Here is a 56,899-nt window from a genome sequence, read left to right on the forward strand (position 1 = left end):
TGGCCCCATCCTTCAGCGGCTCCTTGGACGCAGAAGAGGCATAGGGGCAGGTCGCTGGCTGCGAAGGGCGCACGGTCAGGGAGCCCCCTCGCCGCGCCAGAGCACACAGACCTCCCCGGCCTGTCGTGTCGGGCCAAGCTCCAACCGCCTTACCTTATCCATCGCGGCCGACCATCCCCGTCAACCGCGTCAGGCTACGCTCGCGAGGGCGAAGGGAAGCCGGATGTGATCGCCGACACGAGGATGGTGAAATTCTCGGGCCGAGCCTCATCGACTGCCAGGTCGGCTCAAGAGGCCTCATGCCGCCTTCAACGACACTCAAAGCCAACAGCCAGACCAAGGGTCGCAACGTGCATCCGATGCAGATGCCTGGACGCCCAGTCGACGGCGCACTTCATGATGGACTCACGCGTGGCGACCAGGGGGAGCTAAGGAACAAGGGCCCCCGCAACCACCATCAGGGTACCGCCGAACGATCCACACCCACGTCGCTGCGGGCATATCATGAAGCAACCGACGACGCCAACAACTACTAGCTTGCACGAAGGGCGCTCGCCCAGTGCCGTCGGGCTGCTCGTTAGCGCTGCCTGCGGCCCGGTCAGACACGGTGAGGCCATCAATCTGGCACCGGGGTTGGGGTCGCGGCCCTCGCACACCTCGACCGCTCCTGCCCACTGATCCTCATTCGATCAGTACATGAAGAGCCATCTAAGCAAGTCCAGTGGTTCCGCGTTCACTCGGAGGATAATACTCTGGATGGGGATCACTATGCCAGCTTCCACACACACTTCGAAACCTAGATAGAGGACGATACATTTGAATGACACCGACATCCTTGAAAAGATCGAGCAAGCAACTGTCGCATCCTGGGAGGAGAATGCTCGACCGCTGCTCCTCTCCGCTCTGCCAAAACTCTTACTGACTAAGTATGAAATCGACGTGAAAGCTGTGCTCGGCGAGCGAGGGATGAAAGCCTTCATTCAGGACAATCATGAGCAAGCTAACATCAAGATTATTCAAGACCCTACGCATCATGCGCGAGTGGGAGTTATTCCCGTCACGGCCGAGTACACATTTCCCACTTCCGAAGCCTCGACCGCGGCAGATTTAAGCGCCAACGACGTGAAGGCGTTCGGCAAAGTCCTTCGTTCGATGACGCTCGCCGAACAACGAACCGTAGTTTTTCCTGCAACTTTTGTGGCGAGGCTACTTGGCGAAAAATAGGCCAGTAACCGATGAGAATATTAGCCGTTCTGCTCTCATCAGATCCGTCATTCAATCGGGTTCTTGATCGCCAGCAGGAGCGACTTCAGGAAGAGATAAAAAAACAGGCCAAACTAAGCGAAAAGTGTTCACTAACACTTAAACGCTACTACCGCGGCAAGACCCCCCTTTCATTCTCCGACTTCCTGGGCACTGCCCTGAACTTTAAGGAGAATAGACTTCAAGGCGACAGGTACGACGCAGTACTTGTGGTTTTTGAGGAAGACGCAAGCACCTCTCTTCAGGAGATCCGAGACGGTGTGTTCGCTGCTGCGTACGGAGAGGACAAACCCATCAAGGCCCCCTTTAACTTCATCATAACCGCCTTTAGTCGCCTCTTGAGAAACTGGCTTCTTCTCAGGCGGTTGATGGATTCGAAGACCGAGCTCACGGCGGCCGCTCTTCCTTCGCGGAACTTTAGGGCGGCGGAGTTTGCGAACTTTCTCCACGTTTGCACGGAGCTAGCTGACTCCAAAGACTTTCACGAAAGAGTCGTCCCAGCCCTCAACGCAGTGAAGGCCTTGCGCGGACCTAAGCGTCGCTCGAGCGACCAGACGCAATACTTCAAAGATGACAATTCGCATCACTATCAATACGGGCACGAGACGCACTCACAATTTGACACCGGAGGAAAGCACACTATTGCTTGCGCTATTCGTGGCAACTACCGCTTCGGCGTACCACTCGAAGCGCAGCGCCACTTCAACGTGACCCTAGACGGCAAAAACAAGCGAATCTCGGGACTGTTCATCAATTGCGACGAGAATGACGAACAAGTCTCTGCGACTAGCCACATAAATATGTTCAGCAATAACTTCATCACTTGATAATTGAGGAGGTATGCGACCTAAATAGAAAGGAACGAACCGCCGTTTCACGCTAACGTGACCGCCAGCCACTCTGGAGTGCGCGCCGAATGCGATAGATCTGCGTCTCGGTGAGCGGCGTAGCGGCGGCTCGAATCGCGGCAACATGCTCTTCGTGCGCACGGCGCTGATCGATCGCGTCGATGTCTTGAACACGGATCATATGCTTGAGCACGTAGCGGCCGTCTCGCCCAGGCGCGCGGACCTTCTCCGATGGAAGCTGCCCAGTCCGGATCAAGTGATAGATGGATTGACTCGGTCGGCCCAACCTCTCTGCGGCACCGGGAATATCTAGTCGCTCATCGGGTTGCCCCATTGGCTCCGCCTTTCTCAACCTCGTTGTCGAGAACTTGTTGTCACCACCCACGAATGTGACTCATAGTCCGTGGATTATGAGTCACTATAACCCCATCGTTGAAGGATGACTACCCCTGCGCATCGGATCGCCTTCGGCGACCAACTGCGCAGACTCCGTCAGGAGCACGGCTGGGCATCGCAAGAAGCCTTCGCGCATCATGCTGGCCTCGACCGCACTTACATCAGCTCGATCGAACGCGGTCGACGGAATCCAACATTGGACGTGATCGTGAAGCTGGCGCGCGCGTTAGAGGTCCGTCCTGCGGACCTGCTTGCCACGGTCGATTAGCTAGAACCCCCATCAAGTGCGCCGCCCGCAGCTGCCGAATGTCGTGATCAACCGCAAGCCGGGATCTCACATGATACGTCTGCCGATCCGAAAGCGCCGCGGAAGGAATCGCTCCCCGAGCGCAAGTCGACATGACTTCCCGCATCGCGGCTCACCCGAACGCGCTGTGTCCTCGTCGCAGGCCTTACGACCTGCGCGGAGGAACCGAGCGCGGACGACCGATTTTTGCGGAAAAGGATAGCGGGAGCTTCGCCGCAAGCAAAAACAGCGAAGCTCGCGCGATCCTCACAAATGACGCCCCTTTAACTGAGAGCGCATTCATTGACGGATATCGTGCGTTACTGATCGTTGGCCACAAGACGCAACACCGGTCGCTGATCTTGCTGCCCGAGAAGATCACGAACTTGCGCCGGAGCCAACCGGAGTATCTCGGCGAGAACAGGAACCGTTGCCCCCTGGTCGGCCGCAAGCTCGGCCGCCTTATCGAGCAGCGTTGGCATCTCGCCGAGATATGAACTCGTCGGATCTGCGGACGGGTTATCGATGGTCGCGAGGCGTTGGTACGCGCGGCGTGCGGATGAATCAGTGGTCCTACCCCGCTCAACCATTCTCCGGATAAGCGAATGGGGCGAGACACCCCAGGTTCGCCCGATGCGGTCGAGCTCCGCCAGATCGAGACGCTGCGGCAACACGCTGTCCATCGCCGACGCGGGGGTAAGCAAGGCCGCCGCGAACTCATCAGCCTCGCGCTCGATGGAGACGCCCTGTTCACCAGACTCAGCATGCAGCAGAAGATGACCAATCTCATGAGCGATCGAGAATCGGTGCCGGAAGACATTCTCAGTGCGGCGCGGCGTGGTGATCACGATAGGTCGATCCACAATGACGGAGGAGAATGCATCAACGGCTTCGATCTCTCCGAGTGGCCTCACGACGACAACGATACCTCTGGACTCCGCAGTGGCGACCAGGTGCTTCACCGGGCCATCTGGGAGTTCCCAGTGCCGACGAAGCGCCGCCGCTGCTTCACTGGGACTTGTCCCTGGCGGGAGTTTCGGGAGCTGCACCTCGGGGAAGCGAACGTAGCGCTCGAGCGCAAAAGTCAGTTCCCACACCAACGTCGCCGTCGAGAGCGCTCGCTGGCGGTCACCAGCCCGCGCCGAGCGCAGGCTGCGGAAGTGTGCGTTCACTGTATCGATACGCGCGAGAGGTCTACCCACACTGAAGAACGAGGGACGCACCTTCAGCGTTGTCGCCATTCGCTCGATCACATCGGCTCGAGGAGAGTTCACCCCCGCCTCGTACTGACCGATTGCCGCGGCGGAGACGCCAACCTCGGCCGCCAACTCCGTCTTGCTTAGGCATTCACGCACCCGAGCTTGTGTCAGGCGCGCCGGCTCGAATCTCCCGTGGGTATCCGATGAGCCAGGAAGATCGAATAGACCGGGAGGATCGTTACGCATCTGGGGTCCGATCCTGTGCCCGCAACTCCAACGCAGGCTCGACCGGGCTACCACTGTCGAACGATTCGACGGCGTCAGTCGCATCACTGCTCTCGACCGACGGCTCCCAAATGGAGTCCTGCCCGTGCAAACGAACCACGCCGTCTTCGTACTCAGCGACCGCCCACTCAATTGACGCTAGCTGACGAGGGGTCGAGTGGACCATGACAAGCACCACAGGCATGACTTCGCCCGCCACACGCACAGCACGCTCAACCTCAGCCCGTTCACTCTCATCGTGGAACTCTTCACCGCCTTCAATGAAGCTAGTCCCGAACAACCCGATAGGCTCCTGCGCGAAGAACCCGTTCATTCTCGTCTTGCTGGACGCAAATCCACCCACAGCATCCGGCGTCGCGGGCACTCTCCAGACGAACAACAGGCACCCATTGACGATCGGCAGCCGGTAACCGGCAGGCTTGAGCTTGTGGGGCAAGTATCCGCGGTCCTTGAACGCGTCGATAGTGTCCTCTTGCAGATCCCGCCACTGCCCACCGAAGCCGATTGTAAACCGCGTCTCCGCCGCCGCATGCGCATCCGCAGCCAGAGCATGGCGCGCTTGCACGACCTCGATGACAAGATCACGTGCACCCTCAGCATGAGAGCCAAGCGCTTCAAAAGGCGAGCTCGGAACCATCGGGACCTCCAAATTTCTGAACCGGAGCGCCAGCCTGCACCCCCACATCTAACTTTAGTCTTGCATGAAAAACGCGCATAAGCACTTCATTTCCCTTCGGCGTGTCCCCCGCTAGTCGACCCGTAAAACGTTGGGCTCACGCCGCGCGTCGCGGTTTTTCCTCGAGATCGCTAGCGCGTACCCTTGGCCTAAGGCCACAGGGGTGGCGCACTACAACTGAACAGGCGGGGTTCTCATGACCTCAGTAACGCAGCGCATCGCGCAGTACAACAAAGAAGTGGGCCAGCCGCGCGGCGGACTGGTGAACCCGGAGCTTTTGCTCGTGACACAGGTCGATGACGGATTCGGCGAGCTGGATCACAGAGTCGAGAACCAGCACCCCAGCACCGTCGGAATGGCGGTCGACTATCTCGGCCGTTTGGCGGATATCCGCCTCGGCGTTGATGACAGTCCTTTGCAACTGGTCGGCGAAGCCGTCCGAGGGTCGCTGCTCGGAGCACGACGCCGTGGTGACTCGGGCACTCACGCTTCCGCCAAAGAGGAAGCTGCCGAAGCGGCACGCAGCGTGAACATGTTGGAGCATGAAGACGGTAGCGCGACCTTTGTCATGGATGACGATGCCGTTCGAATCGCATGCGAATTGGCAGCCTGCGATGCCGCGCCACACGTGGGCTCAGAATGCTCCACCTTGCGCGCGCCGGATGAGACGACGACATCTCACATCCTGACCATGGTCGAGAGGTCACAGGATTTCTTCGAGGATCACGGGCCTGGTGTGGATGTCGGTTTCTACTTCGTTGACGAGGACAACGAAGAAATGCGTGCAGACGGCGGGCGCGGCGGATACAACATCTTCCTCGAGGGTGGGGACGGTGAGTTCTTGACCGAAGATACCCTGTGGAGTTTCGACGTGTCAGCCTCGAAACCGAACGAGGACCATCTGCTGCAGCTGCTGGTTCACCACTTGGTGGGCAAGCAGTCAGGACTCCCCCAGTTCGCAACGCAGACTCACATCGGGGTCTTCAACCCGCGGCTGAATGCTGTGTATCGCGTGACCGTCGACGAGATTCCCGACAACGTGATCGAGACCATTCAGAACGACATCATCGGATTCGACCGGTCATGAGGAGCGTTCGGGTGGCTCCGCGACTGCGTGACGTGATGGAAATCCAATAACTATCCCGATCGTCGGAGGCCTTCGATACCGTTCTCCTATGAGCAAGCCCGTCAACGACCGTCAGCTGGAAGTCCTGCGTTGGATCGCTGACGGGTGCTCTGCAGGCAAGTGGCCCGAGAACGATAACGTTCACAAGATCAGTGCCGCTGCACTCAAGTCCCGGGGCCTCGCAACTGTGAAGGGGCACGGAGCGAACTGGGCCGCCTCGATCACCGACGCCGGCACGCACTACCTCGAGCACGGGAGCTACCCGCCAAGAGACGATCCACCGGTAGCGGTAGCCGCTCTCAGCCGCTCACGTCGCCAAGCGCTGCCGAAGCTCGATCTGGGCGAGGGCGCGTCGGACACTCTCGCCGAGGCAAAAGCCTTGATCGAGCAGGTCCAGGAACAAGGGCCACTCACCGTCACCGACCCCGAGGAGTCAGTCAGGGCCCGCTACCGACGAGTGCTGCACGCGTGCAGGGTCCACCATCTGGTTCCGGATGGACAGGAACTGCGCTTCACCGGGCGTAGCTCCGGCGACATCGTCATCATGCTCAGCACGGGCTCCCCTACGGACACTTCGGTTTGGGACCGCATCCGGACGACGGCGCGAACCGTCACCACGAACCTCGAGGCGCTCCGCAGCGCGCTGGAGACCACAACGGTCCTGAACCCAGTCAGCGAAGGACTTCGTCCCCGCGCGATCGATGTGGTGCTCACCCTCGCCGCGGAACTGCGTGCGCACGAGCTGAGACTCGGGGTGAACGTCAAGCTCAAGTCGCCGAAGCTGTTCATCCAGGTCGACACCCGCCGACGGAGCCTGGAACTGACGGAGCTCTTGGAGGAAGTGCCCCACGTCCCGACGGACGTTGAGCAGCGAGAGCTCCGGCGCTCGCCATGGAAGCAGATCCCGAAGTTCGACAGCGTGCCGTCCGGACGGCTGCACATGACGATCGAACGCGACGGTTCGCACAGGGTCGATCTCGGACGCCAGAGCTACCGGTACGACCGGAACAGCGACAGCTGGTCCGACGAGAAGAAGAAGCCGCTCGAGACCCGAGTCCGCGAGATCGCCCGTGCGATCAAGAAAGGCGTGGTTGACGACGTTGATGCGGCCGAACGGGAAAAGCAGAGACGTGCCGAGGCGCATGAAGCCTACGAGCGCGAGAAGGCCGCCGAGAGACGAGCGTGGGAAGAGGTGCGCGAACGCGCCCGTGCTAAAGCCTTGCTGGTTCAACGAGAGGTGATCTTTGCGCGAGCATTCGAGAGCTGGCAAGGAGCGCAAGAGCTCAGGGACTTCGCAAGACAGCTCGAGGCGGAAGCAACCGCCAAGGGGCTGCTGGCAGATCGGCCCAGACTGCGGGAGTGGCTCGAATGGGCGCGCAGCCGCGCGGACGAGTTCGACCCGATCGTAAACCTCGAGCACCTCGACGACGGAGTCTTCGACGCAGAGCCATCGGCGAAGGACCTGCGACCGCACATGGAGGGCTGGGACCCCTCAGCGCCGCACAAGGACTACAGCATCGGCCGTGACCCGCACGAGGCTCATGCCAAGCATGCACCTGAGCCGCGGGCGTGGCACCCGGGCATGCGCGACCGCCCCAGTTGGTGGCGTCACTAAGGCAGGCCTTCGGATCGTAGTCCGCGACGAATTGCCTAGGGCACAGCCAAAGCAGTTCAATCTAGCCCGCAAGCTTAGGCTCTCGGCCTACGGGGCAGTGGTCGGGTCTGGAATGCTGAGCCAGAACAACGAAGCATGAATCCGCGAGCACACAGCTCGCGGGCTACTTATGTCCATGGAGGCGACGCCAATCCTCTACGCCTCGCTCCGAGTCGAATCACTTTCAACGTGAAGTTGCCGAGACTCGTCCATGGTCGCGCGTGCAGCATCCACCTTCATGTGCTCAGCCACGGGCCAAACGGAAAATCGGCTCTGCATAACCCCTATCTGTTCCAGCAGCGGGTGAGGCTCGCCGCCGGCCACGAGGTCCTCGCCCACAAGACGCCCGAGCCCGGCGAGCAGGTCGGCGACCTGGACGCGCGGGTCGGTCCTCGAATCGACCAGTTCGATGTCGACGAGGTTGACGTCGCTGTGCGCCATGGAATCCGCGACCCACTCGGGGTGCGCGAGGCTTTCCTTGATCCATTGAACGCGTGCTGGCGTCAAGGTCTTCGCATCGTCATGCACCATGCGGACGGGGCGGCCCGAAGCGATCTTCCACTCGTGGACCGCACCCCCGACAGCGCAGATCAAGGGGTCCGCGGTCCGCATTCGTTCCTCGATGCCGTCGCCGAGCTGGAGGCGCGAGAGGCTCTTTAAGTGAGCGATGCCGGCGAGCACGGGTCCCAGCACGTCTCGCACGGGCGAGTCCGTAGACATGAGAATCCGCACGAGCGTGGTGGCCAGTTCGTCGAGGTACTCACTGGCCACGTCCGCAGAGCTTGCCCGCAGAAATCGCTCGAACGAGTTGAGCGCTTCGAACCAGGCTTCTCCGAACGCTTGAGGTGCCATGAAGAAGAGAATGGTGGCCCCCGCGAGCGCGCCCCCGCCGGCATACATGTCCTCGCCGAGCGAGTGAGCAAGTTCCTCGGCGGTCGCATCGAACAGCTTCGAGACCACGAAGAACTGCTTGTGCACGAAATTGAGGGAGCACTTGCCGACGAGCTCGGGATGCTCCAGCAGCCAAAGCGCGGTGCCCTGGTGCTTCGCCTGGAGGAGCGTCTTCGACTTCAGCTCGGCGCTCTGGCTGCGGGTCCGCCACCGAACCTCGTCCATGAGAGCTTGGGCCACGTCGATAGAAACAGAGGTGCTCGCGTGCACGAACACGGCGGAGTTGCCGTTGAGGTTGTTCTCGCCGTCGTTGCCGGACTCGTCGCAGGCGACGACGAGCGGTTCAACGGTGCTGGGCAATGGCGGCATAATGCGGGCCAGTCTATCGGCGGTTGGGACAGAAGCCGGCGGCCTGCTCGAATATCGAGGACATGGTCGAAACGGCACGCTCGAAGCAGGCAAAAGCGCTCATAAACAGGTGCGTATGGAAGTGGCAACCGAGCACGCGTTTCGAACGGAGATCTGCCATGGCGCTTGTAGAACGGTGCCCGTCACTATCCGCGCGATCGCAAGAGCGGTTGGGTGTCCCTCGGCACCGCGTCGGCGTGCCGAGGGAAGAGGCGACCATGAGCGACTAGCAAGAATTCGTAAGACAGTGTTACGCTAAGCGTCATACACACATGATTGGAGGACAGTATGGCTGTTCTGAACATCCGCGTGGACGACCGGGTCCGCGACCAGCTCAAGGAGATGTCCGACGACGCCGGGGTCACGCTCAGCGAGTACGTCAGGGACCTGCTGATGGAGGCGGTGGTCCCCGTGTACGAGCGCGAAGTGAAGCACGGGGACGAACCCGCGCAGGAGTCGCTGCGCATCGTCGACCGGCAGGTGCTCTCCCTACTGCACAGGATCCTCGGGCGAGTTCTGCCGCAGGACGCGGCCGACGTCGACGGCGACGAGGCGTACCAGTTGATGCGGGCCGAGATCCTCGAGGCCGGTTACACCGGAGAGTACTGGTATGAAACGGCCGGCTTCCAGACCGAGCTCTCCAAACGGGACTGCGCGCGGGTGTCAGACATTCTGCAGATGTTCCGGATTATCACGTTCAGCATCCGCCATCTGGAAGAAGACGGCACTCCGGTCGACGAGGACCTGGCGTTCAGCCTCGAGTTCATGGGGTTCGACCACAACGACGCGCTTGAAGGCCACATGGCCACTTACGTCGAGTTCCAGATGCGCGACGAGAACCGCTGGTCGGAGCTGCACCCGCAGATCGAGCGCAATGGCCGAGGCAACTCGCACCACCGCGTGCTGGACACCTACATGCGCATGCTCGCCGAGTACCGCCGCGTCATGGACAGCCGGGAGCGTGGCCACAGTCGCTACGACTACCTGCTCAGCATGGAGGAACTCCAGCAGATCGCCGCGGCGCGCGTGCACCCCTCGAACCGCACGAAGGCCTGAGCGCCGATAGAGTGCGGGCATGGGGGAACCAGTGCACTTCGACAACGACGGAGAGTTCCGGCACCTCGGTGAGCAGAACTCGTTCCAGTTCGACCCGCCGTTGACGCACGAGGACTCCGCCGAAATCAGCTTGCGCGCGCGAACTCGGCTACCGGATGCTGTTCCGGCGACCCGACTACTCGCTCGACGAAGTTCTGCGGCGGCTGCAGGACGAAGGGCCGAGCTTCTTCCTGAACGCATCCTGGCTCCAGCACGACATCTCGCCCAAGGAGCCACCGAAGACCGCGGAGCAGCGAATGTCGGACCGCATGAGGAAGCTCGCGCCGAACGACGAACTCATCATCACCGACCCGTACCTGTTCACCAGCTCGCGGAAGCACGACAGCCGGGACTACGCCGCCTCGGTGGCCGACATGATCGAGCCGACGCTGGTTCGAGGACTGCGCATCACCGCGATCGTGAGCCCGGCGCAGAACGATGCCGCGGTGCGCACGGCAGTCCTCGATCAGCTGAACGCCCGATGCCGGGACCTTGACATCTCCGTCGTGGAGTCGCCCGACTTCCACGACCGGTTCTGGATCGCGGACCGCACCAGAGGGCTGGTCGTTGGAGCGTCGCTCAACAAGATCGGCAGCCGGATCTTCTTCGTCGACGAGTTGAGCGAGTCGGACGTGGATGCTGTACTCTCCGAGGTGGACGCGGTCGTCGGCACATGATCTCAGTTGACTCCTCGCGCTCGGCGGCCAGCTCGTCGCGGCCCATATCGTGTGCCGCGGGGATGCCCCTTCGGGCGTCGAGGCAAGGAGGAATGCCCGCATGAAGCGCGAGTACGACGATGAGCAGGACATCGTCGATCATGCTGCCGACATCGACGACGCGGACGTGTGCTTCTATCCAGCGGAGAGCACACTGGCCCATCGGTTCCTCTCGGCGCTCCGTGCAGGAGGCTTCGACAAGCGCGAGCGGCCGGACTTCGAGGACAACGGAGCCTCGCTCTTGCTGGAAGCAATGCGGGTCGACGACCATGCGGGTTCGGGCAAGAAAGACAAGACTCGCGCCCGGGAGGCCGCGCTGCTCCGAGAGATCGAAGCGGCGGGTCTCGACGTGCCACCCGACGTCAGAGTCCTGGCCTTGGCCGACAGCGGCCTCCCTGCAGGGCGGGACCATAGCTACCAGGCATACGTCCAGCACTTCACAAGCACAGTGAGCCAGCACGCTCGGAACGCGGAGATCTACCGGGCCGAACGCCAGGGGCACGACCTGGGCTTCATCGTCTTCGACGAGTCCACCTCGTACTTTGAGGGCCTGGGCGCGTTCGGGCGACCAGGCGCAGGCAGGCTGCACGTGTGGTTCAACGACTCCGTCTTCGTGGACGCGATCCTGCAGTCCGGTGCGGACTGCGTCTTCTGGATGGCACCCTACAAGCGACTTGATACCATCCAGACCGGCGTCGTTCCGCTCCCGGCGATGACGGTCATCGACGTCGCGCTGCTGAGCCGGCCTGAGCGCGTCGTCTACGACCCGGGCCGCATGGTCTCCTCCGAAGACTAAGGAGCCTCGGGTCGCTGTGTTAGGTGCGCTCCACGAAACGGATCACGTCGTGGACGAAGAAGACGTGGCCGTGCACGGTGCCGCTGGAGCGCTCTGGGCCGATGCTCGGAAGGGGCCTGAGCACATCGGGCCGGCCTTCATGAGCATGTACTCCTTGAAGAATACGTTGCCGACCCAAGTAGACGGCTACGCCGTTGGGCGCGAGGCCGAATGCGCAACGTTATCGGAGGCATCGGAACACTGCTGGTTGGTAAGTCACCAGTACAGCGCGACAAACCCGACTTCGAGTTGAAGCGGTGACACCTCAGATTTGAGTCGCTCACGAGGAGCAGAAGAGGGGTTCTGCACGGATTCGGGGAGACGATCGATCCACTCAGATCGGGTTGTCAACAGCAATTCACGGTCGGCGTCCTCGCCCGCGACAGCCTGAACGACGGGCTCAAAGGCACGACGCCGCTCCTCAATGGTCCTCGCGGAAACCAGTACCGGGACGGCAGTTGCGACGGCTTCTTTGACCAAAGTGGCGTCTGACGTTGTGCCCATGGCTGTTTGGAGAGCAACGGCGAAGCTCTCAAGTTGAAATTGAGCGGTGGCCTTTGCCTCGGGAGTTTTGAACGGTTGGGTGTTGCCAAGGTCAAGCTGTTGTAGTGGTAGTACTACCTGGTTACGAAGATCAGGTGATATGGATTCTAGAAGGTCCGCGATCTTGATAGGGGACCAAGGCGAGGTAAGAATAGGTCCTTCCGCCCGGGCATAAACGGTGAAGGTGGACCCAGAGAACAACGTCCGGCGGAGGTCCCGCCAGAAGGAGTCGGACTCTGCAAAGCCAACCAGTTCGAGTGGTCTTGCGGCTCCTCGTACTTCGTGGCCGAGAAGTTCTGTTGCGATTGCGACTTGTTCACCGGCAATCTCGACCACGCTGTGACTTGTAGCTAGGCCCCGCATAGGGACGAGCCCGACGAGGAGTTCCCTGAGCACCTCGATCATCGGAGCGACCTCTCGAACGTCCCCATCCGAGATGCCAAACAGGTCCTCTCGACCGTTCATGAGATCGAGGATCGTAGTACCAATCGTGATGATCTTGAAGAACTGATCGGCTTCAACCTCGACGTCCATCTCCACGATGTCGCCGCGACGGATGTCACTCAGTGGGACGGCCAGTTTTGCCTTCTTCAATCGCGGGAGTGCGTTTTCAAGATCGCGATATGAGTGGATCGGTTTGCGCGACCTACGCTTGATCCCCGAGATGTTGTGCAGGAGAACTCCGACGTCGCGTCGCCAGAGATCACGGAACGTGCTTTGAATGACTGCACGCCGGACAACTTCATTGGTCGAGGTCCGCGATGTCCCAAGGCGTGATTCCACGCTGGCACCGGCCTTCGGCGCACTTAGCTTTCCCCCCAAGCTGTGGTCTTCCGTCCGTGACAGCGTGTCGGTGACAGCCTCCTTGATCTCACCTTGAAGGCCAGCAAGAAGGCTGACGACACTCACTTCATCCAGATAAATGAACTCACGGTGGCGGTCGCGGGGTTCATTGCGCTTGCGGTTCCAGATAGCCATCATTCTGCCTTCAGGTGAGTCTTGCGGTCGCGGTCAACCGCCTCAACGCCAATGAGGATGTCTTCCCAGGCGATGGATTTCCTATGGTCGAGAGTCGCAGCGAGACCGGCCTCGGTCCAGATCGCAGCGAGGTCGGCCGCTGTCCAGCCTTGCGTAGGCTGGGCCAGTGCTGACAAGTCTGGCCTCTCTCGGAAAAGCACCTTGCGACTCGACGCCGAGAGAATCTGAACCCGGTCCTCCTCAGACGGCAAGGAGAAGACGAGCTTGTGTCCCAACCGTCCAGGCCGCAAGAGCGCGTCATCGAGTGCTCCCGGAAGGTTTGTCGTCGCAATAATAAGTACTCGGTCGTACGCCACAAAGCCATCGAGAAGAGACAGGAACTGCCCAACGAGCCGGTTGGTTGCCTCGTGATTCTGTTCACCCCGTTGCGTGTACAAGCTATCGATCTCATCAAAGAAAAGAATCGCCGGGCCGTTAGCTTGTGCATGCTCGAAGATCTCGCGGAGTCGACGCTCCGTCTGTCCAACAAACTTGTCTACGATCACGGGCCCGCCGACGTTGTAGAAAGAAGCATCAAGCTTCGCGGCAAGGCCTCGAGCAAGAAACGTTTTCCCCGTGCCGGAGGGCCCGCTGAAGAGTATGCCCTTGATGGGATTAACTCCCATTGTCCGCAATGGGTCGTCGGACGAAAGAGCCACGGTAGCGAGATCGAGGGCACGGCGGACAAGCAATATGCTGCCGCCAAAATCCTCCAGAGACGTGATGTTGTCTTCCTTACGGACAACAAGGGAATCCGGGTCGAAATCGTCGTCGCGGAGAAGGCTGAGGTCGTCAATGGGTTCGTCTGCAATTACGGCCACTGGCTGGCCATCTGGCCCGAGTCGAACCGTTTGTCCCTTGACGAAGGGACTGTCGGCTCGCTGTCGGAAGTTAAAAGTGGAGCCAGCTGACTTCACGACAATATCGGTGTTTCCAGCCCATACAACGGTTCCAGTGCGATCGCCAGCCGGCCATGATTCAGCAGCAAGCCGCTCCACTCGACCGTCGGCGAGTAGGAAGACGTCTCCGGGCTGTAAATCAGCTAGTCCCGAGCCGTTGGCGCGGGCCGTGTTGCCGTTGCGCAACTCAAGTAGGACTGAACCATCGATATTGGATAGGACCCGGAACAGCTGCCCTTCGACGATATCGGGCGCATCGTCTTCGAACTCACCTGGTAGCACAGTCGTGCCCTGAGGTATCTCGTGCAGACCGTCGCTCTTGAGCCTCACAAATCGGCAGTGCTCGGATCGGCAACGCGTCATCGGGGAGGACAGAAGCCCCGATCACACGCCAGTCTTGACCGAGTACGCCGTGGAAGCCGAACAAGCAGACAATAGAAACCCATCGTTTGATCGAGTCAGCAACTTCAGCACGCAACTCTCGTTCGAATGGCGCGAAGTCAGCACCTTCTATCGTTCGCTGGTGGTGGGCAGATAGAGAAGGTGAGCTAGCGATTGCCGCCCGCTCTGCCTCGTCCCACATCGCTCTCGATGACCGCGAGCTAACCTCTCTGCCGGAAACTTGGTCAAGATGGTGGTATCGGCCAGTGTCTGCGTAGTTCCTCAGCGTTCGAACCACCGCTGCCCAGACAGGGTCGTTGTCGAGCGTGCAAATCCAAATGCGCAGCATCTGTTTCCGCTCCAAATCGCCAGACTCGATTGCCGCGCGAAGCTCGGCGCGTAGCCGCTCATCCATCTCGTCTAAGGCATGGCCCCAGCCATCGCGGGTGAAGCCAATCTTCTTCGGCCAACCTTCTCCTTTGGAGACGGCTGCGGTTCCAAGTGCGAGCTTCATCAGCCGTTCGACGCCTATCGAGTAAGTCGCAAGGACAGCATCGAGATCACGCTCGAGGGCTCCGTCTTGCCGCAGCAGTCGATCAGCGGATGCGAGGACGCTGCGCGCGGAGTCGACCTCGGGAAGTAACCCGTTGAGCCACTGCTGACTTGTAAAACCTGACCCCTTACGCATGACTCAAGGATATCGATAGCAGCAGACCCGACATCGCAAGTCCCGCGCTTTATAGCGAGACGGTCGCCGAGGACCGCCGACTGAGACTAACGGGATACGAGGTGTACAGATTCGGCGGGGCGGAACATATGAAACCGGACGCAGAACAGATGCTCGCCGAGTTCTTCGACCAGCTTACAGAGCGCATGCGCTGAATCAGCCAGCGAGCTGCTCTACACAAACATGTGGTCCCTGACGTACGTCAACTGTTTGCTGCTGCGCGCCGGTTACATCTTGCCGTGATCACGGGGCTCGACCGCGAGGAAGTCCCTCCGGAAATCGCTATCTCTGCGGTTCGTTGAGAACTACTCTTCGCGCATCTCAGAAGTGATCCGCCTCCCGCCCTCGACTGTCGCGATCACGACTGGTGCTGACCGAGCGGAAAGTGCGCTCATGAACGTTTCGAAGGCAGACGTCTAGGACACTAGCTGCGCTTCGAGGAAAGCTTCTAGGTCGCGCGGCCGGTAGAGGATACAGCCGCCGATCTTTGCATAGCGAGGGCCTGTCCCCTCGCTGCGCCACTTCTTGAGCGTCGAGTATCCGACACCGAGATAGCGGGCCGCGTCCGCTGGTGCGAGAGCGCCGTATCCAGCGGGGCCGGTAGCCTTCCTGTTCCGAGTCTCGTCATCGCGAGTCGTCAGGGTCGAGGAAGTGATGGCCATGTTGTCTCCTTGAAGGTTGGTGGTCTGCGAGCGGATATACGTTCTAGTCCGCTCTGCTTCACCGAGAGGCGCGGAGACCCCTCGGTATATGCCGCGGGTTACCCCAGTGCGGCCTGCCACTTCTCTTCTCAGAACAGTCCCTGGCCGAGCCTGCTCCGGATCGACTCACCTGCGCCGATCACGCCAATCGATCACGTCCGCTGGGTGGTGTTCTCAGGAGTGAGAATCCAGTATGCGATCGAGGCAAAATAACCGTAGCACACGCTCTGTCGGGCTCTCAGAGGCTCAGTTACGCTCGGGCTCCGACGCCGGAATAGTGTCATGGGCATGAAGACGACAAGCATCGCAGCAGCGAAGACCCTGGGCCGGCAGCGGCGTCAGTGGTGCGCCGATCGCGGCGTGCTCTCCCCCAGCTACATCGTGGTCACACGCGCAAGACCCTCCATTCAGCGAGCGTCACGCAGCCCGGGAAACCTGGAGCCCAGAGCTCGTAGGAGACATGTGGAGCTACCTGAGGCTCAGGTTGGAATAGTGGCTTGATCTGGGCAAAATAGTACTAACGGGCCAAGCGTTGGCACCTCGGACAGAAATGGGACGACCTACCAGCAAACGGAATGCGTTTGATCGCCGTGCCGCAGCGATTGCACGGCTCGCCGGTGCGCCCATAGGAATTCAGGGAGTGGGAAAAATACCCCGCCTGCCCATTCACGTTCACGTATTGCTCGTCGAAGCTCGTGCCGCCCTCCGCGAGCGCCTTCGAGAACACCTCGCGCAGGTGTGAGAGCAGCTCGACGGCCTTCCGCTCGCTCAGCGACGAACCGGCGGACTCGGGGTGCAGGCGCGCGCGCCAGAGGGCCTCATCCGCGTAGATGTTTCCGACGCCGCTCACGAGCGACTGGTCGAGGATCAGCTGCTTCACGGCGCGCGACCGAGACCGCAGGGCCGCCACGAACGCGGCGTCATCGAAGAACGGGTCGAGCGGGTCACGAGCGATATGCGCGGCCTGCGCCGGCACGGATCCTGCCCCGTCAACGACCAGCCCCTCGAGCGCCAGCGAGCCAAACAGCCGCTGGTCAGCGAAGTCTAGGCGCAGCTCGCCGTGCTCGGGGTGCTCAATCCACAGCCGAATGCGCACGTGACGATCGTCCGCGGCGTCGTTCGAGCGCAACAGCATCTGCCCGCTCATCCCGAGGTGGGCAAGCAGCGCCTGTTCACCCTCGCCAGAGCCGCCCAGGACAGGGATCCACATGAACTTGCCACGCCTCAGCGGGGCCTGGAGCGTGAGCCCGGTCACCCGACGCTCGAAGTCGGCGACGCGCAAGGAAGCAGCGTCCGCACTGAGCGTTACACCGTGACCCCCGAGCCCGTCGTCACCCGCAAGCGGCACGTGGCGCTTCAGCGCTCGCGCGTCGAGCACCTGCGCTGCGACGACCCTGGCACCGGTGACGGCCGGGGCAAGCCCAGCGCGCACCACCTCGACCTCGGGAAGTTCGGGCATGTCTAGCGCTGAGTACGGCCGCGGCCGCGATCGCGCAGCCCCAGCACGGCCTCGCGGGCGGCGGCGAGCTCCGCCGCCTTCTTGCTCGTGCCGACACCGGTTCCAGTGACGCCGTCAAGCTTAACCGTGGCGGTAAACGTGCGGCCGTGATCCGGCCCCTCGCCCACCACGGTGTACGCGGGGTTCGGCAAGCCGAGTGCAGCAGCGGTTTCTTGCAACCCCGTCTTCGGATCGAGCGAAACGGTGAGCCGTTCGGGGTCGTCGAGCAGCGGTCCGATCAAGTCCCGCACGAACTGCGCGGCGGTGGCCGGGTCAGTCGAGAGGTAGACCGCGCCGATGAGTGCCTCGACGGCGTCGGCCAGGATCGAATCCTTCTCGCGACCGCCGGTCAGCTGCTCACCGCGGCCCAGCCGCAGCTCCGGCCCGACACCGATGCCGCGAGCGACCTCGGCCAGCGCAATGCTCGAGACGAGGGCCGCACGATAGCGGCTGAGCTCGCCCTCGCTGACCTCTGGAAAGTCGGTGTAGAGCTTGACCGTGACAGCCTGACCCAAAATTGAGTCGCCGAGAAACTCGAGGCGTTCGTTGTGCGGGGCTCCCCCGTGCTCGTACGCCCACGAGCGGTGCGTCAGCGCCTGCTTCAGCAGGTCCGGCTCAACCGACACCCCGAAGGACGCCAAAAAGCCGCCGGTCGCGCGATTTTGCGCGCCCGACGGCTTCTGACGATTCGAGGCCGGGAGCGACTGGTCGTTCCCTGACATCGAATTAAGCGTCTGCGACCTTGCGGCCCTTGTACTCGAGGAACAGCGGGGTGCCCGCAGCGTCCTCGACCACGCGTGCACGGTGCGGCAGGCTGTAGACGGTCTTGCCGTCAACAACCGTCTTCACCAGTGCCGGGTTATCGGCCTTCCACTGCGAGCGGCGGTGGTGGGTGTTAGCGCGCGAGGTCCTCCGCTTGGGAACAGCCATGGTTCTCTCTTTCCTACTTGCTTTCCGGCTCGGACGATACGCCCTCACCACGGTCTTTTTGGCCTGTGAACTCAGCAAGCGCCGCCCAGCGAGGATCAGTCCCCACGTGCGATGCTGCCGTTTCTCCAACCGCGAGCAGCTCACCTGATTCGGGATCAAGACCCGGACAATCCGGGCTGCAAACGGGCTGGAACGGCAGTGCAAGCACTACCGCGTCTCTGAGCGGAGGTTCAAGATCCACGTGGTCGCCGTGAACCTCATACTCATCGGCCTCCGTACGAGTGTATGCGAAAAGCTCCTGAAAATCGACTCGGAGCGCCGCGGTCATCTTCCGAAGGCAACGAACGCACTCGGAATGGACCTTGGTCGAGATTTCCACGGTGGCAAGAATGCCCTCGTGCACCGACTCCAGACGGATCTTCAGCGCCATACGCTCGCCCGCGGGAACGATCGCCACGGCCTCGCCCAGCTGCTCCGGGACCTCGAACTCGCGTTCGCGCTCCCGCATCTCGCCGGCACGACGACTGAGGTCGAGCACGTTCTCCCTATATACCGATTGCTTCACCGGTCCAGCGTACCCGACTCAGCTAGGCGGAAGCCGAAGGCGCACGCAGGCGGACCCGGATCGGCCCATCGTCGTCGATCTCCACGACGTTCGCGCGCGAGCGCATGAAGTCGGTGAAGGTCGCAAAGCCGAGCGCACGCTCCTGGAAGGAGGGGTCCATGCGCAGCATCTGGTTCTTGACCTCGCTGGCTGCCTGCCATTCTTTATCATTTTTGGTGTTCAGCAGCAGCATCGCCTTACGGAGCAGGGGGCCCGGCCGGCGCGAGGGTGTCGACGTCGCGACGGGGGCCTCAGCTTCTGCCTCGACCTCGGTCTCGGCCTTGGCCGCTGGCTTGCGCCTCGTCCGCCCAGCGGGCACGACTTCGGCGGGGGCCTCGAACTCGATCTCGTCGACGTCGTCCTCGTCCTCGTCACCCAGCAGGGCAGCGTAGTCCGAGTACTCGTCGCACGAGCCAATCAACGAGCGGCTCGTGCCACCCGTGACGCCGATGCCGACCACATATCGACCAAGCTGCTTCGCCTTCTGCACGAGCGCAACGTAGTCAGAGTCGCCGGCCACGATCACGACGTGCGTGATGTCCTGCAGGCGAAACATGTCTTCCATCGCGTCGACCGCGAGGCGAATGTCGGCGCCGTTCTTGAGCCGAACGCTCAGCGGGAACAACTGCACGAGCTCGATACCCCGCGACACGAGCTGATCGCGATACCCGACGCTGAACGGCACTGACCAGTCGGCGTATGCCCGGCTCAGTCCGATGGGGCCAAACGTCGCGGCATAGTCGAGGATCGCCTCGACGCTCACCCGGGCGGCCTTCAGCCGCGCGGTTGCCTCAGCTTCTTTGAGCTTGCCGTCACGAATCTCGCGCCGGAACGCCAGGGCGCCATGCACTTGGTCGTAGCGGGTGATGACGATGTTGTCGAAGTCGAAGTAGACCGCGACCCGAGCTTCCCGCTGGCGACTCATGCGGTTCAGGCCGGCCGCGTGGTGTCGAGGAAGCGCGCAACGCGCTCGGGGACGTATGGGCTCACGTCGCCGCCCAACTCCGCCACCTGGCGCACGAGCGAGCTCGAAACGTGCGCGTGGGCAGGATCCGGAAGCAGGAACACCGTCTCGATGTTCGCGAGGCTGCGGTTCATCAGCACCATCGGCGTTTCGTAGGCGACGTCGATCTGCGAGCGAATGCCCTTGACGAGCACCGAAGCGCCGACCTCGAGGCAGTAGTCGACCAGCAGGCCCATCGACCATGACGCCACGGTGACGTTCTTTGGCATCGTCGGATCGTCTTCGAGGGAGCGCTGAATCAGGTTCACACGCTCGGCGATCGGCAGCATCGCACTCTTGCCGGGGTTATGCACCACCAACACGTGCACCTCATCGAAGATGGTGGCTGCGCGACGGATCACGTCAAGATGGCCAAGTGTCACCGGATCGAATGAACCCGGGACGACTGCAACTTTGCTCATAGGTCGAGCATATTGCCTTGGCGCATACGCGCGCTGGAACTTACCCGAGTTACAGCCCGTGCTGCTTTGCCAGGATGACCGCGTGCACCCGGTCGCGCAGGTGCAGCTTGGCGAGCACTCGCCCGACGTGGGTCTTCACCGTCGACTCGGAGAGAAACAGTTCGGCGCTGATCTCAGCGTTGTTCTTGCCGTCCGCGATCAGGCGCAACACGTCGAGTTCGCGCTCGGTCAGCACGGAGAGCACCTCGGGGACTCCGGCGGCCACCGGCGCTGCCTGGGCTACCGCCGGAACGGCCGCGAAGCCTCGCACCGGCGAGGCCCCAGGACCCGCCACACCGGCGACCGCGCCCGTCGCACGCAGCTGTTCCATGAGCCGCCGCGTGACGGAGGGAGCCATGGCCGCGTCGCCCGCAGCGACCCGGCGAATCGCGTCGGTGAGCTCGGACGGCCGCGCGTCCTTGAGGAGGAACCCGCTGGCCCCCGCCTGGATCGCCCCGGTGGCGTACTCGTCGAGGTCGAACGTGGTGAGCACGAGCACGCGTGTGTCCGGGAACCGCTCAGCGAACGCCGCAGTTGCCTCGATGCCGTTCATGCCGGGCATGCGGACGTCCATGAGCACGACGTCACAGCCGCCCGCGCCCGCGAGGCGTTCCATGGCAGCGAGCGCCTCGGCGCCATCCGCGGCCTCGGCCACGACCTCGATACCCGGCTCGGAGAGCAGGATGAGGCGGAACCCGGTGCGCAGCAGCTCTTGGTCGTCCACTAGCATGACCCGAATAGTGGGCTCAGTCATTGCGTTGTCCCTCATCGTCAATCGTTGGAAGCGTGTTCCTGGCAAGTCGCCCGGTTTCGCGGGCGTCGGCGTTGACGGGCAGCACGGCCCGTACCCGCCACCCGCTCCCCTCGTGCGCCGGAACGGGACCGGACTCGATCGTGCCCCCGAACATGCGCACGCGCTCGGCGAGGCCCGCGAGCCCGCGGCCCGATCCCACCCCCGACACGGTGTCCGCGTCCCCGTGGGCGCGGCCGTGATCGCGCACCTCGACCACGGTGAGGTCCTGCAACAGCGCCACCGTGACCTCGGCGCACGCCCCGGTCCCCGCGTAGCGCAACACATTCGTGAGCCCCTCCTGGGCGATGCGATACACCGCGAGCTCCTGCCCACGGTCGCCGGCGGCCTCGCCTTCGATGCGCAGCGAGACCGGCAGGCCCGCGTCGGTGAATCCGCGTACCAACGTCTCGAGATCCTGCACTCCCGGCTGCGGAACGAGCTCAATAGACGTCTCGTCCGGCGAGTGCAGCGCGCCCAGCAGGCGGCGCATCTCGGCCAGCGCCGTGCGCCCAGTCTCGGCGCTGCGTTGCATCGCGTCGGCGGCGGCCTCCGGCGCGACGGTCGCAGCCCGGGCGGCGCCCTCGGAGAGCGCGATCATTACGGAGACCGAGTGGGCGACAATGTCGTGCATCTCCCGGGCGATGCGCGAGCGTTCCTCAGCCACCGCGAGCTGGGCGAGCTGATCGCGCTCCCGGGCGAGCTGGTGAGCACGGCCAATGATGGCCTCCAGGTAGCGGCGCCGGTTGCCGATGTTGATGCCGAGCATCAGGATCGCGAGCATCCAGATCGCGCTCACGATGAACGGGCCGAGGAAGGAGGAAAGGGTGGCCGGCTCGCTGCTCACCACACCCGATTCGGTATCGAAGACGAGCGACTCGGCCGCACCGGGCATCAACATCTGGATCCCGGAACCCACCACCGCCAGCCCGTACCCGAACCAGCCCACCTGCACGCTCCGGTACACCGGGACTGCATAGAGCAGGAAGCAGAGCGCGACCGCATTGGGGAAGCCTTGGATGGTGAGGTCACCGGTGCTCGCAACGAGCACCGCGATGAGTCCCAGCAGCGGGAACCGCCTGCGGAACAGCAGCGCGGCCGCGACGAGCAGAAAGCGCAGGATCGTGACCAGCAGCAGCGGCCAGGTGAGATAGCTCGGCGTCCCTGGCGGGGCGTCAGATGGACCGGCCGCACCGGCGGTCGAACCGCTGAAGAGGTCGACCGTGCCAAACAGGGCGCACCCCAGGAAATAGAACACGACGATCGTGACGTCGAGCGCCAGGGGGTGCGCGGCGAGCGCCCGCCGGAGGACCCCCGGCGGGCGCGGCAAGCGTGCCTCGAGCGATGCGTGTGGACTCATCATTTCAGCCTAGTTGTAAGCGCTCTCGCCGTGGCGAGGATCCTGCGCCTGTGGCCTCGCTACCTCGCGTCGCGACGGTTGAAGAGGATCGCCGCCGGAATGACGGTGACCGCGGCCCAGACGACCATCGCGATGAGTGACTGCCAGAAGTTCGGAGACAGTTCGGCCGTCACGTCGGTGAGGCCCTGCGCGAGGACGTTGCCGATCGCCATCGGCGTGTAGTTCAGCACCGTGCCGACCCACTCCCAGCCCGAGATGCTGAGCACCTGGAGGGCGACCGGCAGCACAAAGGTGACGCCGGCAACGACCGCGATCCCGCCGGCGGTCGAGCGCAGGATCCCTGCGACGCCGAACGCAAACAACGCGATGCAGAGCAGGTAGGCGACGGTTCCCAGCGCACCCGTGATGACCGGGACGGAGGTGAGCTGCGCGAACGACGCCGGTTCCATCGCGATTGCCAGCGCGAGCCCACCGGCAACGAGCACGAGCGAGGTGAGTCCCCCGATCATCACCAGCACGAGGGTCTTCGCGGCGAACACCCGTCCGCGGCGCGGGACGGCCGCGAGCGTCGACAGGATCATGCCGCTCGTGTACTCGCTCGAGATCGCGAAGACACCAAGCACGCCGAACACGAGGGCGAGGAACGGCGCGGGGAATGCCGCGGTCATGAGCAGGTGGTTCTGGAGGTCAACCACGGAGAGGGCGCCCGAACTCGGCGGGTTTTCGGCGAGGATGAACGCGATCAGGCCACTGAGGCCGAGGCCAGACAACACCGTGAGTGCCAGGGTGATGCGGATGCTGCGCAGCGAGCTGAACTTGATCCGCTCTGAGCGTACGACGCCGCCGAACGTCTGCCGGGCGTTCACCCGGGAAGCGGGGGGCTTGGTGCGGCCGGTCGCGCTACTGGATCCGGATCCGGGGTTGCTGGCGGCGAGCGCCGCGTTCGTGTCAATCACAATTGAAGTGGTCATGGGTCTGCAGTCCTTTGAACGTCTCGGGTGGGTGATCGGCTAGGCGACGGCGTGCGTCGCGTACTCGATCTCGTCGCGGGTGAGGGCGAGGTAGGCGTCCTCGAGGCTGGAAACCGCCGTGCTGAGCTCGTGCAGCTCGACGCCACTCTGCGCAGCAGCGCGACCAACAATCGCAGCGCTGACGCCACGAGCGGTGAAGCGATCGTCACCCAACGGCTCGATGTGCAGCTCGGGTGACGCGTGGTGCGCCATGAGGAGGGCCGCGAGCTTCGCCGCCTCAGGGCTGCGCACCGAAATCTGCTCACCTCCGCGGGCGACGAACTCGCCGATCGGCGCGTCAGCGACGACGCGGCCGCGTCCGAGCACGATCACGTGATCGGCTGTCTGCGCCATCTCGCTCATCAGGTGGCTCGAAAGCAGGACCGTGCGGCCCTCGCTCGCCAGGTGCCGCAGGAGCTGACGCACCCAGAGCACGCCGTCGGGGTCAAGTCCGTTCACCGGCTCGTCGAGGATGAGGACCTGCGGGTCCCCCAGCAACGCTGCGGCGATGCCGAGGCGCTGACCCATGCCGAGCGAGAACCCGCCGACGCGCTTGTTCGCAACGTCTGTCAGGCCCGTCTGCGCGAGCACCGCGTCCACGCGGCGGTCGTCGATGCCATGGGTTGCTGCAAGCGCACGCAGGTGGCTGCGAGCGCTGCGGCCCGGGTGCACACCCTTCGCGTCAAGCAGGGCGCCAACTGTGGCGAGGGGGGCCGCGAGATCGGAATAGAACTTCCCGCCGATCGTCACCGTCCCCGAGGTCGGGCGGTCGAGCCCCACCATGAGTCGCATGCTCGTCGACTTCCCCGCCCCGTTCGGTCCGAGGAAGCCCGTGACCTGACCGGGCTGAACCGAGAAGCTGATGTTGTCGACTGCGTGCGTTGCACCGTAACTCTTGCTCAGGCCGCGTGCCTCGATCAAGGTGTCTCCTTCGTGTCGCAAAACGCCGAGTTTCAGCGTTCACCTCACAGTAGGAAAGACCCGGAGGTACGCGCGTCGGCCCCTGGTGCCGGGAGCATCACCCCTGAGTACCGGGTTCTCACCGTCAGAGCAGTCCTTGAGGACGAGACGGGCTGGGCCGGGGTGCTAGGACTTGCCGAGGTTTTCGAGGACGCCCGAGCGATTTCCTTGCTCGATGATCTCGCGAAGCCCCGGCGCGTGCTGCAGGTCAGGATCGACGTCGAGCAGCGCGCCCGCAACCTCTCGGGAGTGCGCGATGAGGTCGCCGTGCTCGGCCACGCGGAGCAGCCTCAGCGATGAACGCCCGCCCGATTGCGCGACGCCGAGGATGTCGCCCTCGCGGCGCAGCTGCAGGTCGACCTCGGCGAGGTCAAAGCCATCGGTGGTCGCTGCCACCGCATCGACTCGCTCACGCGCGACGCTGCCTTCTTCAGCCGGGCTGAGCAGCAGGCAGAGCCCCGGGTGCTGACCCCGCCCCACACGCCCACGCAGCTGGTGCAATTGGGAGATGCCGAAGCGGTCGGCGTCGCGGACGATCATGAGCGTCGCGTTTGGCACGTTCACACCCACCTCGATCACCGTGGTGGCGACCAGCACGCCGATCTCGCCCGCGGCGAAGGCCATCATCACGGCCTCCTTCTCGGGGCCGGGCATCGCGCCGGTGAGGGCCTCAATGCGGACCCCCGCGAGCGAGGGCCGGGCCCGCAGCTCGGCGACGGTCGCCAGCACGCTCTGGAGCACACGGGGCGGTGCGGATCCTGCGGGGTCGCTCGCAGAGAGCTCGCTTTCGACCGCGACCTCCGCCGGTTCGATCGATGGGCAGACGACGTAGACCTGCCGGCCCGAGCGCACCTCTTCTGCCGCGCGCTCCCAGGCCCGGTCTCCCCAAGCGGGATGGTCGGTGAGGCTGACGGCGTGCGTGACGATGCCCTGGCGGCCGGGCGGCAGTTCGCGGATGGTGGACACCTCGAGGTCGCCGAACGCGGTGAGCGCGACGGTGCGCGGGATGGGGGTCGCTGTCATCACGAGCAGGTGCGGCGGCGTCTTTCCTTTGCGTCGCAGCGTGTCGCGCTGTTCGACGCCGAAGCGGTGCTGCTCGTCGACGACGACGAAGCCGAGATCGTGGAAGCCGGTCTTGTCGCTCATGAGCGCATGGGTCCCGACGATGATCAGGGCCTCCCCCACGGCGGCCGACAGCAGGGCCTTCTTTCGCTCAGCGAGTGGCATCTGCCCGGTGAGCAGCACCGGGCGCACCTTCGCGCCGAGCTCGTCACCCAGCAGATCTCGGATCGAACGGAAGTGCTGCGTGGCGAGCACCTCGGTCGGGGCCAAGAGCGCCGATTGGCCACCGCCGTCGGCCACCTGCAGCATGGCCCGGAGCGCTACGAGCGTCTTCCCCGAACCGACCTCGCCCTGGAGCAGGCGGTGCATCGGAACCTCGGAGGCCAGCTCGCGCTCGAGGGTCTCACCCACCTCGACCTGATCACCGGTCAGAGTAAACGGGATCGTGGCGTCGAACGCGTCGCGGAGGCCTCCCCCGACGCGCGGCCACGGGCTCGTCGGCAGGGCGGCATCGCGGCGGCGGCGATCGAGCAATGCCAGCTGTAGGTGCAGGGCCTCTCGGAAGCGCAGGCTCTCAAGAGCCTGCTTCCACTCGCCCATGGTCGACGGCTGGTGCGCCCAGCGGATCGCCTGGTCCATTTTGCAGACGCCCTCGTCGCGAAGTACGTCGCGCGGCACGGGATCTGACACGGGCTCGAGCACGTCGAGGATCATCTGGATGCTCTTCTGGATCGTCCAGCTCGGCAGCTTCGATGTCGCCGGGTAGATGGGCACGAGGGTATCGGCCCAGTCCTTCGCCCGGATGCTCGCGAGCGCGTCGGCGTCAACGCCCTCGGGCACGTCGTCATCCTCGAACAGTTCGTACTCGGGGTGGGTGAGCTGCTGCATGCCGCGGTACTCGCCGACCTTGCCTGCGAACACCCCGCGCTTGCCGGCGACGAGCTCGTTCGCGCGCCAGCCCTGGTTGAAAAAGGTGAGGGACATGATGCCGGTGCCGTCCGTAATGCGGACCTCGAGGACGCCGCCGCGCCGCGACTGCATCTTGCGCTCGCGGACGTCGAGCACCTGGGCGACGACGGTGGCGTGCTCGCCCTGAGGCAGGCCCGAAAGCGGGGTCAGGTCGCCCCGGCGTGCGATGCGGCGGGGCAGGTGCCAGAGCAGGTCTCCCACGGTCTCGTAGCTGAACGCCGACTCGAACGCCTTCGCGGTCTTTGGGCCGAGGGCGCGCGACAGGCTCGTCTCAAAGTCAAGGCTGTCCGTGCTGTCCACGCGTCAAGCCTACCGAGGGCCACCGACGGCGCCCTGCGGGCGTCCTCCGCGCCGCAGCCGCCCGACGACCGGTACCCTCGAACGTATGACGCGCATCATCTCCGGGGCAGCCGGTTCACTTCGCTTGGAGGTGCCCAAGGCGGGCACCCGTCCCACGAGTGACCGGGTGCGCGAGGCCATCTTCTCGGCGCTCGAGTCGTGGGGCCTGGTCGACGGCGCGAACGTGCTCGACTTGTACGCCGGATCGGGCGCACTCGGGCTTGAGGCCGCGAGCCGCGGGGCCGCCGCGGTCACCCTGGTCGAGAAGCACCCCCAGGCGGCGCAGGTCGCCGAGCGCAACGCGCGCATCATAACGAAGGCGTTCTCGGGCGGCGCAGCTCCGGTGATCCGGGTCGAAAAGGCCTCGGTGCAGACGTACCTCGATCGCCCCGGCACCGGGAACTTCGACGTCGCCCTGATAGACCCGCCCTATGAATTGGGTGAGGCAGAGCTCACGGCAAACCTGAAATCACTCATTCCGCAGCTGGCGGAGGATGCGATGGTGCTCGTGGAGCGCTCGTCGCGCAGCCCCGAGCCGACCTGGCCGGACGGCCTGGCGCTCGTGCGCAAGAAGTCCTACGGCGAAACCCTGCTGTGGTGGGCAGAGCTGGCTGAGTAGCGAAGCATCGCTTCGCGCCAGCTCTGCCGCCGACAGGCGGATAGCTGAGTAGCAACGCATCGCGTTGCGCTATTTCTGCCGCGGCGCGCTGCCCCGCCCTGCCCGCCCCTGCCCCTCCCTGCCCCTCCCCGCCGACCTTGCGCGATGTGCTGATTCAGGTCGCGGGAAGCAGCCCTTTGCGCAAGGTCGACGGGTGGGCAAGGTCGACGGGGGCCTGCGGCCAGTAGCTCGAATGATCGAGGGTTCACAAACTCCGGGTGTGAGGGCGCCAATACCCGCATTGTGTGAACCCTCGATTTACCCGAAGGCAGGATCCTGGCCGGCCGCCAGGGCACGAGGCCACCGGGCCGCCAGCGCACCAGGACGACCAGCTGCCACCGAACTGACCCGCTCTAGGAACGCCGAAGGGCGCCGACCCACCGGAAACCGGTGAGGCGACGCCCCGGGCGTGACGCTGCGAGAGACTAGCTCCGCGGCAACAGGGTGTACTTCGAGGAGAGGAACTCCTGGATGCCCTCGAAGCCGCCCTCGCGGCCGAGGCCCGACTGCTTCAGGCCACCGAAGGGAGCCGCAGCGTTCGAGACGAGGCCGGTGTTCAGGCCCATCATGCCGGTCTCGAGCTTCTCGATCATGCGGTGTCCACGGTGGATGTTCTCCGTGAAGACATAGCTGATCAGGCCGTACTCGGTGTTGTTGGCAATCTCGACCGCCTCTTCCTCGGTCGAGAAGCGGATGATGCCGAGGAGCGGTCCGAAGATCTCCTCGCGCATGATCGCCGCCTGCGGGCTGAGGTTGTCGACGACGGTGGGCTGGAAGAAGTGACCCGGCCCGTCGATTGCCTCGCCACCGGTGACGATGTTTGCACCCATGTCGACGGCGTCCGCAACCAGGCGAGCCGTGTTCGCGACAGCCTTCGCGTCGACGAGGGCGCCGATGTCGTTGCCCTCCTCGGCGCCGCGGCCGATCGTGAACTTCGCGACGCGCTCGCCGACGCGACGAGCGAACTCGTCAGCGACTGACTCGTGCACGATGATGCGGTTGGCCGCGGTGCAGGCCTGGCCGATGTTGCGGAACTTCGCGAGCATGACGCCCTCGACCGCGCGGTCCAGGTCGGCGTCCTCGAACACGACGAACGGCGCGTTGCCGCCGAGCTCCATCGAGGTGCGCAGCACGTTCTGTGCCGCGGCCTCGAGCAGCTTGACACCCACGGGGGTCGAGCCCGTGAAGCTGAGCTTGCGCAGGCGCGTGTCCGACAGGATCGCGCTCGACTGTGCGCTCGACTTGGAGGTCGGGACCACGTTGACCACGCCGGCGGGGAGGCCAGCCTCTTCGAGCAACTGCACGAAGAAGATGGTGGTCAGCGGGGTGAGCGCTGCGGGCTTGATGACGACGGTGCACCCGGCAGCGAGTGCCGGAGCGATCTTGCGGGTCGCCATCGCGAGGGGGAAGTTCCACGGCGTGATGAAGTACGTCGGGCCCACGGGGAGGTGGGTGACGATCATGTTGCCGGTGCCCTCGGGGTTCTGGCGGAAATCGCCGCGAACGCGGACGGCTTCCTCCGAGAACCAGCGCAGGAATTCGCCGCCGTAGACGACCTCGCCGCGAGCCTCGGCGATGGGCTTGCCCATCTCCATACTCATCAGCAGGGCGAACTCTTCCTTGCGCTCCATGAGGAGGTCGAAGGCGCGGCGCAGGATGTTCGAGCGCGCGCGGCTCGACGTCGCAGCCCACGAATCCTGGGCAGCGACGGCGGCGTCGAGGGCGCGCACGGCGTCCTCAACGGTCGCGTCGGCGATCGTCTTGATGGTCTCGCCGGTGGCAGGATCCTGCACGTCGAGGGTGGCCCCCGACGAAGAGGGCTGCCAGGTGCCGCCGATGCCGAGGCCGGTCTGAACGCGGTCGAGCAGATCCTGCTCGTGGGTCTTCAGTGCCATAATTCGATGTCCTTTTCGGTAATCGGGACTAGTTCGCGGCCAGCGCGTCTGCGACGACCTGGAGGCCCTCGAGCAGCAGCTCGTCCGAGATGGTGAGTGCGGGGAGGAAGCGGATCACGTTGCCGTAGGTACCGCAGGTCAGGACGATGACGCCCTGCTCGCCTGCAGCCTTGGCGATCGCGCTGGTGAGCGCCGCTGCGGGCTTCTTCGAGCCCGACTCGACGAGCTCGAGTGCGGCCATGGCGCCACGGCCACGGACCTCGCCGATGCGGTCATCGGTCGCCTGGAGCTTCGTGAAGAAGTCCGAGATGAGGGTGCCAATGTGGGCGGCGCGCTCGACGAGCCCGTCCTCTTCGTACGTCTCGATCGTCGCGAGCGCAGCAGCGCAGGCGATGGGGCTACCAGCGTAGGTGCCGCCGAGGCCGCCTGCGTGTGCGGTGTCCATGATCTCGGCGCGGCCGGTCACGGCCGACAGCGGGAGGCCGCCGGCGATGCCCTTGGCGGTCGTGATGAGGTCGGGGACGACGCCCTCGAGGTTCGCAGCGAACATCTGGCCGGTGCGCGCGAAGCCGGTCTGGACCTCGTCGAGGATGAAGACGACGCCGTTGGCGGTCGCCCACTCCTGGATCGCGGGGAGGAAGCCGAGTGCGGGCTCGATGAAACCGCCCTCGCCCTGGATGGGCTCGATGATGATCGCAGCGACGTTCTTGCCGCCGACCTGCTTCTCGATCTGCAGGATCGCGACCTCTGCGGCCTCCGGGCCGGTGAGGCCGTCACGGAAGGGGTAAGACGTGGGAGCGCGGTAGACCTCGGGGGCGAACGGGCCAAAGCCGTCCTTGTAAGGCATGTTCTTCGCGGTCATGCCCATGGTGAGGTTGGTGCGGCCGTGGTACGCGTGATCGAACACGACGACTGCGTCGCGGCCCGTGGCGTGGCGAGCGATCTTGATCGCGTTCTCAACGGCCTCGGCGCCCGAGTTGAAGAGAGCGGAGCGCTTCTCGTGGTCACCGGGGGTGAGCGCGTTGAGCTTCTCGGCGACGGCGACGTAGCCCTCGTAGGGGGTCACGGTGAAGCAGGTGTGCGTGAAGAGCTCGACCTGCTCCTGGACAGCCTTGACGACGCGGGGCGACGAGTTGCCAACACCGGTCACGGCGATGCCCGAGCCGAGGTCGATCAGCGAGTTACCGTCGGCGTCAAGCATGACGCCGTTGCCGGCAGCAACGGTGAAGATGGGGAGCGCGACGCCGACGCCTGCGGCGACGGCGGAGTTCTTGCGGGCAAGCAGTTCCTGCGACTTCGGGCCGGGGATGCTGGTGACGAGCTTGCGCTCCTGCGCCAGAGCGGGTCCACCCTGAATGGTGACGTTAGACATAACGGTTCCTCCTTGAAATCGCGGATGCGTGCCGAGAAAGTGGCTGACCCCAGAATACGTCCGAGACGCACACCGCACGCACGACAACGTGGTGAATACTTGGGGAAGAATTGTCCACAGTGGCAAATTGCTCATCGGACCCAGTCCACCCCTGATCGGAGTACTCGTGGCACGCAGTGACCTGGCCTCGGCCGCCGCCGCTCCACCGGCCGCGATCCCGCATGCGACGATCCCACTCGGCGCGCTGCTGCGCCAGTTTCCGCTCGGTCTCGTGCTCATCGCAGGACACGCCGAAGACACCGCCGAACGTCCCGTGCAGTGGGTGCACAGCTCAGACCTTTCCGATCCCACGCCCTTCCTCACCCCGCGCACCGTCCTGCTCACGACGGGCGCGCAGTTCGCGCAGGAACCGTCGGCGACCTCGGCCACCGAGTACGTCGAACAGCTGATCGACGCCGGCGTCTGCGCCCTCGGCTTCGCGGCCGAGGTGCGCTGGGTGCGCACCCCCGGGACCATCGTCGCCGCGTGCGAGGCGCTCGGGCTCCCCCTCTTCCGCGTGCCGTACCAGACGCCGTTTCTCGCGATCATTCAGACCGCGGCGCGACTGCTCGACGCCGAGACACACGCGCGAGACACCTGGAGCCTCGAGGCCCAGCGCGCCATCGCGGGCGCGGCGCTCCACGCGGACGGCATCTCGGCCGTCGTGCGCGAGCTCGCCGCCCGGCTCGGACGATGGGTCGCCATCACCGACCGCACCGGACGCGTTGCCCAGGTCTCCCCCAAGACGGCGCGCTCGGAGGCCGGCGCCGAGTGGATCCGGCGGGAGTCTGCGACGCTCGTCGATCGCGGGGTGCGCTCGGGCCGCGTGCTCGCCGACGGGGACGCCGGGGCGCAGCTGCAGACGCTCGGCCGCGGCGGAAAACTACGCGGCGTCCTTGTCGTCGGCGGGTCCGCGGCCCTCGACCATGCCGAGCAGACCGCCGTCAGCCTCGTCGCCGCGCTCGCGACGCTTTCGCTCGAGTACCGCAGCGGGATCGCGACCGCCGATACCGAGCTGCGCGCCGCCGTGCTGCGCCTGCTCGTCGAGGAGCAGCGGCCGCTCGCCGAGCGCGTCGCAGAGCACTCACTCCCCTCGCTGCCCAGTGACCCGGTACGCGTGCTGGTGCTCGACCCGAACGAGCCCGACGGCAGCCCCGTGATCGAGGACCTTCGATCGCTCACCGCGAGCCGCCCGGGCGCGCTGCTCGCCCGCTTTGACGGCGCGCCGACCCTCGTGATCGAACAGCGTCTGCTGCGCCCAGTCACCGAGCACCTCGCAGCGCGCGGAGTATCCGCCGGCGTCTCGGGCCGCGCATCGGTCGACGCGCTCGCCGAGGCCATCGCCCAGGCTCGCCTCGCCTACGACATCGCAGACGCCTCGGGCCAAGGTCCCGTCGAGTTTCGGACTTCGATGGCCTCGAGCGTGCTCGGCCTGCTCGACCGGCAGCCCGAAGCAGCAACGCGCGCGAAAGCCCTGCTGGCGCCGATCCGCACGCACGACGCCCGGCACGGCGACCGCATCGCCGAGAGCCTCGAGATCTGGCTGCGCCACCACGGGCAGACGAGCCCTGCCGCGACTGAGCTCGGTGTGCATCGCCACACGCTGCGCACACGGGTACAGACCGCGGCCGGTCTGCTGCAGCGTGATCTCGACGACCCCGACGTGCGCGCCGAGCTCTGGACGGCGCTGCGGTTGGTGGGTTAGCTACGCTCCTCGTGCATGGCAGGATCCGCCAGACCACTCTGCCGCCACACTGTCGCGAGCACCGCGTGCAGTTGCTCCTGATCCACCGCGGCGAGCTGGGCCGACTCGACAAGCGCCCGAAGACGCCGCATGACCTCGAGCGGCAGCACCGCGACCCCAGGGGCCACTCGAGTGCCCGAGCCAATCCGTGACACGATGAGGCCGTCGGCCTCCAGAATACGAAACGCTCGCGCTGCGGTGCCGAGCGCAACGCTCATGTCTGCCGCGACCTGACGGACGGACGGCAGCCGCTCGCCGTCTGCGAGGAGGCCGGAGGCGATCGCGCCGCGAAAGTGGGCGGCAATGTCCGCGGCGGTGCCCGCAGGGTCGGAGGAGTCAGACATTGCTGCGCTCCGAGGGAACACCTTGGCTAGCTGCCGCTCTGCCGCTCGCAATGCGACCGAACCCCAGCGGCCGTCCAGTAACAACGAGCAAGAGCAGCAGCGCCAACGAACAGACCGTCAGGATGAGCCAGATTGCCAGCGCCGGGTCGCTGAATGCAGCGAACGAGGTTCCCCATGTCCCACTCTCCCCCGACGATGGAATCTCGTACGACAGTTCCGAGCGTGCACCAAACCCGATGATGGCGAAGGCGGAGCCCAGCACGAGGCCGAGCACCGAGATAATCAGTTGTGATACTCCAGCGGCGTTCACACGCCGCTGCCAAACTTGGTCTGACTGAGCCATTGCCGCAGGAAAAGGCGCGAGCGCCCGTCGGCGTAGAACAATGATCCCGATGACGACCAGGAGTACCGCGAAGGTGAAGCTCGGAACACCGTAGGTCCAGCCAAAGGTTGGAGCAGAACCGGTTACCCGGTCGTTCCCGGCCACTGGCGTTCCGATGAACCATCCCTCAGGATCCTTCGTTGAGCCCACCCCGGCCCAGATCGCGAGCACAGCCAGGGCGCCCAGCAGACTGGTAGCCGCTGCAATGGGCGCTTGCCCCAAATACGTGTGCCAGTAGCGCCTCTCAGCGACGAAACCGGGTTCTTCTTTCAATGAGATTTGCTTTCGCTGAGAGTATTCAAAGCACATCAGTCCGACCATCGCAATCACTGACGGCAACACGAGCAAAATCAGCTCACTGAACGGTGGGAATACCCATCGAAGCGCGAGCCCGGCACCCCAAAAAACGCTCGAGACCCAGGGCAGCGTGGCTCGAAACGCCCACAGAACGAGCAGCGCGCACGCCGTCCATCGCAGGACTAGCGGAACGGCAGTATCAAGTTCCAAGGCGGGGCCCCGAGAGCCACGTCTCATACGTAGAACCAGCACAACGCAACACAGTACAAATGCCAGCAGGGCGAAGACCCATGGTTGACCCAGATAGAACCACAACAATTCGCTGAATGTGAAGTCAGGCATGCGGTTCCTCCCCGTCGAAGAATGTACCGTCAGGCTAGAACATTTTGTATCAAATTACTAGCACGCTTTCGCAGAGATCAGCGCCCCGAGCGGTACGGGTCCCAACCGCGGGGCTCGGAGGCCTCGCCGCCCAGCAGCAGGGTGGCCCCGCGCGCGACCGCGCGACCGATGGGCGCAAAGCCCTCGGGCAGCGGGGCCCCGGCCGGGAACGTCGCGAGCATGCCGTGATCCTCGCCGCCCGTGAGCATGTCCTCCACCGACACGGCTTCCCCGCGTTGCCAGCCAAATCCGGCCGCAAGCAGCGCAGGATCCAAGTCGAGCGTGACGCTGCTCGCCTTGCCGAGCCGCGCCGCGTCGAGGCTCAGCGAATCCGAGACGTCCATCATCGCGGTCGCCCCGCCGTCGGCGGCGCGCACCCCGGCCGCGATCGGCGGAGCGGGGGCGAGCTGCGCCGCGAGCACGATCGGGTGCGCGGCGCGCAGCAGGGTAAGGCGCTCCTCGACGGGCTGCCCGTCGTCCTCCTGTTCATCGCCGCAGCGCTCGAACAGCAGCGACAGGCCGCGCCCGGCGAGCCCGAGGTCCCCCGCATACGCCACCACGTCGCCCGCGCGGGCGCCCGAGCGCAGTACCGGACGACGCCCCCCGAGGTCGCCAAGCGCCGTCACCGCGCAGCTGAGCACCGGGGCGTTCGAGAGGTCGCCCCCGACGACGCCGCATCCTGGCGCGAGATCGCGGCACGCGTCGTCGAGCCCGGAGGCGATCGCCTCGAGCAGCGCGACCGGAGTCGACGCGGGGGCCGCGATAATGACGGTCAGCCCGATGGGCATTGCCCCCATGGCCGCGACGTCGGACAGGTTGGTCGCTGCGAGCTTCCAGCCGAGCTCGTACCCGCTCGACCAGGACAGGCGGAAGTCGGGGCCCTCGATCATCGCGTCGCTCGTGACGACGAGGTCCCCCGCGCTCGTCAGCACGGCCGCGTCGTCGCCTGGGCCGACCGTCGCAGCCGCCGCCTCTCCGAGCCGCGCGAGCACGCGCGTGAGCACGCCGGCCTCTCCGAGCTCGCCGATCGTGAGCCCCGCCGCGTGCGCTTCATTCATGCCCTCAACGCTACCGCCCCACCCCGCGGCGCGCGCCGTTCGGTCCCGTCGAACCCCGCCGGGCGGATCCTGCGCCGCAGTCAGGAGCCTGCCCAGCCGCGCCCGCTACGCTGGATGCGTGCTGAATCGACGTGCCCTTGCCCCCGCGCTCATCATCGCGACGGCCGCCGTCGCCGTCCTCACGGGCTGCGCGGGCGACGTCCCCATGGAGCCCACGGCAAACGCGAACGACCCGGCCTGCGCCGATGTCATCGTGCGCCTGCCCGAGACGATCGGCGAACTGCCGCTTCGCCACACGAACGCGCAGGCTACGGGCGCCTGGGGCGATCCCGCCGCGGTGCTGCTGAAGTGCGGCATCGAGCCAAGCGGGCCCACGACCGACCAGTGCGTGTCGGTCGACGGCATCGACTGGATCATCGACCGCTCGCGGGAGCCCCTCTTCCGCTTCGAGGCCTACGGCCGCGAGCCCGGGCTCGAGGTCATTGTCGACTCGGAGAAGGTGAGCGGGACGACGGTGGTCACCGAGCTCTCCGCCGTCGCGCAGTTGCTGCCGCAGACGCGTCAGTGCTCGGCCGTCACCGACAACGACGACATCCCCGGCAACCCGGAGTAATTCCGAGGGCGGCGCTCGCTCGCCCAGTCATACATGTCGGAAATGACAATCATGCTGCACCACTTGAGCCCAAACGCTGCAGCATGATTGTCATTTCCGGAATGATTCACCGCGCGGCCGAGGCGGCGGGCAGTCGAGGCAGGCGACGACGCCCCGCCCGACAGCGAGACTCGCGGGAAAACCCCTACCGCTCCGTCTCGAGCGCCAGCTCGATGAGCTCGGTGATGAGGTCGCGGTACGCGAGGCCGGAGGCCTCCCACAGCGAAGGGAACATCGAGACCGGGGTGAACCCGGGCAGCGTGTTGATCTCGTTGATGACTGGGCCGCGATCGGTGAGGAAGAAGTCGATCCGGGCGTAGCCGGCGCACTGCGTCGCCTCAAACGAACGGATCGCCGCGTCCTGGATCGACGCGAACTCGGCCTCCGTGACCTCCGCCGGCAGCGCAAGCGAAACGCCGGCGGCGCCGAGGTACTTCGCCTCGTAGTCGTAGAAGTCTCGGCCGGAGAACACGATCTCCCCGATCACCGAGCTCGTGCGCGGGCTGCCGCCGTTACGTCCGGCGAGCACGCCGATTTCGACCTCCCGGCCGGTCACGCCCGACTCGATGAGCACCGAGCGGTCCTCAGCGAAGGCGACCTCGAGCGCCGCGGGCAGCTGCTCGGGCTCAGTGACTCGGCTGACCCCGACCGAGGAGCCGGCGCGGGCGGGCTTGACGAACAGCGGGTAGTGCAGGCCCTCGTCGAGGCGCGCGGCGAGCGACGGGTCGCGGTCGAGCTGCGCCCGGGTGACGGTGCGCCAGGGCGCCACGGCGATGCCGGCCGCGGCGAGCACGGTCTTCGCGAGGTGCTTGTCCATGCAGAGCGCCGAGCCGAGCACGCCCGAACCCACATAGGGCAGGTCGACGAGCTCGCAGAGGCCTTGCACGGTGCCGTCCTCGCCGAAGGGGCCGTGCAGCATCGGGATCACGACGTCGACGTCTCCCAACGAGCGCAGCGTGCCGTCCGCCTCGATCACGCGCAGCTCGCGCGACTGGGTCGACTCGGGCCAGAGCACGCGCGATCCGTTGTCGACGACGCGCGGCATCGCCTCGGCGTCGATCGCGTAGACCATGAGCTCCTCGGGGACGAGCACCATCGCGCCCTCCCCGGTGATGCCGACCGAGATCACGTCGAACCGCGACCGATCGATGGCGGCGAGGATCCCGGCGGCGGTGACGCAGCTGATCTCGTGCTCGCTCGAGCGCCCGCCGTGCAGCAGCACGACCGTCTGTCGCGACGCCGTCATTGCCTCGGTCCCGCTCATGCCTGAGTTCCCTTCCATCGTCGCGACAGCCGCTGCCAGACGCTCGTGTGTTCGTTCCCGCCGAGGCCCGACTCGGGCTGCGGCACGGTGTCGGAGGTCGCGAGGTGTGGGCCGAGGTCCTTCGGCGCCATCGTGCCGTTCAGCACCATTTGCACCTGCTCGACGATCGGCATCGTGACGCCTCGTTCCTGCGCGAGCTCGAGCACCGGCTTCACCGAGGTGATGCCCTCGGCGACCTGCTGCATCTGCTCGCGGGTCTCTTCCTGCGTGTACCCCTGGCCGATCAGGCGCCCCGCCGTGTTGTTGCGCGAGAGCGGGGACTGGCAGGTCGCGATGAGGTCGCCGAGCCCCGCGAGGCCGGTCAGGGTCGACGGGTCGGCCCCCTGTGCCACCGAGAAGTCGGTCATCTCGACGAGACCGCGCGTGATGATCGCGGCCTTGGTGTTTTCGCCGTAGCCGACCCCGTCGACGATGCCGATGGCGAGCGCGATGAGGTTCTTGAGCACGCCGCCCAGCTCGGTGCCGATGACGTCCGAGTTCACGAACGTGCGGAAGTACGGGGCCGAGGCCGCCGTCGCGACTTCCTGGGCCACCTGCAGGTCGACGCACGAGGCGACCGCCCCGGTGGGCTGCTCCTTCGCGATCTCGAGCGCGAGGTTCGGGCCCGACACGACCGCGATGCGCTCCGGCTCAAGGTCGAGCACATCGGCGATGACCTCGGAGATCCGCATGGTCGTCGTGCGCTCGAGCCCCTTCACGAGGCTGACCACGATCGCTCGACGCCCAAGGAACGGTTCGATCTCACCGAGGTTCTCGCGGATTGTCTGGCTCGGCACGGCGAGGAACACGAGCGAGGCGCCGGTCACGGCCTGCGCGAGCGACGAGGTCGCCTGCAGCGTCTTGGGCAGGTTGATTCCCGGCAGGTACTGACTGTTGCGCTTTGCGACCTGGATCTCCTGGGCCACCTCGGGGCGTCGCGCCCAGATCGTGACGTCGCAGCCGGCGTCGGCCAGGATCTTGGCGAACGTCGTGCCCCAGCTGCCTGAGCCGATGACGGCGACCTTGCGGCCCTTGTTGCGACGTGCGGCGCCGTCAGCCGGGTTTGCCCCGGCTACCGCACTCAAAACCGGCCCGTTTCGGACTGGTGGTGGCTCGCAGGATCCCAGCGCTCGGGCGGCGGGGTCTCGCCCCGGAGCTCGCCGAGCAGGCGGGCGATCTCCTGCATCAGCACGTCGGTCGCCTCGTTGAGGAGGCGGGCGTCAATGGGGCGCCCGGTGAACCGCGACAGGTCCAGCGGCTCGCCGATGATTACCTCAACGGTCTTGCGCGGAAACGGCTTGATCTTCTTGCCGTAGCGCGGCATCAAGCGTTGACTGCCCCAGTGCGCCGCCGGAATGAGCGGGATGCCCGATTCGAGCGCGAGACGCACCGCGCCCGCCTTGCCGCGCATGGGCCAGAGGTCGGGGTCACGCGTGAGTGTTCCCTCGGGGTACACGATCACAGAGGACTGGTTCTCAATCAGGGTGTTGGCTGCGCTCAGCGGGTTCTTTCCGGGCTCGGGCCGCGATCCGGCACGCTCGACCGGAATCTGACCGGTCGCCCGCATGAGAAAGCCGAGCACGGGAACCTTGAACAGGCTCGCCTTCGCCATAAAGCGGGGCAGGCGACCGAGGTGCCAGACGGCGGCGCCCATCGTGATCGGGTCAATCTCGCTGAAGTGGTTCGGAGCCAAGATGAAGGGGCCCGACTGAGGCAGTTTCGACTCCGGCGTAAACCGATAGCGCACCATGGCCGACCAGATGGGCAGGATCAAACCCGCCAGCACCCAGAAAGCCGACGGCTTGCGCATTTCCGCCGAACGGCGGCTCTTGAGCTTCACGGTTTCACGCATGTTTCAAGTATCCCGCACATCGCATGCCGCGCCGCGACGAACGCGACACGGCATGCAGATTGTTCGGCCTAGGCTTCGAACACGAAGTCAGCGCCGAGCTGGCGCAGCTTCGTGATGAAGTCCTCGTAGCCGCGCGAGATGATGCCGAGATTCGTGACCTTGGTCTGCCCCTCGGCGGTCAGCGCGGCGATGAGGTAGCTGAAGCCCCCACGCAGGTCGGGCACCTCAATCTCAGCACCCGTGAGGTGCGTCGGACCAGTAATGACGGCGGCCTGCTCGAAGTCGCGACGCTTCACGCGGCGGTTCTTGTCGTGCAGCCCGTCCTCGTAGACGGCGATCTCGGCGCCCATCTGGTTGAGCGCGCGCGTGAAGCCGAAGCGGTTCTCGTACACGGTCTCGTGAATGGTCGAGGTGCCCTGCGCCTGGGTCAGCGCGACGACGAGCGGCTGCTGCCAGTCCGTCATGAACCCCGGGTGCACGTCGGTCTCGATCGTGACCGGCTTGAGCTCGCCACCCGGGTGGAAGAACCGGATGCCGTCGTCGTGCACGTCGAAGTCGCCGCCGACCTTGCGGAAGACGTTCAGGAAGGTCATAAGCTCTTCCTGCTTCGCGCCGCCGACAAACACGTCGCCCTTGGTCGCGAGCGCGGCCGAGGCCCAGCTCGCGGCCTCGTTGCGGTCGAAGATCGCGCGGTGCTGGTAGCCGCGAAGCTCGTCGACACCCTCGATGAAGATGACCCGGTTGGGCTCAACCGTGATGATCGCGCCCATCTTCTGCAGGATACAGATGAGGTCGATGATCTCGGGCTCGATCGCCGCATTGCGCAGCTCGGTCTGACCCTCGGCGAGCACCGCCGTGAGCAGCACCTGCTCGGTCGCGCCGACCGACGGGTAGGGCAGCTCGATGTTCGTGCCCTTGAGACGCTTCGGCGCCTTCAGCAGGATCCCGCTCGGCAGCTTCTCGATGACCGCACCGAATGCGCGCAGCGCGTCGAGGTGGAAGTCGATCGGGCGGTCACCGATGCGGCAGCCGCCGAGGTCGGGGATGAACGCCTCGCCGAGACGGTGCAGCAGCGGTCCGCAGAACAGGATCGGGATGCGCGAGGACCCGGCGTGCGCGTCGATGTCGGCCTTGTGGGCCATCTCGACGTTCGACGGGTCGAGACGCCACTCGCCTGCTTCACCGCGAGTAATCAGTACGCCGTGCAGGGCGAGCAGCCCCGCGACGACGCGAACGTCCGAAATGTTCGGGACGTTGCGCAGCACGCTCGGGGTCTTGCCGAGCAGCGCCGCCACCATCGCCTTGGGGACGAGGTTCTTCGCCCCGCGCACCTCGATGCGACCCTGAAGGGGACGCCCGCCGTTGATCAGAATCTCGTCGGAGGTCAAGCCGATTCGGGACACTTCCTGCTGGGCGTCCTCCGGGAGGGCTGCCGATTCGTTCTTGGTCACTGGATCCTTAAATTACGCGGTCTGTACCGGAAGAGTGGTGGGCAGCCAGGCCGCCCGACGCGCCTCAAAGTCGGTAATCGCCTGTTCGTTCTGGAGCGTCAACGAGATATCGTCGAGTCCCTCCATCAAGCGCCACCGAGTGTAGTCGTCGATCTGGAAAGAAACCTTGCGGTCCCCGAAACGCACCTCACGGTCCTCGAGGCTGACGGTGATCTCGAGGCCAGGCTTCGCCTCAAGGGCGGCCCAGATCTCCTTCACGTCGTCTTCCTCGACCTGCGCGGCGAGCAGGCCCTGCTTGCCCGAATTGCCGCGGAAGATGTCGCCGAAGCGGGGCGAGATGACGACCTTGAAGCCGAAGTCACGCAGCGCCCACACGGCGTGCTCGCGCGAGGATCCGGTGCCGAAGTCGGGGCCCGCCACGAGCACCTGCGCGCCCTGAAAGGCGGGCTGGTTGAGCACGAACTCCGGGTCCTGGCGCCAGCCGGCGAACAGGGCGTCCTCGAAGCCCGTCTTCGTGACGCGCTTAAGGTAGACGGCGGGGATGATCTGGTCCGTGTCGACGTTGCCGCGCTTGAGCGGAGCGGCGATGCCGGTCAGGGTGGTGAACTTGTCCATGATCCTTACGCCTCCTGCGTTGCGGCGGCCGAGGCCACTGCGTCGTGAGTGATGCCGTTTGCCTCGTCCGCGGCGAGATCCCACGGGCTCGACAGGGTGCCGCGAATCGCGGTCGCGGCGGCGACGAGCGGCGACACGAGGTGCGTGCGCCCGCCCTTGCCCTGGCGACCCTCGAAGTTGCGGTTGGAGGTCGACGCGCAGCGCTCGCCGGGCGCCAACTGATCGGGGTTCATGCCGAGGCACATCGAGCAACCGGCGAAGCGCCACTCGGCGCCGAACGCCTCAACGATCTTGTCGAGGCCTTCGGCCTCGGCCTCGAGGCGCACGCGGGCCGAGCCGGGCACGACCATGACGCGCACGCCCTCGGCCTTCTGCTTGCCGGCAATCAGGCTAGTGAACGCGCGCAGGTCGTCCATGCGGCTGTTCGTGCAAGAGCCCATGAAGACCGCGTCGACCGGGATCTCCTTCATCGGCGTACCGGCTTCGATGTCCATGTACTCGAGCGCGCGCTCAGCGGCGGCGCGCTCGTTCGGATCGGCGATGTCGGCCGGGTTCGGCACGTTCTCGCTGAGCAGAACGCCCTGGCCAGGGTTCGTGCCCCAGGTCACGAAGGGCTCGAGTGCGCTCGCATCAATCGACACCTCGGCGTCGAAGACCGCGTCCTCGTCGGTCGGGAGGGTGTTCCAATACTCGACCGCCGCGTCCCACTCGGCGCCCTTGGGAGCGTGATCGCGCCCCTTCAGGAACGCGTACGTGGTCTCGTCGGGGGCGACCATGCCGGCGCGGGCGCCGGCCTCGATCGACATGTTGCAGATCGTCATGCGGCCGTCCATCGACAGTCCGCGGATCGCCGAGCCACGGTACTCGAGCACGTAGCCCTGTCCCCCGCCGGTGCCGATCTTCGCGATCACCGCGAGGATGATGTCCTTCGCCGTGACCCCCGGGCGCAGCTCGCCCTCGACGTTGATCGCCATGGTCTTGAACGGCTTGAGCGGCAGAGTCTGCGTAGCCATGACGTGCTCGACCTCGCTCGTGCCGATGCCGAAAGCCATCGCACCGAACGCACCGTGCGTCGAGGTGTGGCTGTCGCCACACACGACGGTCACGCCGGGCATGGTCAAGCCGAGCTGCGGGCCCACGACGTGGACGATGCCCTGCTCCTTGTCGCCGAGGGAGTGCAGGCGCACGCCGAACTCGGCGGCGTTGGTGCGCAGTGTCTCGATCTGGATGCGGCTCGTCGGGTCAGCGATCTCCCGCGTGATGTTCAGCGTCGGGGTGTTGTGATCCTCGGTCGCGATCGTCAGGTCGACGCGGCGCAACGGCCGGTCGGCAAGGCGCAGGCCGTCGAACGCCTGCGGGCTCGTGACCTCGTGCACCAGGTGCAGGTCGATGTAGATGAGGTCAGGCTGCCCGTCCGTGCCCTTCACCACTACGTGGTCGTCCCAGACCTTTTCAGCCAGGGTGCGGGGGCGCGTCTGTACGTGCTCAGTCATGCGTGTGCGTCTCAATTCTTCTTCGAAAGGGGTCAGCCCATAGCGACACTCCGCGACGGGGTCGGCTGCAGGCTAGGCCCCGTCGCGGCGTCGAAGGAGAAGTCGCCGCGTATGCATACCGGCGATTCTATCACCGAGCGGACGGTCAGTCCTGGGTCGGCGCTTCGCTCTTCGCAGAATCGGTGTGGTGCTCGGAAGCGCCGAGGTGCATCCGTTCGCCGCCCGCCTTCTCCTCGCGGCGCACCTTGATGAGGCTCGCGATGGTCGCGATTGCCATCGCGCTGACGATGAAGCCCAGCGAGGCCCAGGTGCTGATCTCAGGCGCCCAGTCCACGTGCTCGCCGCCGTTAATGAACGGCAGCTCGTTGGTGTGCAGCGCGTGCAGCACGAGCTTCACGCCGATGAAGGCCAGGATCGCGGCGATACCGAAGTGCAGGTAGCTCAGGCGCTCGAGCAGGCCGCCGAGCAGGAAGTAGAGCTGACGCAGGCCCATCAGCGCGAAGACGTTGGCCGTGAACACGATAAACGGGCTCTGCGTGATACCGAAGATCGCGGGAATCGAGTCGAGCGCGAACAGCAGGTCGGTCGTGCCAAGAGCGATGAGCACCAGCAGCATCGGCGTCCACATCTTCTTGCCGTTCTTCACCGTGCTCAGCTTGCCGCCGTCGAACTCGTCCGAGAACGGCAGTACGCGCTTGATCCAGCGCACAAAGGCGCTGTCTTTCTGCTCCGCGGTGTCGTCGTGGCGCACCTGCTGCCATGCCGTCCAGATGAGCCAGGCGCCGAAAATGAAGAAGATCCAGCTGAAGCGCTCGATCAGGGCCGCACCGGCAATGATGAAGATTCCGCGGAAGATGAGGGCGAGAACGATGCCGATCATCAGCGCGCGCTGCTGATAGGCAGGCGGGACGGCGAAGCGTCCGAGGATGATGACGAAGACGAAGAGGTTGTCGATCGACAGGCTGTACTCAGTGAGCCAGCCGGCGAGGAACTCGCTTCCGTGCTGCACGTCGCCAATGATGAACATCGCGCCCGCGAAGAGCAGGGCGAGCAAGACATAGAAGCCCACCCACAGGCTCGATTCCCGCATCGAGGGGATGTGCGGACGGCGAATGACGAGCAAGAGGTCGAACACGAGGACGGCGACAAGCACGACCATCGAGGTAATTTCGAACCAGAGCGGAAGAGCTGAGGTCACCAGTGGATCCTTTCGGGTGGCGGCCCCCATTCGAGGGATGCCGACGACCGAAGGTCTCTCCCCGGCCAAGAATATTCTGGCCGCCGCCGCACCGGCCAGGCAACGGAGCCCGACGTATTGACGATGCGGCGAAGTCGGGATACTCCCCTTCGCAAGTTCCTAGCTTAGCTGGTGTGCCGGAGTTCCCCCACACAACGCAAAACGCCCTCTCCGCAATGGAGAGGGCGTTTTGTCATCGTGACCCCAACGGGATTTGAACCCGTGTTACCGCCGTGAGAGGGCGGCGTACTAGGCCGCTATACGATGGGGCCGTTCTGCTACTGTCCCGCTTTGCTCTTCGCTCTGCGTTCCCTGCAACCCTTTAATCTTGCCACAGGCGCTCGCGCGAATTCAAATCGGCCGGGGTCGCTCGGGCGTTTCCCCAGCTCGGAACGGAGTTTCGGGATCCCGCCAGTGGGGTCATCCGCGTGAGATGCGCACCCCAGTCGGCTGGTCCCCGAGCAGGTCGTCGAGCGTGACCAACTCGAGCCCGCGATCTTGCAGTTCGCCGATCACGCGCGGCATGGCGTCGACGGTCGACGCGTGCGTGTCATGGAACAGGATGATGTCGCCGGGCCCCGCTCCGGACACCCGCTCGACGAGGGCATCCACCCCGGGGCCACGCCAGTCGTTCGTGTCGATCGACCAGAGGACGATCGGCAGCGGGATCTCTGCCATCACTTCGGAGTTCAACGCCCCATAAGGCGGGCGGAAGTAGCGAGGGGCGGATCCGGTCGCGTCGGTGATTGCCCGCTGAGCCTGCATGACCTGCTCGCGCACCTGCTCCTTCGAGAGCTTCGTCAGATCCGGATGGCTCCAGGAGTGGTTCGCGACGGTGTGTCCGTTCGCGAGTTCTGCGGCGGCCATGCCCGGCGCGACGGACACGGCAGATCCCATCAAGAAGAACGACGCCGCGGAGTTCGTCTCGGCCAACACCTGCAGGAGGCGCTCGGAATCCGCCCCGGGCCCATCGTCAAAGGTCACCGCAACGCAGGGAACTAATCCGCAGTCAATCGACTGCCGCCCCGCGGCCACGGCCTGCCAGGAGGGGGGCGCCGCGGCAACCGCGATCCCCAGGGCTGCACGGCCGCCCTCGCTCAGCCACCGTTCGGGGCGCTCCACACGGACCGCAATGTGCGCTCCGCGCAGTGCCCCTGACTTCGCCCAGGCGGCCAGGCGAGTGAAACCAGCCCCACCACCGGGCAGATCTGCCAGCGCGATCGCAAAGACCATCGAACCGTCGGCGGCGGGAACCGGGTCGGCGATCAGGCGCGCGAGCCCGAGTGATTCGCTCTCAGCCGCAGTGAGGGGGCGGGCGATCGCCGCCGGAACGAACATCGTGGGGAGGTCACGATAGCCGAGCGAGGCGAGCAGCAGTTCCCCCAACTCCCCCAGCCGCGCCGGGTCAACGAAATCGGCAGCGGGGGCGAGCTCTGCCCCGTTGACGGAATATCCGACAGTGATGAGGTCGCTCAGCACGCCGGCGGCGTCCACGCTCGTCGATCGCGAGCGGATGCCGAGCAACCCACCCGAAGCGAAGATAACGTCACAGTTGAGCGCCAGCACGGGCGCTCCCGCGGGAGCCACCGGGGCGAGCGCCGGGTCGGCCAACAGGATCCCGGCCGCAACCTGAGTGCTGCCCCGGGAGCACCCGCGCGAGGCTCCCCCGCTTCCCGCAGGCGACGCACGAGGATGGAACGCGGGAGCGCCGCTCTGACCGGCGAACGCCCCCATTTCCGCATGCACCCAGCTCTGTTGCTCCAGATTCAACGGGGTTTCACCTGGCAGTTGAGACCAGCGCGCCGAGGCCCAGGGGGCTCCGCTCGGGACTATGCGCTGCGGAAAGAGGCCGGGAACGGCGGCGGCGTCGAGCGGCTCCGGCGGAGCAACAATGTCCGCCAGCTCGATGCGCGGCAGCATTTCGGGGTGGGTGCTGTGCACGATCGGCTCTGGGGCACACCCCGCGAGGCCCACCGCCAGCGCGACTACCGATGTCGCCGCGCATCGGCGCATCGCGACCCGCAGGCGGGACGCGGAGGCTCGGGGGCGGGCCATCCCGGCAGTGACCCCCGCGTCGTCCATGCGCTCAGGCTATCGATTTTCAGTGACCGAGCGGAAGTGCTGGATCGGATGCGAATTCGTTCTTGTCACGATCAAAGAACCGGGGCTATTGTGGCTTCCCATGGGGCACTCGATGAAGACGGATCCGGACACTGGCGCAATTCTCGTGCTGATGACGAAGCCGTTTGCGGAAGAGCCTGATTCGATCGTCTGGATGGACGAGGACGGGGTCGAATATCCCGTGTCCGCCGAGGAACGCCAGCAGATTTCTAGCTAGCGACGCACTCGGCGCGTACCGCCATCTGAGTTCGGCTGGGTTCGCACCGCGTTGTGGATTATGGTGACGTTGAGGTCGCCCGCACGACGCTGGCGCCCAGAACAATGGGGGCCTTGCGTGCGCATGTCTGCTCGCCGAATTGCGGCGATCGTGGGGGCGTTTGTCCTCATCGGCGTCATCGTCTGGATCGACGTCACCACCAGCCTGTGGCAAGAGCTCGTGGTGTTGTCGGGACTCGCCGCGGGACTCGTGAGCTTCCTACTCACCGCACTCGTGATCGATCGAGTCATGGAGCGGTCGAATGAGCGCCGGTGGGCGCCGGTGACCCGGCTGGCCCTCACCGAGATCCTGCACGGGCTCGCCGACGACGAACAAAACGAGCCCAGCCGCGGACTGATTGTGGCGCGCAGCCTGAGCCTGCCGGTCGGCTCGCTCGGCACCCCGAGCGCCGAGCGGCTTCCAGCCGAGCTGCACCGCCTGCGCGAGAGCGTCGCCGCCGAGCGAGAGAGCTTGGCCGCTACTCTCGGCGTCTGGTCGAGCTTTCTCGCGTCAAGCGAGCGCGGCGCCGGCGTCATGCGCCGCATCGCGACCGTGGCCCTGCAGCTCGAGGCCGTGCGCGATGCCTCACTCGAAGTCGACGCGGCACTCCTTCGGCAGTCCGCGCCCAAAAACACTCCCTCGCTCGTCCCCGACGTCGCCGTCGTGATCGCCGACCTTCGCAACGAGATTGAGTCCACTAATTCGGCTCTCGCGGCCGTGGCCCACGAGATCGAAGCGGAGCTGAGCCGAGACGCGGCGCGCGCGCGGAAGACGGTAGCGAGATGAGCGGGCGGGCGCCAGACGGTAGCGTGCTCACTATGAAAGACGTTCAGGCACCACTGCGCATACTGGCGGTCGTCAGCGAGCCCGATCCGAGATTCGACGGTCTCTTCGCGCCGATCCGCGAGCAGGCGGAGCTCTCGCTCGTGTACGACGTCGAGTCGATGGCCCGAGCAGCGAGCAGCGCCGACGCGCTTTTGGTGTGGGAGGACCAACCGGGCCTCGTCGACCAGGCGATCACCGCAGGGGCCACCCTGAACTGGGTGCACTCCGCGTCGACCGGGGTTAACGCGCTCATCACGCCCACGTTGCGCCAGTCCGAGGTGACGTTGACGAATTCCCGGGGAGTGCTCGATCGCGCGATCGCCGAGTACGTGCTCGGCCTGTTTATCGCTCACCGCAAGGGATTTGCGGAGACGCTCGTCCTGCAGCAGCAGCGCACCTGGCGGCACCGCACGACCCGCATGGTGGCCGGCACACGTGCGGTCGTCGTCGGCACCGGCGCAATTGGGCGCGAGACCGCCCGCCTGCTCGGGGCGGTCGGCGTGCATGTCACGCTCGTCGGGCGGCGAGCGGTCTTGCAGGATCCGGAGTTTGGTCGGATCGCCGCATCAGACGATCTCGCGAGCGAGGTGCGGGACGCGCAGCTCGTCGTGCTCGTCGCGCCGCTCACCGCCGAGACCCGGCACCTGATGAGCGAGGACGTGCTCGCCGCCATGCCGCGCGATGCATATCTCGTCAATGTCGGCCGCGGGGGTCTCGTGGACGAGCCGGCGCTTGAAGCGCGGCTTGCGGCGGGCCAGCTCGCCGGGGCCGGTCTCGACGTGTTCGCCGAGGAACCGCTCCCACAGTCTTCCGCGCTGTGGGGCGACCCCCGCGTGCTCGTCTCGCCGCACATGGCCGGGGACTTCGACGGGTTCGAGGAGGCGCTGGTCGCGCGTTTCGTCGAGCTGCTTCGAGACCGAAAAGCCGGGCGCCCGCTCAGCCACGTGGTGGACACGCGGCTCGGGTACGTGCCCAGCGGGACACCCGCGAGCTAGTCCTCGTCGCCTCGGGTGAGCCGCGCCATCGTGTCGGCGTCAACAATCTCGGCCTGCAACCTCTTGGTGAGCGAGGCGAACACGAGCGAGTATGACTCCTCGATCATCTCCGCCAAGTGTTCGGGTGCGAGTGTCGAGATGCCGAGACGCACCGAGTTCCAGTGTTTCTTATTGACGTGGTAGCCCGGGATGATCTCGGCGAACGCCTCGCGCAGTCCCACGTTCTCGAGCGGGTCACCCTTCAGGGTGATCAGGTACTCGCCGCTGCCTGCGCCAAACAAGCCGAAAATCTTGCCGCCCACCGTCAGCACGAAGGTGTCCCACTCGGGCTTCACTGCGGCCTCGGCCCCGGGCCACTGGCTGACGATCTCGGTGAGCCAGTCCTCGTCGATTGCGGTCTGCCCCGCGGACGACTCGTCCCCGTGTGTGTGCGTGCTCATTGCTGCCGGCCTCCTCGATTTCGTGTGCCTCGTCGCCTCCAGCGTAGGGCTGCGGCACAACGAATGGGTGCCCGGTCGAAGAATCGACCGGGCACCCATTCACCTGCGTGTGCGAGGAACTAGCTCGTCGGCATCAGCACCGAGTCGACGAGGTAGACCACAGCGTTCGCGGTCTGCACGCCACCGCAGATAACCTTCGAGTCATTCACCATCAGGTTGTCGCCCGAGCCCGTGACGGTCAGGTCGCTGCCCTCGACAGTGGTGTGGGTTCCGACGATGTCGGCCGGCTCAATCTGCCCGGCGACCACGTGGTACGTCAGGATTTTGCTGAGCAGGTCGCTGTCGGTCTTGAGCGTGTCGATCGTGCCGGCGTCAATCTTCGCAAATGCGTCATCGACCGGAGCGAAGACCGTGAACTCGGCGCCGTTCAGCGTGTCGACCAGGTTCACGTTCGGGTTCAGCTGCCCGCTGACGGCGGCCACCAGCGTGGTCAGCAGCGGATTATTCGACGCAGCGACCGCGACGGGATCCTGCGACATGCCCTGAACGGAGCCTGCTCCGCTCGGTACCGCTTCCGCGTAAGCGGCACAGCCCGATCCGACGAGGTTCGCGGCCGGATCGTCAGCCTCCATCGACGATGAGCTTTCGGACTTGGTCGGTGCGGGAGTCTCGGTCTCTGGCGCGGAGGCACCCATGGAACAGCCGGCGAGGGTGAACGCGCCAACAAGGGTCAGGCCAAACGCTGCGACGAGCTTGTTCTTCGTGTTGAACATGATGTCCTCCAGGTGAATGTCACCACGGTGTTCCGCGGTTGTACTGGGTCATTCGGAGGCCTCGCCAGATCGGATGGGAACTTTTTCACATTTCTTTTCAGCGGCAAGAAATCAATCCGAACCAGCGGCCGCTCCGAATACTGAGCAACACCATTAAGGGGAACAACATGGACACGCTGCTCATCGGTTTGCTCGGCGGACTGATCACCGGAATATCACCGTGCATTCTGCCGGTGCTTCCGGTCATTTTCCTCACCTCGGGCACGAGGCCCGGCCTGCCCGGCAAATCGCCCGAGGTCATCCCGGCCCCTCCCAGTCGCCCCTATTTGGTGATCGCCGGGCTCGTCGTGAGCTTCACGATTGTGACCCTGGCAGGATCCCTGCTCCTCGGGCTCCTCGGGCTGCCGACCGACGTGATTCGCTGGGCCGGCATCGTAGCGCTCGTGATCCTGGGCATCGGGTTCCTCAACCCCCGCTTCGAGCAGCTCCTCGAAAAGCCGTTCCAGTGGCTGCCACAGCGCAAGGTCTCCGACCGGGGGAACGGCTTCGGGATGGGGCTCGCGCTCGGCGCCGTCTTTGTTCCGTGCGCCGGCCCCGTGCTTGCCGCGATCATCGTCGCTGGCTCGACCGGCACGATCGGCCTCGGCACCGTGATCCTGACCGTCTCGTTCGCCGTCGGCGTCGCCATCCCGCTCCTTGCGTTCGCGCTCGCCGGGCGCGGCCTCGTCACGCGGATCCGCGCGTTCCGCTCCCGCGAGCGGGCTCTGCGCATTACTGCCGGCGTCGCCATGATCGCGCTCGCGGTCGGCCTGGCCTTCAACGTTCCGCAGATGCTGCAGCGGCTTCTGCCCGACTACACGGCGGGGCTGCAGCGCGACCTCGCAGACAGCGACGCCGCGAAGGATGCGCTCTCGCTCGGCGGACTCGTCACCGACGAGAACCGCGAGCTGGATCAGTGCACCAACGGCGCCGAGACCCTGGAATCGTGCGGCCAGGCCCCCGAGATTCGCGGCATCGAAGCGTGGCTGAACACCCCGGAGGGCGCGGGAGTCAGCCTGGACGAGCTGCGCGGCAAGGTCGTACTGATCGACTTCTGGGCGTACTCCTGCATCAACTGCCAGCGCTCCATCCCGCACGTCGTCGCGTGGGACCAGGCCTATAAGGACGCGGGGCTCGAGGTGATCGGCGTGCACTCCCCCGAGTACGCGTTCGAGAAGGACCCGAAGAACGTCGCCGCCGGGATCCGCGATTTCGGGATCGAGTACCCCGTGGCGCTCGACAACGACCTGTCCACCTGGACGAACTACCGCAACCGCTACTGGCCGGCGCACTACCTCATCGACGCGAAGGGCACCGTCCGGCACATCTCGTTCGGCGAGGGCAACTACGCCGCGACCGAGCAGATGATCCGAGAGCTCCTGAAGGACGCGGACCCGACGCTCACCCTGCCCGATGCGACCGAGGTCGCCGACCAGACCCCCGAGGTCGGCTCAACGACGCCCGAGACCTTCCTCGGCTCGTCGAAGGACAAGAACTTTGCGGGCCCGGGCGACTACCGCCCGGGAGAAAACGCGTACACGTTCCCGAAGCAGCAGCCGGCCGACACCTTCGCCCTTCGCGGGGACTGGAAGGTCGACACCCAGTTCGCCGCCCCGCAGGGCAGCGCAGGCGAGGTCCGGCTGACCTACCGGGCGAGCGAAGTGCGCATGGTCGTGTCGGGAACGGGAACGCTCCGGGTACAGGACGAGTCGGGCAAGGTCCGCGAGATCCAGGTCTCGGGAACGCCGAGGTCGTACGCGGTGATTGAGCCGGGGAAGTTCTCGACGGGCGTGCTTGACGTCGAGGTGAGCCCAGGCCTCGCGGTCTATTCGTTCACATTTGGCTAGGCGCTGGGCACGTCGCGAAGAGTTTGGGAGGTGAGTAGGGCATGCTAATCGAGATGGTTATTGACGGAAGTGAAGTACCGGAGCACAGCGGCGACGCTGACCCTGCCTCCGTGCTCCTTCGCGACGTCGCCACCGGCAATGAGGACGCGTTCGCGAAGCTGTACGACATGCTGTCCTCTCGCGTGTTCGGGCTAATCCTGCGCGTGCTCGTGGATAGGTCGCAGAGCGAAGAAGTCTTGCAGGAGGTCTTTCTCGAGATCTGGCAGTCGGCGCCAAAGTTCGACCCCGAGCGCGGGCTGGCCCGGACCTGGATCCTGACCATCGCCCACCGGAGGTCCGTGGACCGGGTGCGCGCCTCGCGGGCGAGCTTTGACCGCGACATGCTCGCCGGGTTTCGCGAGCTACACACCTCGTCCGAAAGTGTGGCCGACGAGGCCGCCATGCGAATCGAGGGCGCCCGGGTCGCGACGCTGCTCACGCAGCTCCCGCAGGCGCAGCGGGAAGCCTTGACGCTCGCGTACTTCGGCGGGTATTCGCAGTCGGAGGTCGCCGCGATCACCGGCGCACCGCTGGGCACCGTGAAGTCCCGGATGCGCGACGGCTTGTCACAATTACGATCGGAAATGGAGGTGGGGCGATGAACGAGCAAGAGTTCCGTGAACTCTCGGCCGGGCACGCCCTCGGTGCGCTCTCCCCCGACGACGAGCGCGCGTTCGCGGCGGCGCGTGCTGGCAACCCGGAGTGGTCACAGATCGCCGACCACGACGCAGAGACCGCGGCGGCGCTCGGCGCGCAGCTGCCCGCGGTGGCTCCGCCCGCGATGCTGCGCGACCAGATTCTTGGCGCAATCGCGCAGGCGCCGCAGGCGCCACCGGCCTCGCGTGGCACGCGGGCAACGGTTCGACCGTCGACACCCGATGCTGCGCGGCCGCACGCCACTGCACGGCCGGACTCCACGCCAGTGCCGGGGGCACCGGACGAGGACGACCGCGAAGAGGCCCTCGACGCGGCGTACACACGGCGCCGGAAGTGGCAGCGTGGCATGTTTGCCCTCGTCGCATCGGTCGCTGTGCTGAGCATGATCGCGCTGGGCACGAGCTCGCTCATTCAGGCGCTCTCGACGCCCGCCGAAGTGACCGCGCTGCAGCAGATCGAGTCCGCCCCCGACGCAAGTCAGGCCTCAACGACCTTTGCGGGTGGCGTCGCGACCGTGCACTGGTCGGAGGCGCTCGGGAAGACCGTCCTCGTCGCCGAGGGGCTGCCCAAACTCGAAGAGGGCCGAGAGTTCGAACTCTGGTTCGTCCGCGGCGAGACGCCACTTCCCGCGGGCACGTTCTCGTCGCGCACGGGGACGGGCGTCGCCCTGTTCGGCGAGCAGATGCAGCCGGGCGATCTCGTCGCGGTGACGATCGAGGATGCCGGCGGATCGCCGACGGGCCTGCCCACGACCGACCCGATCCTCGCGATCGAAACGGCCTAGTTCGCGCTCGGGCGCTTCCCGGCTCGCCACCACAACACAAGCGCGATCGCGGCCACTGCGACGATCGCGACGATGTCCACCGCCGCGCTCGCGAGCACCGAGCTCTTGCCCTGCAGCCAGGCCGAGACGCTGGTCGGCAGCAGCTCGGGCGCGCTGATCAGGCCGTTCGTGGTCCAGAACAGCACACCGACGACCAGAATCAGCGTGCCGGTCACGACCGACGTGGTGTGGAATTCGCGGCCGAACACCGTAAAACTGCGCCCGCGGAGCACCGTGCGGGTGCGGGCGCCGATGCGGTTCCACGCCGCGGCGATCGCGAGCAGCGGAACGAGCATGCCGGCACCGTAGACGGCGAGGAGCACCCCGGCGAGCAACGGGCTCCCCTGGGTCGCGGCCACCGTGAGCACTGCCCCCAGGATCGGCCCGGTACAGAACCCCGCCACGCCACTCGCGGCCCCAAGCAGGAAGGTCTTCACGAAGCCGACGCGTGAGGCTGCCTGCTGCTGCAGTTCGCGACCGCCGGGCAGGATCCTGCTGGGATCGAAGCCGACGCCGAAGATCTGCAGGATGCCCAGCACCACCAGGATGAGGGCCGCGACCCCGATGATGACGTCGCGATGGGTCACAAAGAGCGTGCCGATCGCGCCGATGCCGACGCCGAGCGGCACGAGCACCACGAGCAGGCCCGCGAAGAAGACTCCGCCGTGCAGCAAGAGCCGCGGGCCGGTGCCCGCCACTGAGGCGAAGAAGGCTGGGAGCAGGAGCGCCCCGCACGGGCTGAGGATCGCCAGCACTCCCCCCAGGAAGGCGGTGACGAGGCCGACCTCCACGGCTAGCTCTTCGCCGCCGCGCGGGCGGTCTCGTAGGCCTCGAGGAAGACCTCGGTGGGCTGGGCGCCGGAGATCGGTTGCCCGCCGAGCAGGAACACCGGGGTGGATGTGGCGCCCAGGTTGATGCCGAGCTCGGCGTTGCGGGCGACCTCTGCCGCGGTCTCGGCGGAGTTCATGTCCGTCGTGAACTGCGCGGTATCCAAGCCGAGCGAAGCAGCAAGCTCGGTGAGCCCCTGGTCCGTGAGGCCCGCGTCGGAACGTCTCTCGCCGTTCGCAAACAGCAGCTCGTGGTACTCCCAGAACTGGCCCTGCTTGGCCGCTGCGTGCGACGCACGGGCAGCCCGCTCGGACGCCTCTCCGAACACGTTGATGTCGCGCCACTCGATGCGCAGCTCGCCGGCGTCGGCGAGCTCCATCATCGCGGGCAGCGTCTGCAGGTTCCACTGCGCACAGAACCGGCACTGGTAGTCCGAAAAGACAATCAGGCCGACTGGTGCGTCGACAGGGCCGGCGGCGAGCGGGTCAGCCGGGTCGCGCCGCTCGAACTCGGTGAGGTCTGGACCTTCGGTCTCGCCCTCGACGATCTCGCCGGCGTCACCGCCGAGCCCCTCTTCAGCGGACTGGGAGCCGCCCTGCGCGGCGATGGCCAACACGATGAGGAGTACCGCGCCGATGATGACCAAGAGTGGGAGGAGCAACCGGCGCTCGCGACGCCGGGTGGGTGCTGCAGACAGAACGGGCCTCCGTGACGGCATCGAGGTGCGGGGAGCATGGGGCGGCCAGAGCGGGATGACTCAGAACTGCCGATAGGTTCGACCCTATCTGGAGACCACTTGAGAGGGGCCTGAGCGCACCCGCTCGTAGGCCTCCAAGGCGCGCTTGCGCCCCGCTGCGAGATCGACGATCGGCGGAATGAGCACACTGTCCGGAGCCCACTGCTGGACGTATCTCTCGTCGGCGTCGAACTTGTGCTGCTGCAACACCGGGTTAAAGACGCGGAAGTACGGCGCCGCATCGAGGCCGCTGCCCGCGACCCACTGCCAGTTGAACGGATTGCTGGCGGCGTCGGCGTCGACCAGGGTGTCCCAGAACCAGGCCTCGCCAACACGCCAGTCGGTCAGGAGGTGCTTGGAGAGGAAGGAGGCAGCGACCATGCGCACGCGATTGTGCATGAACCCGGTCTCCCACAGTTCGCGCATGCCGGCATCGACCAGGGCAATTCCGGTCCGTCCGCGCTGCCACGCCGCAAGATCGTCAGGGTCGGGGGTACTCCAGGGAAACTGATTGAAGCGAGGGTTCAGGTTCTCCTGGTCGAGATCTCCCCAATGGAAGCGGGTGTGGTGGGCAAATTCCCGCCAGCCCAGCTCCGAGAGGAACATGCCAACGTCCTGCCCCGACGCCAGCGCGCGATGCCAGACCGTGCGGGGGCTGATTTCCCCCCAGCGCAAGTGGGGTGACAGGGTCGAGGTAACGTCGAGCGCGGGAATGTCCCGCCCTGACTCGTACGCGGGCACTCGTTCGTCGAGGAACGTTTCGAGCGCCTCGTCCGCCGCCGCTTCCCCGGGCGTCCACCGCCTAGCGAACCCCGTCGCCCAGTCGGGGGCGGATGGCGTCAGCCGCCAGTGGTCCAGGAGGTCACTCTCGGGACGGCGCACCGCAGGGGTGAGCGAGCTCGGCGCGGCGATCGGAACTGCGGGTTCGGGCAGGCGAAGCGAGGCGCGCCAGAATGGCGAGTACACGCGAAAGGGTGTTCCCTCCCCCGTCAGCACCGTCCACGGTTCGTGCAGCAGTCCCCCGATATACGACTTCGCGGCAACACCCTCTTCGCGCAGCGCCAACTTCAGCCGGGCATCGATCTCGCGTTCCGGCCCATATCGTCGATTCCAGAGCACCCGAGTCGCGCCGCCCTCACGCACCAGGGCCGGAATGACCTGCTCCGCCGCGCCTCGACGCAGCACGAGCGGGACCCCCAGCTCGGCAAGTGCGCGCTGCAGTGCGCTCAGCGAGTGGTGCAGCCACCACTTCGCCGCCCCGCCGAGCGGGCGGATCTCCGGCGACTGCTCGTCCCAGACGTAGACGCACACGACGCCCTCGGGGTCGTTCGCGGCGTCCGCGAGCGCCGGGTGGTCGGCGACGCGCAGATCGTCGCGGAACCACACAATTGTCGCCATCCCCTCATGCTACTGCCCGGATGCGCCATGATGGGGGCAGCGTCTGCCGAGAGGGCGACGCCGGCGGGTGGAGGCTCTGCGGTGAAAATTACACGCTCGTTCGAGATCGCCTGCGACGCCGATTCGGCCTGGCGGGCAATGCACGACCCCGTCACCATCGCGAACGTTTACGGCTCGCTACTCCGGCTCATCCCGGAGGGGAAAGTACCTACTCAGCTCGAGAACGGCACCCGCATGGTGGTCGGGCTGAACGCGCTCGGGATCCTGCCCCTAGGCCGCCAGGCCATCGTGGTCACCGACACCCGGGTCCTTCGCGGCGACACCGAGACCCGCACGATGCACGACCGCGGCGGCCCGCTCTCCGGCCCACTCGCGGTGCTGCATGGCTGGCATCACCAGATGTCGGTCACGCCGCTTCCGGGCTCGGCTCCGGAAGCGGGGTGGTCCGACACCCTCGAGGTGAGCGGACCGTTCGCTTGGTTGTTCTGGCCCGCACTCTTCAGTACGTGGAAGATGCGCGAAGCGCGCATCAAACGGTTGTCCCGGTCCTGGTAGGCGCTAGCGGCTGACGGCAGGTTCCGACGGCTGCGCGTGGGCGCAGTTGCACGTTGCGGCGGGCGCGACGGCGGCTGCGGGGACCGGCGCGGCTCTGGTCGGGGCGGGGGCAATGGGCGTCTCGTCGAGTCCGTGCAGTTTCGCTCCCGAGCCGTTCTTGCTCATCTGGTCGATCCAGGCGAGCGCGAGGGCCGAAATGATGAAGGCGAGGTGAATGCCGACCTCCCACATGACGCCCTCGGTGGAATAGATCACGGTGCCGTTCGCGTCCCTGACGATGCCGCCGTCCATCCGGCCCACCTCGATGAAGGTCTTGAGGAGGTGAATCGACGAGATCGAAATGATCGAGATCGACAGCTTGATCTTGAGCAGGTTCGCGTTGACATGCGAGAGCCAGTCCGGCTCGTCGTGGTGGCCGCTCACACGAATCTTCGAGACGAACGTCTCGTACCCGCCGATGATCACCATGATGAGCAGGTTCGCGATCATCACGACGTCGATCAGCGCGAGGACGCTGAGCATGACGTCGGTCTCGTTGATGTGCCCCTCGATAAACGAGCGCTCAATGAGGTGCCACAGCTCGATGAAGAAGAGGACGACATATACGAACTGGGCGACGATCAGCCCGAGGTACAGCGGCGCCTGCAGCCACCGGCTCGCAAAGATAAAGCCGGCGAGGGTGCGGGAAGCGAGGCCGGGACCCCTCTTGCCGGGTGCGTGGTTCGTCAAGTCGCTCACTGGTGCCTTTCGTACGGGCAGGGCCCGGATCCTGATGTTCTCAAATAGTACTGAGTACCACAATTGCCGAAGCTGTATGCCGATTCGGGCCCGCGCGCCACTGTGAAATCCTCTAACGATGCCC

At 65.5% G+C, this 56,899-nt stretch carries 56 protein-coding genes and 1 tRNA gene; 18 read left to right on the top strand and 39 right to left on the bottom strand.

The features are described from left to right. Positions 1–816 precede the first annotated feature (816 nt). Both KOE53_RS09515 and KOE53_RS09520 read left to right on the top strand, forming a co-directional pair. Complete coding sequence (locus tag KOE53_RS09515) at positions 817–1,224, top strand: hypothetical protein (protein WP_188058294.1); 408 nt, start codon at positions 817–819, stop codon at positions 1,222–1,224. 11 nt (positions 1,225–1,235) lie between these two features. Continuing rightward, entirely contained in the window at positions 1,236–2,090 is an 855-nt protein-coding gene (locus KOE53_RS09520; protein ID WP_188058295.1) for a hypothetical protein, read from the top strand. A gap of 52 nt (positions 2,091–2,142) precedes the next feature. Here the strand turns inward: KOE53_RS09520 and KOE53_RS09525 are convergent, their stop codons facing one another. Then, positions 2,143–2,304, bottom strand: coding sequence for a hypothetical protein (locus KOE53_RS09525; RefSeq protein ID WP_188058296.1), 162 nt, complete (start codon positions 2,302–2,304; stop codon positions 2,143–2,145). Between the two features lie 246 nt (positions 2,305–2,550). Between KOE53_RS09525 and KOE53_RS09530 the strand changes: the two genes are divergently transcribed. Next, complete coding sequence (locus tag KOE53_RS09530) at positions 2,551–2,775, top strand: helix-turn-helix domain-containing protein (protein ID WP_188058297.1); 225 nt, start codon at positions 2,551–2,553, stop codon at positions 2,773–2,775. A 338-nt stretch (positions 2,776–3,113) separates the two neighbouring features. On the opposite strand, the gene KOE53_RS09535 is transcribed toward KOE53_RS09530, so the two are convergent. After that, positions 3,114–4,238 (bottom strand): XRE family transcriptional regulator, encoded by a 1,125-nt coding sequence (locus tag KOE53_RS09535; RefSeq protein WP_188058298.1) that lies wholly within the window; start codon positions 4,236–4,238, stop codon positions 3,114–3,116. Continuing rightward, positions 4,231–4,914 carry a hypothetical protein gene (locus KOE53_RS09540; RefSeq protein ID WP_188058299.1) on the bottom strand — a complete coding sequence of 228 codons (684 nt, stop codon included), beginning with the start codon at positions 4,912–4,914 and terminating at the stop codon, positions 4,231–4,233. Before KOE53_RS09540 ends, KOE53_RS09535 begins: the two co-directional genes overlap by 8 nt. A gap of 235 nt (positions 4,915–5,149) precedes the next feature. Between KOE53_RS09540 and KOE53_RS09545 the strand changes: the two genes are divergently transcribed. Further along, entirely contained in the window at positions 5,150–6,040 is an 891-nt protein-coding gene (locus KOE53_RS09545) for a hypothetical protein (protein ID WP_188058300.1), read from the top strand. Between the two features lie 88 nt (positions 6,041–6,128). Beyond that, a complete protein-coding gene (locus KOE53_RS09550) occupies positions 6,129–7,694 on the top strand; it encodes a hypothetical protein (protein ID WP_188058301.1) in 1,566 nt (521 codons plus the stop codon). A gap of 195 nt (positions 7,695–7,889) precedes the next feature. Here KOE53_RS09550 and KOE53_RS09555 read toward each other — a convergent pair whose 3' ends face one another. Then, positions 7,890–8,993 carry a DUF3800 domain-containing protein gene (locus KOE53_RS09555; protein ID WP_188058302.1) on the bottom strand — a complete coding sequence of 368 codons (1,104 nt, stop codon included), beginning with the start codon at positions 8,991–8,993 and terminating at the stop codon, positions 7,890–7,892. 327 nt (positions 8,994–9,320) lie between these two features. Here KOE53_RS09555 and KOE53_RS09560 point away from each other — a divergent pair, with 327 nt between their 5' ends. From KOE53_RS09560 to KOE53_RS09570, 3 genes are all read left to right on the top strand, one after another. Next, positions 9,321–10,088 (top strand): YfbU family protein, encoded by a 768-nt coding sequence (locus tag KOE53_RS09560; protein WP_188058303.1) that lies wholly within the window; start codon positions 9,321–9,323, stop codon positions 10,086–10,088. A 155-nt stretch (positions 10,089–10,243) separates the two neighbouring features. Next, the gene (locus tag KOE53_RS09565; protein ID WP_188058304.1) at positions 10,244–10,804 is read left to right on the top strand and encodes a hypothetical protein; all 561 of its coding nucleotides are present in this window, start codon (positions 10,244–10,246) and stop codon (positions 10,802–10,804) included. 100 nt (positions 10,805–10,904) lie between these two features. Next, complete coding sequence (locus KOE53_RS09570) at positions 10,905–11,639, top strand: hypothetical protein (RefSeq protein WP_188058305.1); 735 nt, start codon at positions 10,905–10,907, stop codon at positions 11,637–11,639. Positions 11,640–11,894: 255 nt separating this feature from the next. On the opposite strand, the gene KOE53_RS09575 is transcribed toward KOE53_RS09570, so the two are convergent. The 15 genes from KOE53_RS09575 to KOE53_RS09645 all read right to left on the bottom strand — a co-directional run bounded on the left by KOE53_RS09575 (position 11,895) and on the right by KOE53_RS09645 (position 26,893). After that, entirely contained in the window at positions 11,895–13,199 is a 1,305-nt protein-coding gene (locus KOE53_RS09575; RefSeq protein WP_188058306.1) for a DUF6414 family protein, read from the bottom strand. Continuing rightward, positions 13,199–14,419: an ATP-binding protein gene (locus tag KOE53_RS13860; protein WP_188058307.1), complete on the bottom strand. Its 1,221-nt coding sequence runs from the start codon at positions 14,417–14,419 to the stop codon at positions 13,199–13,201. The genes KOE53_RS09575 and KOE53_RS13860 overlap by 1 nt, the downstream gene beginning before the upstream one ends. After that, positions 14,406–15,206 (bottom strand): hypothetical protein, encoded by an 801-nt coding sequence (locus KOE53_RS09585; protein ID WP_188058308.1) that lies wholly within the window; start codon positions 15,204–15,206, stop codon positions 14,406–14,408. The genes KOE53_RS13860 and KOE53_RS09585 overlap by 14 nt, the downstream gene beginning before the upstream one ends. Positions 15,207–15,661: 455 nt before the next feature. Next, complete coding sequence (locus KOE53_RS09590) at positions 15,662–15,907, bottom strand: helix-turn-helix domain-containing protein (protein ID WP_188058309.1); 246 nt, start codon at positions 15,905–15,907, stop codon at positions 15,662–15,664. Between the two features lie 556 nt (positions 15,908–16,463). Further along, positions 16,464–17,405, bottom strand: a complete 942-nt coding sequence (mutM, locus tag KOE53_RS09595; protein ID WP_188058310.1) for a bifunctional DNA-formamidopyrimidine glycosylase/DNA-(apurinic or apyrimidinic site) lyase — start codon at positions 17,403–17,405, stop codon at positions 16,464–16,466. Between the two features lie 2 nt (positions 17,406–17,407). Further along, entirely contained in the window at positions 17,408–18,166 is a 759-nt protein-coding gene (gene rnc / locus KOE53_RS09600; protein ID WP_188058311.1) for a ribonuclease III, read from the bottom strand. Between the two features lie 4 nt (positions 18,167–18,170). After that, positions 18,171–18,374 carry a 50S ribosomal protein L32 gene (gene rpmF / locus KOE53_RS09605; protein WP_188044481.1) on the bottom strand — a complete coding sequence of 68 codons (204 nt, stop codon included), beginning with the start codon at positions 18,372–18,374 and terminating at the stop codon, positions 18,171–18,173. Positions 18,375–18,387: 13 nt separating this feature from the next. Further along, complete coding sequence (locus KOE53_RS09610; RefSeq protein ID WP_353055628.1) at positions 18,388–18,939, bottom strand: YceD family protein; 552 nt, start codon at positions 18,937–18,939, stop codon at positions 18,388–18,390. Between the two features lie 22 nt (positions 18,940–18,961). Then, complete coding sequence (locus tag KOE53_RS09615; RefSeq protein WP_188044482.1) at positions 18,962–19,903, bottom strand: NYN domain-containing protein; 942 nt, start codon at positions 19,901–19,903, stop codon at positions 18,962–18,964. A gap of 5 nt (positions 19,904–19,908) precedes the next feature. Further along, positions 19,909–20,403 (bottom strand): pantetheine-phosphate adenylyltransferase, encoded by a 495-nt coding sequence (gene coaD, locus KOE53_RS09620; RefSeq protein WP_188044483.1) that lies wholly within the window; start codon positions 20,401–20,403, stop codon positions 19,909–19,911. A 49-nt stretch (positions 20,404–20,452) separates the two neighbouring features. Further along, on the bottom strand, positions 20,453–21,196 hold the full coding sequence (locus tag KOE53_RS09625; RefSeq protein ID WP_188058312.1) for a response regulator: 744 nt from the start codon (positions 21,194–21,196) through the stop codon (positions 20,453–20,455). Continuing rightward, a complete protein-coding gene (locus KOE53_RS09630; protein WP_251364283.1) occupies positions 21,189–22,592 on the bottom strand; it encodes a sensor histidine kinase in 1,404 nt (467 codons plus the stop codon). Before KOE53_RS09630 ends, KOE53_RS09625 begins: the two co-directional genes overlap by 8 nt. Positions 22,593–22,651: 59 nt before the next feature. Next, complete coding sequence (locus KOE53_RS09635; protein ID WP_188058314.1) at positions 22,652–23,563, bottom strand: DUF2705 family protein; 912 nt, start codon at positions 23,561–23,563, stop codon at positions 22,652–22,654. 39 nt (positions 23,564–23,602) lie between these two features. Beyond that, on the bottom strand, positions 23,603–24,523 hold the full coding sequence (locus KOE53_RS09640) for an ABC transporter ATP-binding protein (RefSeq protein ID WP_188058315.1): 921 nt from the start codon (positions 24,521–24,523) through the stop codon (positions 23,603–23,605). 165 nt (positions 24,524–24,688) lie between these two features. Further along, on the bottom strand, positions 24,689–26,893 hold the full coding sequence (locus KOE53_RS09645) for an ATP-dependent DNA helicase RecG (RefSeq protein WP_188058316.1): 2,205 nt from the start codon (positions 26,891–26,893) through the stop codon (positions 24,689–24,691). 85 nt (positions 26,894–26,978) lie between these two features. On the opposite strand from KOE53_RS09645, the gene rsmD reads away from it, so the two are divergent. Further along, entirely contained in the window at positions 26,979–27,551 is a 573-nt protein-coding gene (rsmD, locus tag KOE53_RS09650) for a 16S rRNA (guanine(966)-N(2))-methyltransferase RsmD (RefSeq protein WP_188058317.1), read from the top strand. Between the two features lie 464 nt (positions 27,552–28,015). On the opposite strand, the gene KOE53_RS09655 is transcribed toward rsmD, so the two are convergent. Further along, positions 28,016–29,485 (bottom strand): NAD-dependent succinate-semialdehyde dehydrogenase, encoded by a 1,470-nt coding sequence (locus KOE53_RS09655; protein WP_188044489.1) that lies wholly within the window; start codon positions 29,483–29,485, stop codon positions 28,016–28,018. Positions 29,486–29,513: 28 nt separating this feature from the next. Next, entirely contained in the window at positions 29,514–30,857 is a 1,344-nt protein-coding gene (gabT, locus tag KOE53_RS09660; RefSeq protein ID WP_188058318.1) for a 4-aminobutyrate--2-oxoglutarate transaminase, read from the bottom strand. A gap of 166 nt (positions 30,858–31,023) precedes the next feature. Between gabT and KOE53_RS09665 the strand changes: the two genes are divergently transcribed. Continuing rightward, a complete protein-coding gene (locus KOE53_RS09665; protein WP_353055629.1) occupies positions 31,024–32,601 on the top strand; it encodes a PucR family transcriptional regulator in 1,578 nt (525 codons plus the stop codon). Here the strand turns inward: KOE53_RS09665 and KOE53_RS09670 are convergent. From KOE53_RS09670 to thiL, 3 genes are all read right to left on the bottom strand, one after another. Then, positions 32,598–32,984, bottom strand: coding sequence for a GntR family transcriptional regulator (locus KOE53_RS09670; protein ID WP_188058319.1), 387 nt, complete (start codon positions 32,982–32,984; stop codon positions 32,598–32,600). The two genes, KOE53_RS09665 and KOE53_RS09670, sit on opposite strands and share 4 nt — an antisense overlap. Then, positions 32,977–34,005 (bottom strand): hypothetical protein, encoded by a 1,029-nt coding sequence (locus tag KOE53_RS09675; RefSeq protein ID WP_188058320.1) that lies wholly within the window; start codon positions 34,003–34,005, stop codon positions 32,977–32,979. The genes KOE53_RS09670 and KOE53_RS09675 overlap by 8 nt, the downstream gene beginning before the upstream one ends. A gap of 77 nt (positions 34,006–34,082) precedes the next feature. Beyond that, positions 34,083–35,102: a thiamine-phosphate kinase gene (gene thiL / locus KOE53_RS09680; RefSeq protein WP_188058321.1), complete on the bottom strand. Its 1,020-nt coding sequence runs from the start codon at positions 35,100–35,102 to the stop codon at positions 34,083–34,085. 118 nt (positions 35,103–35,220) lie between these two features. Between thiL and KOE53_RS09685 the strand changes: the two genes are divergently transcribed. Next, on the top strand, positions 35,221–35,715 hold the full coding sequence (locus KOE53_RS09685) for a DUF3515 family protein (protein ID WP_353055630.1): 495 nt from the start codon (positions 35,221–35,223) through the stop codon (positions 35,713–35,715). 184 nt (positions 35,716–35,899) lie between these two features. Here KOE53_RS09685 and KOE53_RS09690 read toward each other — a convergent pair whose 3' ends face one another. The 9 genes from KOE53_RS09690 to KOE53_RS09730 all read right to left on the bottom strand — a co-directional run bounded on the left by KOE53_RS09690 (position 35,900) and on the right by KOE53_RS09730 (position 45,787). Then, positions 35,900–37,018 carry a D-alanine--D-alanine ligase family protein gene (locus tag KOE53_RS09690; protein WP_251364284.1) on the bottom strand — a complete coding sequence of 373 codons (1,119 nt, stop codon included), beginning with the start codon at positions 37,016–37,018 and terminating at the stop codon, positions 35,900–35,902. Further along, entirely contained in the window at positions 37,015–38,142 is a 1,128-nt protein-coding gene (locus KOE53_RS09695; RefSeq protein ID WP_188044493.1) for an NAD(P)H-dependent glycerol-3-phosphate dehydrogenase, read from the bottom strand. Before KOE53_RS09695 ends, KOE53_RS09690 begins: the two co-directional genes overlap by 4 nt. After that, positions 38,139–38,909 carry a lysophospholipid acyltransferase family protein gene (locus KOE53_RS09700; protein WP_188044494.1) on the bottom strand — a complete coding sequence of 257 codons (771 nt, stop codon included), beginning with the start codon at positions 38,907–38,909 and terminating at the stop codon, positions 38,139–38,141. The genes KOE53_RS09695 and KOE53_RS09700 overlap by 4 nt, the downstream gene beginning before the upstream one ends. 68 nt (positions 38,910–38,977) lie before the next feature. Next, the gene (gene murA, locus KOE53_RS09705; protein ID WP_188044725.1) at positions 38,978–40,303 is read right to left on the bottom strand and encodes a UDP-N-acetylglucosamine 1-carboxyvinyltransferase; all 1,326 of its coding nucleotides are present in this window, start codon (positions 40,301–40,303) and stop codon (positions 38,978–38,980) included. Between the two features lie 69 nt (positions 40,304–40,372). After that, positions 40,373–40,975 carry a 3-isopropylmalate dehydratase small subunit gene (gene leuD / locus KOE53_RS09710; RefSeq protein ID WP_188058322.1) on the bottom strand — a complete coding sequence of 201 codons (603 nt, stop codon included), beginning with the start codon at positions 40,973–40,975 and terminating at the stop codon, positions 40,373–40,375. A 5-nt stretch (positions 40,976–40,980) separates the two neighbouring features. Beyond that, positions 40,981–42,468, bottom strand: a complete 1,488-nt coding sequence (gene leuC, locus KOE53_RS09715; protein ID WP_188044496.1) for a 3-isopropylmalate dehydratase large subunit — start codon at positions 42,466–42,468, stop codon at positions 40,981–40,983. 145 nt (positions 42,469–42,613) lie between these two features. Further along, entirely contained in the window at positions 42,614–43,666 is a 1,053-nt protein-coding gene (locus KOE53_RS09720; protein WP_188044497.1) for a TerC family protein, read from the bottom strand. Positions 43,667–43,904: 238 nt separating this feature from the next. Then, a tRNA-Glu gene (locus KOE53_RS09725) sits at positions 43,905–43,977 on the bottom strand. A 148-nt stretch (positions 43,978–44,125) separates the two neighbouring features. Next, the gene (locus KOE53_RS09730; protein WP_188058323.1) at positions 44,126–45,787 is read right to left on the bottom strand and encodes a polysaccharide deacetylase family protein; all 1,662 of its coding nucleotides are present in this window, start codon (positions 45,785–45,787) and stop codon (positions 44,126–44,128) included. Positions 45,788–45,899: 112 nt separating this feature from the next. On the opposite strand from KOE53_RS09730, the gene KOE53_RS09735 reads away from it, so the two are divergent. The 3 genes from KOE53_RS09735 to KOE53_RS09745 all read left to right on the top strand — a co-directional run bounded on the left by KOE53_RS09735 (position 45,900) and on the right by KOE53_RS09745 (position 47,902). Further along, a complete protein-coding gene (locus tag KOE53_RS09735; RefSeq protein ID WP_188058324.1) occupies positions 45,900–46,043 on the top strand; it encodes a hypothetical protein in 144 nt (47 codons plus the stop codon). A 123-nt stretch (positions 46,044–46,166) separates the two neighbouring features. Beyond that, positions 46,167–46,868 carry a hypothetical protein gene (locus KOE53_RS09740; RefSeq protein WP_188058325.1) on the top strand — a complete coding sequence of 234 codons (702 nt, stop codon included), beginning with the start codon at positions 46,167–46,169 and terminating at the stop codon, positions 46,866–46,868. Between the two features lie 32 nt (positions 46,869–46,900). After that, positions 46,901–47,902 (top strand): D-2-hydroxyacid dehydrogenase, encoded by a 1,002-nt coding sequence (locus tag KOE53_RS09745; protein ID WP_188058326.1) that lies wholly within the window; start codon positions 46,901–46,903, stop codon positions 47,900–47,902. On the opposite strand, the gene KOE53_RS09750 is transcribed toward KOE53_RS09745, so the two are convergent. After that, on the bottom strand, positions 47,899–48,342 hold the full coding sequence (locus KOE53_RS09750) for an MmcQ/YjbR family DNA-binding protein (RefSeq protein ID WP_188044500.1): 444 nt from the start codon (positions 48,340–48,342) through the stop codon (positions 47,899–47,901). The genes KOE53_RS09745 and KOE53_RS09750 overlap by 4 nt on opposite strands. A gap of 119 nt (positions 48,343–48,461) precedes the next feature. Then, a complete protein-coding gene (locus KOE53_RS09755; RefSeq protein ID WP_188044501.1) occupies positions 48,462–49,115 on the bottom strand; it encodes a fasciclin domain-containing protein in 654 nt (217 codons plus the stop codon). 167 nt (positions 49,116–49,282) lie between these two features. Here KOE53_RS09755 and KOE53_RS09760 point away from each other — a divergent pair, with 167 nt between their 5' ends. From KOE53_RS09760 to KOE53_RS09770, 3 genes are read left to right on the top strand one after another with little or no spacing between them, the layout of a single operon-like run. After that, on the top strand, positions 49,283–51,001 hold the full coding sequence (locus KOE53_RS09760; protein ID WP_188058327.1) for a cytochrome c biogenesis protein DipZ: 1,719 nt from the start codon (positions 49,283–49,285) through the stop codon (positions 50,999–51,001). 41 nt (positions 51,002–51,042) lie between these two features. Continuing rightward, entirely contained in the window at positions 51,043–51,642 is a 600-nt protein-coding gene (gene sigK, locus KOE53_RS09765) for an ECF RNA polymerase sigma factor SigK (RefSeq protein WP_188058328.1), read from the top strand. Beyond that, entirely contained in the window at positions 51,639–52,481 is an 843-nt protein-coding gene (locus KOE53_RS09770; protein WP_188058329.1) for an anti-sigma factor, read from the top strand. Before sigK ends, KOE53_RS09770 begins: the two co-directional genes overlap by 4 nt. Here the strand turns inward: KOE53_RS09770 and KOE53_RS09775 are convergent. From KOE53_RS09775 to KOE53_RS09785, 3 genes are all read right to left on the bottom strand, one after another. Continuing rightward, on the bottom strand, positions 52,478–53,311 hold the full coding sequence (locus KOE53_RS09775; protein ID WP_188058330.1) for a cytochrome c biogenesis CcdA family protein: 834 nt from the start codon (positions 53,309–53,311) through the stop codon (positions 52,478–52,480). The genes KOE53_RS09770 and KOE53_RS09775 overlap by 4 nt on opposite strands. Before the next feature lie 2 nt (positions 53,312–53,313). Then, complete coding sequence (locus KOE53_RS09780; protein WP_251364285.1) at positions 53,314–54,009, bottom strand: DsbA family protein; 696 nt, start codon at positions 54,007–54,009, stop codon at positions 53,314–53,316. 120 nt (positions 54,010–54,129) lie between these two features. Next, positions 54,130–55,482 carry a cryptochrome/photolyase family protein gene (locus tag KOE53_RS09785; RefSeq protein ID WP_188058332.1) on the bottom strand — a complete coding sequence of 451 codons (1,353 nt, stop codon included), beginning with the start codon at positions 55,480–55,482 and terminating at the stop codon, positions 54,130–54,132. A gap of 81 nt (positions 55,483–55,563) precedes the next feature. Here KOE53_RS09785 and KOE53_RS09790 point away from each other — a divergent pair, with 81 nt between their 5' ends. Next, the gene (locus KOE53_RS09790; protein ID WP_188058333.1) at positions 55,564–56,037 is read left to right on the top strand and encodes a hypothetical protein; all 474 of its coding nucleotides are present in this window, start codon (positions 55,564–55,566) and stop codon (positions 56,035–56,037) included. A 3-nt stretch (positions 56,038–56,040) separates the two neighbouring features. On the opposite strand, the gene KOE53_RS09795 is transcribed toward KOE53_RS09790, so the two are convergent. Then, positions 56,041–56,775 carry a TIGR00645 family protein gene (locus KOE53_RS09795; RefSeq protein ID WP_215401693.1) on the bottom strand — a complete coding sequence of 245 codons (735 nt, stop codon included), beginning with the start codon at positions 56,773–56,775 and terminating at the stop codon, positions 56,041–56,043. Positions 56,776–56,899 lie beyond the last annotated feature (124 nt).

This window comes from Leucobacter sp. CX87 (genome assembly GCF_018682295.1).
Lineage (GTDB): Bacteria > Actinomycetota > Actinomycetes > Actinomycetales > Microbacteriaceae > Cx-87.

Coding starts and splice junctions, on each gene's coding strand:
- thiL (WP_188058321.1), bottom strand. CDS start 35,102: ATGAATGAAGCGCACGCGGCGGGGCTCACGATCGGCGAGCTCGGAGAG.
- KOE53_RS09675 (WP_188058320.1), bottom strand. CDS start 34,005: ATGCCTGACTTCACATTCAGCGAATTGTTGTGGTTCTATCTGGGTCAA.
- KOE53_RS09545 (WP_188058300.1), top strand. CDS start 5,150: ATGACCTCAGTAACGCAGCGCATCGCGCAGTACAACAAAGAAGTGGGC.
- leuC (WP_188044496.1), bottom strand. CDS start 42,468: ATGACTGAGCACGTACAGACGCGCCCCCGCACCCTGGCTGAAAAGGTC.
- gabT (WP_188058318.1), bottom strand. CDS start 30,857: ATGTCTAACGTCACCATTCAGGGTGGACCCGCTCTGGCGCAGGAGCGC.
- KOE53_RS09630 (WP_251364283.1), bottom strand. CDS start 22,592: ATGAGTCCACACGCATCGCTCGAGGCACGCTTGCCGCGCCCGCCGGGG.
- rnc (WP_188058311.1), bottom strand. CDS start 18,166: ATGTCAGGGAACGACCAGTCGCTCCCGGCCTCGAATCGTCAGAAGCCG.
- KOE53_RS09565 (WP_188058304.1), top strand. CDS start 10,244: ATGCTGTTCCGGCGACCCGACTACTCGCTCGACGAAGTTCTGCGGCGG.
- KOE53_RS09655 (WP_188044489.1), bottom strand. CDS start 29,485: ATGGCACTGAAGACCCACGAGCAGGATCTGCTCGACCGCGTTCAGACC.
- KOE53_RS09735 (WP_188058324.1), top strand. CDS start 45,900: ATGAAGACGGATCCGGACACTGGCGCAATTCTCGTGCTGATGACGAAG.
- KOE53_RS09760 (WP_188058327.1), top strand. CDS start 49,283: ATGGACACGCTGCTCATCGGTTTGCTCGGCGGACTGATCACCGGAATA.
- rsmD (WP_188058317.1), top strand. CDS start 26,979: ATGACGCGCATCATCTCCGGGGCAGCCGGTTCACTTCGCTTGGAGGTG.
- KOE53_RS09745 (WP_188058326.1), top strand. CDS start 46,901: ATGAAAGACGTTCAGGCACCACTGCGCATACTGGCGGTCGTCAGCGAG.
- sigK (WP_188058328.1), top strand. CDS start 51,043: ATGCTAATCGAGATGGTTATTGACGGAAGTGAAGTACCGGAGCACAGC.
- mutM (WP_188058310.1), bottom strand. CDS start 17,405: ATGCCCGAACTTCCCGAGGTCGAGGTGGTGCGCGCTGGGCTTGCCCCG.
- KOE53_RS09785 (WP_188058332.1), bottom strand. CDS start 55,482: ATGGCGACAATTGTGTGGTTCCGCGACGATCTGCGCGTCGCCGACCAC.
- KOE53_RS09740 (WP_188058325.1), top strand. CDS start 46,167: ATGTCTGCTCGCCGAATTGCGGCGATCGTGGGGGCGTTTGTCCTCATC.
- KOE53_RS09590 (WP_188058309.1), bottom strand. CDS start 15,907: ATGGCCATCACTTCCTCGACCCTGACGACTCGCGATGACGAGACTCGG.
- KOE53_RS09700 (WP_188044494.1), bottom strand. CDS start 38,909: ATGCGTGAAACCGTGAAGCTCAAGAGCCGCCGTTCGGCGGAAATGCGC.
- rpmF (WP_188044481.1), bottom strand. CDS start 18,374: ATGGCTGTTCCCAAGCGGAGGACCTCGCGCGCTAACACCCACCACCGC.
- coaD (WP_188044483.1), bottom strand. CDS start 20,403: ATGAGCAAAGTTGCAGTCGTCCCGGGTTCATTCGATCCGGTGACACTT.
- KOE53_RS09560 (WP_188058303.1), top strand. CDS start 9,321: ATGGCTGTTCTGAACATCCGCGTGGACGACCGGGTCCGCGACCAGCTC.
- KOE53_RS09535 (WP_188058298.1), bottom strand. CDS start 4,238: ATGCGTAACGATCCTCCCGGTCTATTCGATCTTCCTGGCTCATCGGAT.
- KOE53_RS09550 (WP_188058301.1), top strand. CDS start 6,129: ATGAGCAAGCCCGTCAACGACCGTCAGCTGGAAGTCCTGCGTTGGATC.
- KOE53_RS09670 (WP_188058319.1), bottom strand. CDS start 32,984: ATGTCTGACTCCTCCGACCCTGCGGGCACCGCCGCGGACATTGCCGCC.
- KOE53_RS09690 (WP_251364284.1), bottom strand. CDS start 37,018: ATGAGCGGGACCGAGGCAATGACGGCGTCGCGACAGACGGTCGTGCTG.
- KOE53_RS09615 (WP_188044482.1), bottom strand. CDS start 19,903: ATGAGTCGCCAGCGGGAAGCTCGGGTCGCGGTCTACTTCGACTTCGAC.
- KOE53_RS09575 (WP_188058306.1), bottom strand. CDS start 13,199: ATGGCTATCTGGAACCGCAAGCGCAATGAACCCCGCGACCGCCACCGT.
- KOE53_RS09635 (WP_188058314.1), bottom strand. CDS start 23,563: ATGACCACTTCAATTGTGATTGACACGAACGCGGCGCTCGCCGCCAGC.
- KOE53_RS09540 (WP_188058299.1), bottom strand. CDS start 4,914: ATGGTTCCGAGCTCGCCTTTTGAAGCGCTTGGCTCTCATGCTGAGGGT.
- KOE53_RS09770 (WP_188058329.1), top strand. CDS start 51,639: ATGAACGAGCAAGAGTTCCGTGAACTCTCGGCCGGGCACGCCCTCGGT.
- KOE53_RS09585 (WP_188058308.1), bottom strand. CDS start 15,206: ATGCGTAAGGGGTCAGGTTTTACAAGTCAGCAGTGGCTCAACGGGTTA.
- KOE53_RS09520 (WP_188058295.1), top strand. CDS start 1,236: ATGAGAATATTAGCCGTTCTGCTCTCATCAGATCCGTCATTCAATCGG.
- KOE53_RS09555 (WP_188058302.1), bottom strand. CDS start 8,993: ATGCCGCCATTGCCCAGCACCGTTGAACCGCTCGTCGTCGCCTGCGAC.
- leuD (WP_188058322.1), bottom strand. CDS start 40,975: ATGGACAAGTTCACCACCCTGACCGGCATCGCCGCTCCGCTCAAGCGC.
- KOE53_RS09570 (WP_188058305.1), top strand. CDS start 10,905: ATGAAGCGCGAGTACGACGATGAGCAGGACATCGTCGATCATGCTGCC.
- KOE53_RS09730 (WP_188058323.1), bottom strand. CDS start 45,787: ATGGACGACGCGGGGGTCACTGCCGGGATGGCCCGCCCCCGAGCCTCC.
- KOE53_RS09625 (WP_188058312.1), bottom strand. CDS start 21,196: ATGACTGAGCCCACTATTCGGGTCATGCTAGTGGACGACCAAGAGCTG.
- KOE53_RS09755 (WP_188044501.1), bottom strand. CDS start 49,115: ATGTTCAACACGAAGAACAAGCTCGTCGCAGCGTTTGGCCTGACCCTT.
- KOE53_RS09530 (WP_188058297.1), top strand. CDS start 2,551: ATGACTACCCCTGCGCATCGGATCGCCTTCGGCGACCAACTGCGCAGA.
- KOE53_RS09750 (WP_188044500.1), bottom strand. CDS start 48,342: ATGAGCACGCACACACACGGGGACGAGTCGTCCGCGGGGCAGACCGCA.